At 55.2% G+C, this 57671-nt stretch carries 48 protein-coding genes (1 of these 48 running past the window's edge); 18 read left to right on the top strand and 30 right to left on the bottom strand.

Features of this window, described 5'->3' with window-relative positions:
- The 3 genes in view from SFX18_19010 to SFX18_19000 are tightly spaced (at most 5 nt apart) and all read right to left on the bottom strand, a layout consistent with a single transcriptional unit that may run on beyond the window.
- Positions 1–993: the 5' portion of an HlyD family efflux transporter periplasmic adaptor subunit gene (locus SFX18_19010; protein ID MDX1965243.1), read on the bottom strand. It extends 147 nt beyond the left edge of the window; 993 of the gene's 1140 nt are visible here — the first part of the coding sequence; the start codon lies at positions 991–993; its stop codon lies off the left edge, out of view.
- A gap of 5 nt (positions 994–998) precedes the next feature.
- Positions 999–1697, bottom strand: coding sequence for a DUF4956 domain-containing protein (locus SFX18_19005; GenBank protein MDX1965242.1), 699 nt, complete (start codon positions 1695–1697; stop codon positions 999–1001).
- Positions 1694–2470: a polyphosphate polymerase domain-containing protein gene (locus tag SFX18_19000; protein MDX1965241.1), complete on the bottom strand. Its 777-nt coding sequence runs from the start codon at positions 2468–2470 to the stop codon at positions 1694–1696. Before SFX18_19000 ends, SFX18_19005 begins: the two co-directional genes overlap by 4 nt.
- A 524-nt stretch (positions 2471–2994) precedes the next feature.
- Between SFX18_19000 and SFX18_18995 the strand changes: the two genes are divergently transcribed.
- On the top strand, positions 2995–4560 hold the full coding sequence (locus tag SFX18_18995) for a TolC family protein (GenBank protein ID MDX1965240.1): 1566 nt from the start codon (positions 2995–2997) through the stop codon (positions 4558–4560).
- 244 nt (positions 4561–4804) lie between these two features.
- On the top strand, positions 4805–6103 hold the full coding sequence (locus SFX18_18990; protein MDX1965239.1) for a Gfo/Idh/MocA family oxidoreductase: 1299 nt from the start codon (positions 4805–4807) through the stop codon (positions 6101–6103).
- Positions 6104–6116: 13 nt separating this feature from the next.
- Here SFX18_18990 and SFX18_18985 read toward each other — a convergent pair whose 3' ends face one another.
- From SFX18_18985 to SFX18_18925, 13 genes are all read right to left on the bottom strand, one after another.
- Positions 6117–7430 carry a hypothetical protein gene (locus tag SFX18_18985; protein ID MDX1965238.1) on the bottom strand — a complete coding sequence of 438 codons (1314 nt, stop codon included), beginning with the start codon at positions 7428–7430 and terminating at the stop codon, positions 6117–6119.
- A 289-nt stretch (positions 7431–7719) separates the two neighbouring features.
- Positions 7720–8661, bottom strand: coding sequence for a lactate/malate dehydrogenase family protein (locus SFX18_18980; GenBank protein MDX1965237.1), 942 nt, complete (start codon positions 8659–8661; stop codon positions 7720–7722).
- A 235-nt stretch (positions 8662–8896) separates the two neighbouring features.
- Positions 8897–9883 (bottom strand): class II aldolase/adducin family protein, encoded by a 987-nt coding sequence (locus SFX18_18975; protein ID MDX1965236.1) that lies wholly within the window; start codon positions 9881–9883, stop codon positions 8897–8899.
- Positions 9884–9960: 77 nt separating this feature from the next.
- Positions 9961–10251 (bottom strand): EutN/CcmL family microcompartment protein, encoded by a 291-nt coding sequence (locus SFX18_18970; protein MDX1965235.1) that lies wholly within the window; start codon positions 10249–10251, stop codon positions 9961–9963.
- 194 nt (positions 10252–10445) lie between these two features.
- Positions 10446–11120 (bottom strand): hypothetical protein, encoded by a 675-nt coding sequence (locus tag SFX18_18965; GenBank protein MDX1965234.1) that lies wholly within the window; start codon positions 11118–11120, stop codon positions 10446–10448.
- A gap of 22 nt (positions 11121–11142) precedes the next feature.
- The gene (locus tag SFX18_18960) at positions 11143–11418 is read right to left on the bottom strand and encodes a EutN/CcmL family microcompartment protein (protein ID MDX1965233.1); all 276 of its coding nucleotides are present in this window, start codon (positions 11416–11418) and stop codon (positions 11143–11145) included.
- A gap of 94 nt (positions 11419–11512) precedes the next feature.
- On the bottom strand, positions 11513–12970 hold the full coding sequence (locus SFX18_18955; GenBank protein MDX1965232.1) for an aldehyde dehydrogenase family protein: 1458 nt from the start codon (positions 12968–12970) through the stop codon (positions 11513–11515).
- Positions 12971–13084: 114 nt separating this feature from the next.
- The gene (locus SFX18_18950; protein MDX1965231.1) at positions 13085–13399 is read right to left on the bottom strand and encodes a EutN/CcmL family microcompartment protein; all 315 of its coding nucleotides are present in this window, start codon (positions 13397–13399) and stop codon (positions 13085–13087) included.
- Between the two features lie 4 nt (positions 13400–13403).
- Positions 13404–14606, bottom strand: a complete 1203-nt coding sequence (locus SFX18_18945) for an acetate/propionate family kinase (GenBank protein MDX1965230.1) — start codon at positions 14604–14606, stop codon at positions 13404–13406.
- A gap of 34 nt (positions 14607–14640) precedes the next feature.
- Positions 14641–14910, bottom strand: a complete 270-nt coding sequence (locus SFX18_18940; GenBank protein ID MDX1965229.1) for a BMC domain-containing protein — start codon at positions 14908–14910, stop codon at positions 14641–14643.
- Positions 14911–15044: 134 nt separating this feature from the next.
- The gene (locus SFX18_18935; protein MDX1965228.1) at positions 15045–15350 is read right to left on the bottom strand and encodes a BMC domain-containing protein; all 306 of its coding nucleotides are present in this window, start codon (positions 15348–15350) and stop codon (positions 15045–15047) included.
- 112 nt (positions 15351–15462) lie between these two features.
- Entirely contained in the window at positions 15463–16176 is a 714-nt protein-coding gene (pduL, locus tag SFX18_18930) for a phosphate propanoyltransferase (protein MDX1965227.1), read from the bottom strand.
- A gap of 56 nt (positions 16177–16232) precedes the next feature.
- The gene (locus tag SFX18_18925) at positions 16233–17144 is read right to left on the bottom strand and encodes a DeoR/GlpR family DNA-binding transcription regulator (GenBank protein ID MDX1965226.1); all 912 of its coding nucleotides are present in this window, start codon (positions 17142–17144) and stop codon (positions 16233–16235) included.
- A gap of 266 nt (positions 17145–17410) precedes the next feature.
- Here SFX18_18925 and purN point away from each other — a divergent pair, with 266 nt between their 5' ends.
- Positions 17411–18037: a phosphoribosylglycinamide formyltransferase gene (gene purN / locus SFX18_18920; protein MDX1965225.1), complete on the top strand. Its 627-nt coding sequence runs from the start codon at positions 17411–17413 to the stop codon at positions 18035–18037.
- A 20-nt stretch (positions 18038–18057) separates the two neighbouring features.
- Here the strand turns inward: purN and SFX18_18915 are convergent, their stop codons facing one another.
- Positions 18058–18681, bottom strand: a complete 624-nt coding sequence (locus SFX18_18915) for a GNAT family N-acetyltransferase (GenBank protein MDX1965224.1) — start codon at positions 18679–18681, stop codon at positions 18058–18060.
- 285 nt (positions 18682–18966) lie between these two features.
- Here SFX18_18915 and SFX18_18910 point away from each other — a divergent pair, with 285 nt between their 5' ends.
- Positions 18967–19947: a hypothetical protein gene (locus SFX18_18910; protein ID MDX1965223.1), complete on the top strand. Its 981-nt coding sequence runs from the start codon at positions 18967–18969 to the stop codon at positions 19945–19947.
- Between the two features lie 94 nt (positions 19948–20041).
- On the opposite strand, the gene SFX18_18905 is transcribed toward SFX18_18910, so the two are convergent.
- The 3 genes from SFX18_18905 to SFX18_18895 form a co-directional block, all read right to left on the bottom strand.
- A complete protein-coding gene (locus SFX18_18905) occupies positions 20042–21502 on the bottom strand; it encodes a DUF1501 domain-containing protein (protein ID MDX1965222.1) in 1461 nt (486 codons plus the stop codon).
- A gap of 414 nt (positions 21503–21916) precedes the next feature.
- Complete coding sequence (locus tag SFX18_18900; protein MDX1965221.1) at positions 21917–25474, bottom strand: PSD1 and planctomycete cytochrome C domain-containing protein; 3558 nt, start codon at positions 25472–25474, stop codon at positions 21917–21919.
- Between the two features lie 238 nt (positions 25475–25712).
- A complete protein-coding gene (locus SFX18_18895) occupies positions 25713–26918 on the bottom strand; it encodes an HRDC domain-containing protein (protein ID MDX1965220.1) in 1206 nt (401 codons plus the stop codon).
- A 155-nt stretch (positions 26919–27073) separates the two neighbouring features.
- Here SFX18_18895 and SFX18_18890 point away from each other — a divergent pair, with 155 nt between their 5' ends.
- From SFX18_18890 to SFX18_18880, 3 genes are all read left to right on the top strand, one after another.
- The gene (locus tag SFX18_18890; protein ID MDX1965219.1) at positions 27074–27607 is read left to right on the top strand and encodes a hypothetical protein; all 534 of its coding nucleotides are present in this window, start codon (positions 27074–27076) and stop codon (positions 27605–27607) included.
- Positions 27604–28452, top strand: coding sequence for a (5-formylfuran-3-yl)methyl phosphate synthase (locus SFX18_18885; protein MDX1965218.1), 849 nt, complete (start codon positions 27604–27606; stop codon positions 28450–28452). The genes SFX18_18890 and SFX18_18885 overlap by 4 nt, the downstream gene beginning before the upstream one ends.
- A gap of 352 nt (positions 28453–28804) precedes the next feature.
- Positions 28805–29005, top strand: coding sequence for a hypothetical protein (locus tag SFX18_18880; GenBank protein ID MDX1965217.1), 201 nt, complete (start codon positions 28805–28807; stop codon positions 29003–29005).
- Here the strand turns inward: SFX18_18880 and SFX18_18875 are convergent.
- A complete protein-coding gene (locus tag SFX18_18875) occupies positions 29002–29670 on the bottom strand; it encodes a hypothetical protein (GenBank protein ID MDX1965216.1) in 669 nt (222 codons plus the stop codon). The genes SFX18_18880 and SFX18_18875 overlap by 4 nt on opposite strands.
- Before the next feature lie 311 nt (positions 29671–29981).
- Between SFX18_18875 and SFX18_18870 the strand changes: the two genes are divergently transcribed.
- On the top strand, positions 29982–30302 hold the full coding sequence (locus SFX18_18870) for a polyhydroxyalkanoic acid system family protein (GenBank protein MDX1965215.1): 321 nt from the start codon (positions 29982–29984) through the stop codon (positions 30300–30302).
- A gap of 226 nt (positions 30303–30528) precedes the next feature.
- The gene (locus tag SFX18_18865) at positions 30529–31770 is read left to right on the top strand and encodes a tetratricopeptide repeat protein (protein MDX1965214.1); all 1242 of its coding nucleotides are present in this window, start codon (positions 30529–30531) and stop codon (positions 31768–31770) included.
- A 394-nt stretch (positions 31771–32164) separates the two neighbouring features.
- Here the strand turns inward: SFX18_18865 and SFX18_18860 are convergent, their stop codons facing one another.
- Positions 32165–33109, bottom strand: a complete 945-nt coding sequence (locus tag SFX18_18860) for an SDR family oxidoreductase (GenBank protein ID MDX1965213.1) — start codon at positions 33107–33109, stop codon at positions 32165–32167.
- 622 nt (positions 33110–33731) lie between these two features.
- Between SFX18_18860 and SFX18_18855 the strand changes: the two genes are divergently transcribed.
- Both SFX18_18855 and SFX18_18850 read left to right on the top strand, forming a co-directional pair.
- Positions 33732–36629 (top strand): S8 family serine peptidase, encoded by a 2898-nt coding sequence (locus tag SFX18_18855; GenBank protein ID MDX1965212.1) that lies wholly within the window; start codon positions 33732–33734, stop codon positions 36627–36629.
- 256 nt (positions 36630–36885) lie between these two features.
- Entirely contained in the window at positions 36886–38445 is a 1560-nt protein-coding gene (locus tag SFX18_18850) for an endo-1,4-beta-xylanase (protein MDX1965211.1), read from the top strand.
- A 242-nt stretch (positions 38446–38687) separates the two neighbouring features.
- Here SFX18_18850 and SFX18_18845 read toward each other — a convergent pair whose 3' ends face one another.
- Positions 38688–43697 (bottom strand): Ig-like domain-containing protein, encoded by a 5010-nt coding sequence (locus tag SFX18_18845; GenBank protein MDX1965210.1) that lies wholly within the window; start codon positions 43695–43697, stop codon positions 38688–38690.
- 530 nt (positions 43698–44227) lie between these two features.
- Positions 44228–45442: an argininosuccinate synthase gene (locus SFX18_18840; GenBank protein MDX1965209.1), complete on the bottom strand. Its 1215-nt coding sequence runs from the start codon at positions 45440–45442 to the stop codon at positions 44228–44230.
- 247 nt (positions 45443–45689) lie between these two features.
- Here SFX18_18840 and SFX18_18835 point away from each other — a divergent pair, with 247 nt between their 5' ends.
- Positions 45690–45932 carry a hypothetical protein gene (locus tag SFX18_18835; GenBank protein MDX1965208.1) on the top strand — a complete coding sequence of 81 codons (243 nt, stop codon included), beginning with the start codon at positions 45690–45692 and terminating at the stop codon, positions 45930–45932.
- A 79-nt stretch (positions 45933–46011) separates the two neighbouring features.
- On the opposite strand, the gene SFX18_18830 is transcribed toward SFX18_18835, so the two are convergent.
- Positions 46012–46446 carry a hypothetical protein gene (locus SFX18_18830; protein ID MDX1965207.1) on the bottom strand — a complete coding sequence of 145 codons (435 nt, stop codon included), beginning with the start codon at positions 46444–46446 and terminating at the stop codon, positions 46012–46014.
- Positions 46447–46629: 183 nt separating this feature from the next.
- The gene (locus tag SFX18_18825; protein MDX1965206.1) at positions 46630–47868 is read right to left on the bottom strand and encodes a GNAT family N-acetyltransferase; all 1239 of its coding nucleotides are present in this window, start codon (positions 47866–47868) and stop codon (positions 46630–46632) included.
- A 361-nt stretch (positions 47869–48229) separates the two neighbouring features.
- Between SFX18_18825 and SFX18_18820 the strand changes: the two genes are divergently transcribed.
- The 3 genes from SFX18_18820 (at position 48230) to SFX18_18810 (ending at position 52284) form a co-directional block, all read left to right on the top strand.
- Positions 48230–49792: a hypothetical protein gene (locus SFX18_18820; GenBank protein MDX1965205.1), complete on the top strand. Its 1563-nt coding sequence runs from the start codon at positions 48230–48232 to the stop codon at positions 49790–49792.
- 180 nt (positions 49793–49972) lie between these two features.
- Positions 49973–50317: a DUF485 domain-containing protein gene (locus tag SFX18_18815; protein ID MDX1965204.1), complete on the top strand. Its 345-nt coding sequence runs from the start codon at positions 49973–49975 to the stop codon at positions 50315–50317.
- Positions 50314–52284, top strand: coding sequence for a cation acetate symporter (locus SFX18_18810; GenBank protein MDX1965203.1), 1971 nt, complete (start codon positions 50314–50316; stop codon positions 52282–52284). The genes SFX18_18815 and SFX18_18810 overlap by 4 nt, the downstream gene beginning before the upstream one ends.
- 33 nt (positions 52285–52317) lie before the next feature.
- On the opposite strand, the gene SFX18_18805 is transcribed toward SFX18_18810, so the two are convergent.
- Positions 52318–52938, bottom strand: a complete 621-nt coding sequence (locus SFX18_18805) for a sigma-70 family RNA polymerase sigma factor (protein MDX1965202.1) — start codon at positions 52936–52938, stop codon at positions 52318–52320.
- 260 nt (positions 52939–53198) lie between these two features.
- Positions 53199–54026 (bottom strand): hypothetical protein, encoded by an 828-nt coding sequence (locus tag SFX18_18800; protein ID MDX1965201.1) that lies wholly within the window; start codon positions 54024–54026, stop codon positions 53199–53201.
- A gap of 316 nt (positions 54027–54342) precedes the next feature.
- On the opposite strand from SFX18_18800, the gene rpmI reads away from it, so the two are divergent.
- The 3 genes from rpmI (at position 54343) to pheS (ending at position 56238) form a co-directional block, all read left to right on the top strand.
- The gene (gene rpmI, locus SFX18_18795) at positions 54343–54546 is read left to right on the top strand and encodes a 50S ribosomal protein L35 (GenBank protein ID MDX1965200.1); all 204 of its coding nucleotides are present in this window, start codon (positions 54343–54345) and stop codon (positions 54544–54546) included.
- A 257-nt stretch (positions 54547–54803) separates the two neighbouring features.
- Positions 54804–55160 carry a 50S ribosomal protein L20 gene (gene rplT, locus SFX18_18790; protein MDX1965199.1) on the top strand — a complete coding sequence of 119 codons (357 nt, stop codon included), beginning with the start codon at positions 54804–54806 and terminating at the stop codon, positions 55158–55160.
- A 19-nt stretch (positions 55161–55179) separates the two neighbouring features.
- Positions 55180–56238 carry a phenylalanine--tRNA ligase subunit alpha gene (gene pheS, locus SFX18_18785; protein MDX1965198.1) on the top strand — a complete coding sequence of 353 codons (1059 nt, stop codon included), beginning with the start codon at positions 55180–55182 and terminating at the stop codon, positions 56236–56238.
- 65 nt (positions 56239–56303) lie between these two features.
- Here the strand turns inward: pheS and SFX18_18780 are convergent, their stop codons facing one another.
- Entirely contained in the window at positions 56304–57257 is a 954-nt protein-coding gene (locus SFX18_18780) for a dockerin type I repeat-containing protein (GenBank protein ID MDX1965197.1), read from the bottom strand.
- A gap of 148 nt (positions 57258–57405) precedes the next feature.
- A partial coding sequence (locus SFX18_18775) for a hypothetical protein (GenBank protein ID MDX1965196.1) occupies positions 57406–57671 on the bottom strand: 266 nt, incomplete at its 5' end.

Here is a 57671-nt window from a genome sequence, read left to right as displayed (position 1 = left end):
TATCGCTGGAATAGCACTCGTTCCCGGGCGTCGTGGCCGTAACGACACAGTATCTCCCGCCGCCGGCAAATCTTGATTTTCGGGGCGTAAATAGCTAATCACCGCCTCACTGTGGGCGTTGGCAATAGTGATCAGGGGATCGCCCATTCGCACATGCTGGCCCGGCCAACGATGAATGACCGCGATCACGCCGCTCATAGGGGCTCGAATCTCCAGTCCAGCCACCAAAAATTGCAGTTCCGCCATGAGTGATTCTTGCACGGCAATCTCCGCGTGCAACGGCTCGAGCGCGGCCGCCATATCCGCCGCGTCCAACTTGGATAAATTTTGCAGCCGCTCCGTCGCCCGCGTCTGCGCGATTTGAGCTTGTTCCTGGGCCACTTGCCGCTCTTTTAACTGGGCCGCCAAGCGATCATGCAGCAGTTTCTCTTCGCTGTATTGTAGCCGCGTCACCGCCCCCGTCGGAACCAATGGCTCTAACATGGACAACCGCTCCGTCCGTCGTTGCAGTTCGATTTTTGCGCCTTCTAGTTCGACCTTTTGATAAATCGCCTCCAGTCGACTGGCATCCACTTCCCATTGCAGCCGTTGCAATTCCAACTCCCGCCGGTCGTGGCGGTCATTCTCGGCGATTAGCCAGGCCGCCTGTTCGGCCCGTAGTTTGGACCGCAGCATGGCCAATTGCTTTTGCAACGTTTCAAGTTTAGCCAGGACGGGACGATCATCGATCCGCGCGATGACCTGATTCGCGGTCACCGTATCAAATAGTTTCCAAGGTCCGCGAAAATTTGTAAGTTGTCCCTCGGCCGCGGCAACCACATCCAATCGCACGCTCAGCGCTTCGCCCATCGCCGGAGGGATTACGGCCTGCCGGCTCCACAAATAGAACGTTCCCGTCATTGTCACTAAAAATGTCAACAACGGGCCCACGCTCGTTCGCCAGCGGCGAAGACGCAACCAAAACGGCGTTGGGATGCGGCGAGAGGTGGGCATATGAATTAAATTTCGGATTCATCCTCGCGCATGAACAGCGTTACATCGCCAATCCCGGGCGTTTGCTCTAGCTCCTGGCGAAATTCGTCACCGCGGGCCGGGTCGCGCATTAACACCCGAAAAGACATTCCCACCGCCCCCGGCCCCAAATGCTGCTGGCTAGTCAAATGAACCCGCGCGCAATGCAGATCCAGTATCCCCCGCAATTTTGACTGCAAATCACGGACATCGCCTGACAACTGCACGCCCATGACGGCGTCATAACGATGTCGGCTGCCAAACGAGATTAAATGCACATAAATGATCACCAGCCCGATCCCCACCGCTGAAACCACCGACATCGAAAACCGACCCGTCCCCACGCCCATCCCGGCCAGAATGGCCCACATGACAAAAATCGTGTCGCGGGTATCCTTGAGCGCGCTGCGAAAGCGTACCACGGCAAAGACCGCCAGCAACCCAAAAGCCACGGCTAGACTGCCGGCCATCATGCCCATCATCATGGCGATAATCACCGGCATAATGACCAACGACGCCACAAAAGTTTGTGAATAGGATAAACCCGAGTGCGTCCAGATATAAACCCAGCCGATAATTTGGCCGATAAAAAAGGCCAATAACAGCATAAAGGCGACCGTCAGCGGGGCGATGGCCCCCGCGGCGCTATCCGCGGGCAACAGATTTTGCAATAATTCCCCGTTCATGAAGCCAATCCCACTCCCGGCGAGAACTGCCCCTGCCAGGGACAACCCACGGTGTCCAGACAACGCACATACTTGGCAAAAGAAACTCGCAGCAAATTGAGTGCGGCCACCATATGCCGCATCCACTGCGGGTACCGATCCGTGAACTTAAGCTCCAACAACACTTGCGAATTTTGGGCCGGATGTATCCGGGGGGGCACAGTCAAGCCATTCGACGGACGGTAGGCATGGGCATACAAGTCGCGATCAAAGGTCAGTCGGACGTCGTTGCTTTGGGGAGAAACGTACGCTTCGCGGCTATACGTGACATATACACAGGGAACCGCGCGAATTTCGTGATATAAATCACAAAACTCGTTCAAGGCGGCCCACGCGGGAGCGGACTCTCCCGCGATTAAATGTTCCTTGACCAATGGGTGTCCGCACAAAAACTGCGCGGCAGCGGGCTTGCTGGTCGCGGCCCGTTGCTTAAAAATGACTCCTCCGACGCGCCGTTTGATTTCTAAAAAAACCGGGCTGGTCGGCTGATCATCGTAATACCGCAACCGCAGCTTAAAGCGGTTTTTTAAACCTTGGCAGGTGGCATGATAGGTTTGCAGGCGCCGTGAGTCGCAATACAGGCTGTGCACTGAGTACCGAAAATTATTTTCCACGCGTGAATGCTCATCCGGCACTAGAAATTGCCGCACATAAGCGCGCATTGTCGTGGCCTGGGCTTCGGTAATCCAATATTTCAGCTCGTACCGACTGGACTGCAATGCAGAAGCTCCCATTTTGCCTATTCCCCCATCAGCTCCGTATATTCAGGTCAATCCGTTAATCGTGGCGGTCGAAAAAAAGTCCAAAGCCAAATCCGCGTTACCTAAAATGGCAGCCTGTCCACGCAATTTTTACCTTGGCGGCAACCTACTCACGCCCACTCCCCACAAATTCCCCTAACACTATTGTAACCAAATCTTAATATCTTGCAATCGTTATATAGTCTTAACCTGCCTAGAGTTACTAGTTTTTTATAAAAATATTCAAAAACAATTTCTAATCTTTACTAGGCACATTTATCCAAAATTAACAATTCGCTCACAATTCCGCAGTTTATTCCTAGATTCTCGATTCCATCCAAAATACAAACTCACCTCTCAACCCAACTTGCCCACTCTGCCACAATGAACCAGCCTGTGAGAGGGCGTTAAAGACTGAGCTTGACCCAACTGCTGGCACCGATATACTCCTCCGCGCTAACTATTTTTGTTCCAAGTAAGCGGCTTTTTAGGTTTTTTGTGATAAAGGATCGCTTTTTTTGAATCAACCTCGGTTAAAAACGAGCTGGTCTTGGACACTCGGCTGCTGGTGGGGTTGCTGGCTGATGCTTTGCCAGGGGGGCTGCCTCGCGGTGTGGAATTCACCTTCGACCGAGATTCCCCCCACACCCCGGTCAAATTTCTCTTTGTTATCTAACGAACTTCCCCGCCGGGTGGGGTCTGTGGAAAAGTCCGTGGTTGCGAGTCCTCAGCCCAAGCATGCGTCTCCCCCCGACAATTTTGCTACTAACCCCGCACCAAGCCGCGCCAATCGCCAGTTGCTGCAATCCTGGATCGAAGAGGAGGTAGAAAATCCTTCCAAAGTTGTCCAAACTTCGGCTCAATCAACCGTGTCGGGAACAATCGTCGCGGAGAGTATTACCCCGCGAACGTTGACCCTTGAGCAGTTGTGGCAGGCCACCTTAGACCAGCATCCCCTACTTTTCGCCCGCGATCATGAAATTAACTCGGCCCGTGGGCGGTTGTTGCAGGCTGGTTTGTGGCCCAATCCCACGTTGGTCCTAGATACCGAAAATGAATTGCGTTCAGATGCGGAATCCACGGATATTACCAGCCGGTTGATGTTTACGTTTCCCTTGGGTAAAAAAATCCCCCGAGCCCAATCAGCCGCCCAGGCGGAAATTGCACAAGCTTGCCAGCAAAGAGATGCCGACGCGCAGGTGCTTCTGTTGGAAACCACCGCCGCCGCCTATGAAACCCGTTACTATCAAGAATTATCCGACAATCTGCTAAAACTGCGCGAGTACGCCGATTCCGCGGCCAAGTTACAGCAAAAACGCGTTGATGCCCGACTGGGCACAATTTCCCTTATTCGACTGAATGCGTGGTCGGCGCATGTTGAAAGCACGGAAGCGGCATCCAAATATGAATTAGCCAAACTACGTTTAGCGCGCGCTATCGGTCAACAGCAGCTGGAACCTGTCACCCTGGCGGACTCGCTGGAATTTTTTTCGTTAATAGAAATGGACCATGGGACACTTGCCGAGCTAGCGCGACGCAGCCTGCCACGAATCGCCGCCGCGCGAGCCGCCTGGCAAACACGCCAACGGGAAGTTTCTGTCGCCTGGGCCAGGGGAATACCCGATTTGCAGGTTGGTCCACGCTTTCGGGGGGACACACATGACAACGGTGATTCCCTGGGAGCGCGGGTACAACTGGATTTGCCAATTTTTAATCGCAACGAAGGGGGCATCGCCGCCGCGGTGGCCAATACCCAGGCAGCCGCGGCCCGATTGGATCTGGCGGAATTGGAAAGCGTCAACGATGTGCTGTCGGCCTACGCGCAAGCCCGCATCTTGGCTGAAAATTTGCGGGAATACGAGGAACTAGTCGTTCCCGCGATCCAAGCGGCGGAAGCGGACTTGGAAACCGCGACCGAACAACAAGCCATCGAGGCGTGGCAAATTATCGAGGCACGCATTCGCATCTTAAAGTTAAAAAATGACCATTTACGGTTATTGTATTTGTATCACTTGCAGGTCGCTCAACTGGAATTATTTTTAGGCCGGGGATTGCGTGTTCTGGCCAATCATCCTGGCGAATAATTTGCCAGCTCTAGCGGGCTAATGGCCACTCCGCCACCCAACTGCCAATTGTCCCTGACTCAGACAGGGTTCAGCGTGAAATTGGCAAACTGCCGCCCCGAGACTAGCAATTTGGTGGAATTGCAAAAATCACTTGCGTATTGTCCCGGTATGGCTAAAAATTTTAACGTATCTCCGAGGGGATTAAATTTCTCAGCTGTATCCATCACCCTTGCCCTTGCTGTAACTAGAAAGTGGATTTTTTATGCCCAACTCTTCCCGCCGACAGTTTCTGACCACTTCCTTGGCCGCCAGCGCCGCGACGATGATTGCGGCCCCGTTATTTGTTTCCACCCGCGCGCTGGGCCGGGAGGGAATCATTCCCCCTAGCGACACGATCAACTTGGGCGTGATCGGCATTGGCCCGCGGGGAACTTATGACTTGGCTGCCATGCTGAAGCAGCCGGATGTCCGCTGCGTGGCCATTGCCGATGTGCAGGCCAGCCGCCGCGAAGCGGGCAAGAAACTCGTGGATGGCCACTATGGCGACAGCGAATGCCAAATTTACCGCGACTTTCGCGAAGTCCTGGATCGTAAGGACATTCACGCCGTGCTGATCGCCACGGGGGACCGCTGGCACGCGCGGGCGTCAATTTTAGCGGCCAAAGCGGGCAAAGACGTGTATTCCGAAAAGCCCTGCGGAATCACCATATCCGACTGTCAGGAAATCGAAGCTGTCTTTCAGCGTGAAAAGCGAGTGTTTCAGGCCGGCACCCAAAGGCGCAGCGTCCCCAACTTTCAAGCGGCGGTCCAACTGGCGCACGGGGGAAAATTGGGGAAACTGCAAACACTTTATGCGTCAGTCTATCAACCCGCGCTCGACAATAACTGGCTCCCCGCCGAACCATCACCTCCGGCGGATGTGTGCGACTGGAATTTGTGGCTGGGTCCGGCTCCGTGGCGGCCCTATAACAGCCGCTACGTGGCGGGAGGCTGGCGGGGCATCCATGATTTTGACTCGGGGGCCAAACTGCTCGACTGGGGCGCGCACACCGTTGACCAGTGCCAATGGGCCAATCAAGTGGATAACACCTTGCCTTTAACCTACACGCCGACGGAAAAGTCCATCACCTGCGCGTATGCCAACGGCGTCAAGCTGGTCCTGGACTTTTTGCAAACGCCCTTTGGCCAGCGCCCCGGTTGGATCCAAAAGCTGGGAACCTGCCCCGTCCGATTCGTGGGTGAAAGTGGCTGGGTGGAAACGGGGGATAGCGGCGATATCGAAGTCAGCGATGACGCACTGCGGGCGAATTTGCCCGCCCGGGAAGGTAAAGTCGTGGGATTAGATGTGTCGGCGCACGCGCGGAATTTTTTTGACGCTGTCAAATCCCGCGGGACCACGGCGGCCAATCCCTCGGTGATGAAACATTCGCATGTGGCCTGCCATGCCGCCGCGCTGGCGTGGATGCTGCAGCGAGAGCTTACGATCAACCCGGAGACGGTGGAATTTGTCAACGACGCCGAGGCCAACAGCCTGCGGTCGCGGCCCGAGCGGGTTTATTAATAGCGCGTAAAAGCTATATACGTCCCCAAATGCGGTCCCGTTTCGCCTGATTCGCGGCCAGTTTCTCAGCGGTTGTTAGCGGTCGCGGGGATGATTGGCCCGCGGACGCCGCGGCTTTTTGGCTGGCCGGTTTTTGCCCTTTTGTCTGTGGGGCATCATCATGGGCGTGCCCGGAGCAGGCACATGCCGCGGGGACTGTCCCGCCACAGCCGCAATCCCCCGGGGATGCCTGTTTTTTATCCGGGGGGGAGGCTGATTGCATGGCCGACGGCAAAGCAGGTACGCTTACCTGGGGGATGCCGCCGTAACTCATCGCCGCGGTTTGCAGAGTCAAGTCATCCGCTAATTTACGGTGTGGCTGAATGCCCAATTTGGCTAAGACCGCATGATAGGCTTTTACCGCCTCTTCCGCGGTGATCAGTCCGTCGGCCAGCAGCTTTAGAAACTCAATAAAGGCTAACTGGTTCTCGGCTTGGTTGATTTTACGCCCGTACAGCGCCGCCCGCGCGCCGTATTTCTTAGCCTCGGCCAGCATTTTAAACGCGTCATAGGTCGTCCCCGCGCTTCCCCCCAGGATGCCCACGACCAAGTGCGGATCATAAGCGACGAGTTCCTCCATTGCGCGGGGACCATGATACACAATCTTGAGAAACACGGGCCGACCCGCTGGCGCGACCCCCGCCAGCGTGCGGGCGATGTGGTCATTAATAAATGGGGGTATTGTATCGGCTGTTAATGCGGTCGGGGCATTGGGATCAAAGACCTCCAGAAAATGCCGAAAGCCCTTGCGTTCCGCCTCTTCGCGGAACAGCTTGTATTGCTCAAGCGTGTGCAAATCCTCCTCGAGGCGGTTATTAAAAGTGACGCTATACAGGCCCAGGTTTGCCCCGCGCACGCGCTCTTGGGGCTCGCAGTCCAGGTGCCCGCACTGCAAATGATCGAGCGCGGCCGAGCGGAACGGCCGGGCGGGCTGTGCCAGGTAGTTTTGTCCCCGCACCACAAAGACATCGGTGGCATCATTGGCCCGACCAGCGGGCGTGATGGGACTATGGTCGAATAACCCTTCGATCAACGTGAGCTGCGCGCTGGTGCTAGCCGACATCAGCATGATATCCACTAGCCCCTGCTGAATAATCTGGCGGATTTGGTCGCGATACTGCGCCAACGTGCGAAACCGGACCTCCCCGGCGTGCTGCTCGGGCGAGAGGCCCGGCGCCCCCATGCCAAAGGCCATGTCGGCGTCCTTGGCGTCGGCCAAAATGAACGCCCGCGAACCGTGCGGATCGGCGTGAATTTCAGCCAATTTGGCGTCAAGGGTTTTTTGCATGTGGTTAAACCAAGAAGGAAAGATTTAGCACAAAGGCACGGAGTCTAACGAGTTGCACGGAGGGGCAATCCAAAGGAAAATGAACCGTGGGCTAGCGCCCGGCGGCTGATTTCGTCACCGTGACTGCATCAACCATCAGCCGACACGCGCTAGCGTCCGGTTGAATTCTCTTTACTGATCCGCGTAAATCAGTCCCATCTGTTGTATCTATGTTCCAAATCTGTTCTCCGTGCCGCTCGGTGTTTTCCTCCGTGGCTCCGTGATTTTGCATTTCCCTAGCAATGAAATTTTACTTTCCCGCCAGGCGTTTCGTAACCGCGTCCAAGGTCTCGCGCAGGACGCTCGCGCTCTGCTTGAGCGCTTGCAGCTCCTTGGGCCAGAGGTCGATCTCGTAATGGCTCTGGACACCCGTCCGACCCACGACCGTCGGAACCGAGATTGCCACGTCTTTTAGTCCATAACAGCCGTTCTGCACGCTGGAAACAGGCAACACGCAACGGCGATCCAGCGCGACCGCTTCGATCACATCCTTGATCGCCACGCCCACGGCAAAGCCCGCCCCGCCCTTCTTTTTAATCATTTCCGCGCCGCTGGTTTTGGCCCGTTCAAAGATCTGCTGGCCCAGTTGTGGCGTCCAATGGGGAAATTTATCCAGCGGCAGGCCGCCGATCGTGGCGGCGGACCAGATCGGAACCATGCTATCGCCATGCTCGCCTAGGATCAGCGCCTGCACCTGGGTGGGTGCGGCGTTGAGTTTGGCGGCTAATAACCCGCGAAAACGTAGCGTGTCGAGCTGTGTTCCCAGGCCCAGCACCTGATGCGGCGGCAGTTTGAGGCGCTGCGCGGCCAAATGTGTCAGCACATCGACGGGGTTCGAGACCACTAGCACGATCGCGCCCGGTTTGAGCCCCACTTTTAAAATCTCCGCAAGGATTCCGGTAAAGAGATCGACGTTGCGGTTAATGAGATCCAACCGGCTTTCATCCGGCTTGCGCCGCAATCCGGCGGTAATGCAAATCAAATCGCTGGTGGGAATCTGCTCGTATCCACCGGCGTAAAACGCCTGATCAGCCATACTGGAGGACCCGTGCAACAGGTCGAGTGCCTGGCCGTCCGCCGCGTCGGCATTCGCGTCCAAGAGCGCCACTTCGCGCACGATTCCCCCCGCCTGCAGCGCAAATCCCGTGCAAGAGCCGACCAAGCCGCCGCCGCCAATAATGCTGACTTTCATGGTGAGGGAATAGTGGTTAGTGGGTGGTGGATGGTGGGTGGTGGGTGGTGGATGGTGGATGGTGGATGGTGGATGGTGGATGGTGGGGAGATGGTGTGTGGGGAGGATAGTGGGGGTTTTAAAAACCCTTCTCCCCGTGGGAGAAGGTGGCGAGCTTGCGAGCCGGATGAGGGAGTTTTAGAGATATGATTTCCTCTTTCTCTCCATTACTCCAAACTCTACTCCCCCACAAACTCTACTTCCCTAACGCCGCCATCACCCGATCGGTAATCAACTGGATCAATCGTTCCTGATCGGGTGTTTCGCCGGCACGCGCGTTGCCCAAATTTTGGGTTGCCGCGGCCACCGCCGCCGCGACCTGCTCACCGGTGGGACCGGAAACCACGGGAATTCCCGCGTTCGCATTCGCCACGGCGGCAACTTTACTCGGCTGGCTGCCATCACCGATGGCCGCGCGGGTGGAGATTGGCTCGGGGGCGGGAAACGCCTTGCGGCTAACGCCCGTCTCCGCCCAGCTGCCGCGAAACACGTCATTCGCGCAGATATCGCAGTTTTCCACGCCATCGGTTAGCCGCGCGTCTTTGAATCCCCACTTGGTCTTCAGCTCGATCAATTCCCGCGACTTTTGCTCACCCAGGTAATTCACATGCCCCAGGTCCTTGCTCAGCAGCAAAATCCGGCAATAAGCGTCGAGAATTTCCGTCCACCAATAGGCCCGTTCGACCGATTCGCCAAAGCTGACCGTGCCGTGGTTGGCCAGGATCATCACGTTGGATTTATGAACATAAGGGAGCACAGTGTCGGCGAATTTTTGATCGCCGGGGGTCTCGTATTTGGTGATCGGCACATCGCCCAAGAAGACCTCGACCTCGGGCAGGACGCATTGGGGAATCGGCTCGCGGGCGACGGCAAACGCCGTGGCATGCGGCGGGTGGCAGTGAACCACGCTTTTGATCTCGGGGCGGGCCTTCATGATCGTCAGGTGCAGCCGGATTTCGCTGGAACGCTTGCGCTGGCCCGAGATCTGGTTCCCTTCCAGGTCCACAATGCATAAATCCGCCGGCTTCATGAATCCCTTGGAAATCATCGTGGGCGTGCACAGGACCTCCTTTTCGCTGAGACGGAAGCTGATGTTCCCGTCATTCCCCGCGGCAAAGCCCTTGTTGTAAATGCGCCGTCCGATGTCGCAGATTTCTTCTTTGAGTTGTTGCAAATTCGCCATGTTCGCCGCCGACAAGTAATCAGGAAGGTGGGTTGTGAAAAACTCTGTTTGTCTGGGTTAGCAAAATTTCCGGTCAATCAGGTCGCGGGATAAATTACAATTTGATCTAACAGCGCCGCGCAGTACGCATCGACGGGCTTAAAAACGGGCCGAAACGGCTGGGCCGCCTCTCCCCCTTCGCTAAAGGCGATCATACTCCCCTCCCCCGCCCCCAAATCGTCATACACGGTCAATTCCTCCGCCGGGGACATGTTATCCCCCGCTAAATTCGCCAGCGACTGCGGCACAACAAGTTTGTACCGCGCCCCGGTCATCGCCGGATGCTGGCGATTAAGCGTGACGGTGCCGATAACTTTGCCGATACGCATGGGGGGTGGTTGGAGTTTGGAGGAGTGGAGTTATGGAGTAATGGTTTTTGGTTTTTGGTTTTTGGTTTTTGGCAAAATGTACTCCTCACACTCCGTGTGAGGAAGGTGTTTGGAGGAATGAAGTTTGGTGTTATTCTGCATACTGCATTCTGTATTCATCATTCCGCATTTCACATTCATCATTCTGCATTTACCTAGCGCTCGACAAACGGACGCAGAATATTCCACAATCCAAACTGCGTTTGCCGCGCGTGGTCAATGATCAAACAGTTGACCTCCACCGTCCGTTGGGCGTCGTGTATTTCCCTTTGATCTCGACACCACACGGCCTGCACACTCTGGCGGCGATTAGCCCCGATTACCGCACTCCACGGTTCACCGGTCAGCACCACCCCCCTGAAACCATGCCCCGCCACTTGTTCCGCCACCTCCGCCACCATGGTCGACTGACCCGTGCGGGCAATTTGCTGCACGGTGGACCCGCTGTCGCGCAACTTTCGCAGCACCGCCGCGCTAGCCGTGGTTGGCCGGACATCCGCCCAAACGATGGTGCTTGGTTTGGGCACGGCGATGCGACGCTGGTTTGCGGTTGGCTCGTTTTTATTGTTTAACTTCGCTGGTTCCTTGATCAGCAAAATCTCTTTTTCCCGCAGCCAATCGCGCGCGGCGGGCGTGACAATGGCCCCGGTTGCCACCCGCAGGGTGACGGCTTTACCGGCAAATACCGCCACATCCGCCAGCCCAATGACCTTGGCCGTGAGTTGTACTTCCCCGGTCATACCGCCCGACGCCACTCCGGACGTGTCGACGCGCAGCCGTCGCAGCACTTCGGCGACAATCGCATCGATTTGACTCTCGGTTGGATTCATGCACGGCACAATATGTTGTTCTTTAATTTTCGCCGCTTGCTTGATCGGCGATCCCCGTGACACTCCACCGGACGGGAGTGGTGTCGGATTTCATCAAGGCTCGGGTCCCCGCCCCGTCGCTGGTAATAATCACTCGTTCCCCGCGCCCCGCTCCCAAATGGTCCACCGCCAAGAGTACATCTCCATCCGGTGTCTGGCCATCCTTCATAAAAGGTTGGACCAGCAATAGCTTCCACCCATGCATCGAAGGATGCTTGAGGGTGGCTGTCGCGTGTCCGATAACCGTGGCCAGTTGCATGGGGGAGTGGTGGAATGGAGTTTGGAGTAGTGGAGTCTGGAGTTGGAAGGAATGATCACCTGGTCTGTCATTCTTAATTCTTAATTTTTAATTCTTAATTTGATTTCCCTCCCAGAATCCGCAGATCATCAATCAATGAGCAGCGGCGTTCGCGGGTAAACGTCAGCGGCGTGGTCACTCCTTCACCGGTGGGCGTCGCGATGGAAAAACTTAAGTAGCCCTCTCCCCCAAGGCCCAAGGCGGCCATGCAGGGGCCATTTTTGACAAAGAGCGTGGTATCCAGCGCGCGGCCCATTTTGGTCATGTTGCGCACATTATTACTGTGAATGATGGCCGTATGGCGAAATCCGTGCTCATAATGCTTGGCCAGGGCGATGCATTCATCCACATCGCGGCAGCGGACAAATGGGATAAAGGGCATCATTTGTTCAACCGGCACAAAGGGGTTGGCCACGGTCGTTTCGCCAAAGAGCAGTTCGGTTTGGGGCGGGACTGTTTTGCCAATCGCCCGCGCTAGGACGGCGGCATCTTGGCCGATGAATTCCTTGGCCGCCACGTCATGCTTGTGGCTCCCCTCCCCCGTGCTGGTGATCGCTTGGGCGGTCAGCTTTTCGATTTCCACGCTATTCAGGCGGATGGCTCCCGCCCGTTCCATGGCGACCAGCAATTGATCCATGACACTCGCCACGACGAAAACTTCTTTTTCGGCGATGCAGAGCAGGTTGTTGTCATAGGCGCCCCCCTGGATGATCGCGCGGGCGGCCCGGTCCAGATCGGCTGTTTCGTCCACGACCACCGGGGGATTTCCCGGCCCGGCCACGATGGCCCGCTTGCTCGATTGCATGGCCGCCCGCGCGACCGCGGGCCCGCCGGTCACGCAGATTAGCTTGACATCGCGATGGGCAAAGAGCGCGCTGGCGGTCTCTAGCGTCGGTTCGGCCAGGACGCAAATCAGATTATCGATTCCCAAATCGGCATAGATGGCCTGATTAAAGCGCCGCACCCCTTCGACCGCGACTTTTTTGCCGCTGGGATGCGGATTGACCACCAGCGTGTTTCCTCCCGCCAACATGCTAACGGCGTTGCCGGTAATGGTGGGTAGAGAGTGCGTCACCGGCGTGATACAGCCAATCACGCCAAAGGGAGCGTGCTCTATCACGGCCAAACCGTGATCGCCGCTAAAGACTTCGCTCCGCAAAAACTCCACCCCCGGCGTCCGCTCGCCCAGCGTTTTGAGCTTTTCGATCTTATGGGCCAGGCGGCCAATTTTGGTTTCTTGCATTTCCAGCGTCCCCAGTTCCACGCACTGGTCGATGGAAATCCGCCGGATATGATCAATGATCCGCTTGCGGTCGGCCAGGGTGCGTTCGCTGAGTCGCTCAAAAGCCTCGGTCGCGGCCGTGGTCGCCTCGTCCACGGACTGAAAGATGCCAAAACGACCCGTATACCCCCGACCCGCCGTGGCGTGCGCGCCATTCGCCAGCGGCGAACCCTTTAGCTCCGCCAATACCTGCTGGACAACGCTGCGAATGAGTGTTTCGGTGGCTTGCATGGGTGGGTGGTAGTGTGGAGTGGATGGTGGGGGGTGGATAGTGAGGAGTGGATAGTGGGAAGGAGATCTCAAATCACAAATCTCAAATATGAAATCTCAAATCGCGATCTTCGCTCAACTATCTTCCCGTCGAAAAACCGTTTGATTATCGACTTGCACTTGATCAACAATCCCAATGATGACCGTGTCGATGGGCAGATTTTTGGTCTCGGGCGTCAGCCGCGCGCTCGACCCCTGGGTAATCAGGACAAACTCTCCCTCACCCGCCCCCACCGTATCGATGGCGATAAACGTGCGGCCCGTCGTTTTCAGGCTGCCGCGGGTGTCGGGATCGATGCGGTACGGCTCGACCACCAGCAACTTGCGGCCGGTCATCGACTCAACCTTGTGCGTGGAAACCACGGATCCGGTAACTTTAGCGACAAACATGGTTCTAATCCGCTGTAGTGGATTGTTCAGTCAGCAGGGCGTACGCCTGCCGCGCGACAACCAGTTCTTCATTCGTTGGCATGATCCAAATCTGTGTGCGCGAGCTGGACGTGCTAACGCAAACTTCACCCGTGGCGGCGTTATTGGCCGCCGCATCCAACTCGATGCCTAGCTCTGACAAATTCGCGCACACGCCCGCGCGGATCGCCGCGCTGTTTTCACCGATGCCCCCGGTAAACACAATCGCATCCGCCCCCCCCAGTTCCACCAAATACGCCCCCAGGTACTGGCGAATAGCGGTAACAAACGCGTCCAGCGCCAATTGCGCCCGCGCGTTCCCCGCCGCGGCGGCACTTTCTAGGTCGCGCACGTCACCGCTCACCCCGCTCAGTCCCAACAGTCCGCTCCGCTCGGCCAGATCATCCAAGACCTGCTCCAGCGTTTTTCCCGATGCCGCCATTACCACTGGCAAGGCAAACGGATCAAAATCACCCGTGCGGTTATTGTGCGGCAGCCCGGTCTGCGGACTCATTCCCATACTGGTCGCCACGCTATGGCCAGCCCGGATCGCACAAAGCGAGTTGGACCCACCCAAGTGGCACGAAATCACCCGCAAATCCGTCCTGCCCAGCAATTTCGCCACCCGCCCCGCAATATAGCGGTGACTAGCGCCATGAAATCCCCAACGTCGCACGTGATAGTCGGTGGCCCAAGCATGGGGGACCTGGTACAACCGCAATCGATCGGGAATTGTCTGGTGAAAGCCAGTCTCAAACGCCGCCACCAGGGGTAATCCCGGCAGTTTCTCGCTCAGTAGCCGCATGGCCGCAATGTAGGGAGGGTTATGTGCGGGGGCGACGGGATTCATCTGTTCCATCGCCGCCAGTACTCCGGGATTGACCCGCTGCACACCGCTATACTTTCCGCCATGCACGGCCTTAAAGCCAATCGCCGCGACTTGGTCGGCGGACTGTAAACATCCACCGTCGGGATCCGTCAATTGCTCTAAACAGGCCTTGACCGCCACCGCATGATCGGGAACCACCGCCGTCAGCTCGCGCTTTTGGCCGTTGATCTCCACAAAGCAGCGGCTGCTGGCGCTGCCGATCCGCTCCACCCCCCCCCGGGCCAATTGCCGTTCGTCCGCCATGTCAAACAGGCGATACTTAAAGCTGGTCGAGCCCAGGTTTGCCACCAGGATTTTCATGGTAAGGCTTCCTCCGTGAGTGGTTTAACCGAACTTAGCTAAAGTAAGCCGCGGCTAGGCCTTCGGCCGGACGGGGAATAATATGGCTCCCCACTAGATCTCCCACCTGCGAGGCGGCCGCAGCCCCCGCTTCCACCGCCGCTCGCACGCTGCCGACATCGCCGGTCACCACGGTCGTGACATACGCGCCGCCGATGGAAACACGTTTCACAATTTGCACGTTGGCCGCCTTGGCCATCGCATCGGTCGCTTCCACCAAGGCCACCAGGCCTTTGGTTTCAATCAGTCCAATCGCTGTATTCATGGGTCACATTCCTAGGAAAAAATGAGGCAAATTCAAGTCAAAAGTTAGCATGCATCTCAAAAGCATGACGGTTTTACGCCATTTTCGCGCATGCCGGTGAATGTTTTCAGCCGTATTGCTGATTTACAGCAAAACTACTCGACGCCACCACTGCGGGCCACTTTCACGGGGAGCACCACTTCCAGGTCTTCATGGGGGCGGGGAATCACCTGCACACTAACGACATCGCCAATCCGACCGGCGGCGGTTGCTCCCGCGTCGGTGGCGGCCTTGACCGCGGCGACATCCCCCGTCACAAACGCCGTCACCAACCCGCTGCCAACCTTGTCCCAACCCAGGAACTTGACGTTGGCCGCCTTCATCATGGCATCGCTCGCTTCCACCAGGGCGATAAACCCTTTGGTCTCGATCATGCCGATCGCTTCCATCACCATTGCCATAGCACTCTCCCAAAAGTAAAAAAGTGACAACAATCCCACACATTCGGTCTGCTTGGCCGCGTCAAACTATCACGTTGCGCGGCGATCAGTTCAAGGTTTATTCTTGGTTGAATTAATTTCGGCGAAATAGCTCCACTTTGGTCGCGTGATCCAGATCGACCGCGTTTCCTTCGTCGGTATCAATGTGCACCTCTAGCTTGCTGGTCTGGTCGGCGCGAACCAACAGATCCTCCAGCACCGCCGAGCAACTGCCGGATGTGATCCGCAAATGCATGCGATCTCCGTTTTTTACGCCGTAGTACGCGGCGTGTTGCAGATTCATATGCACATGCCGTTCAGCGCGGATGACGCCTTCATGCAGTTCCACCACCCCGGCGGGACCGACCAGGATGCAGCCTGGGGTGCCGGTAATTTTGCCGCTGGCCCGCACAGGAATTTCAATCCCCAGGGAGATCGCGTCGGTAAAGGCCAGCTCGACCTGGCTGGCGGGACGGGTCGGTCCCAATACCCGCACCGTGGGAAGCATCTTGCGCTTATTCGGGCCGACCAGCATGACGGTTTGCTCCGCGGCAAAAAAGCCATCCTGATATAGCATTTTATGCGGGGTCAATTTTGCCCCGCGGCCAAACAAAATCTCCACATGTTCATCTGTTAAATGGCAATGCCGGGCGGAAATGCTGACGACCAAATTCGGCTGCCCGGAACTTGCGGATTGCAAATGAATTGCGGCGTTATGTTGCTGATTTGAGGCCTTCGCCCCCGTCTGGCCGCGCACCACATCACGAACGATGCGTTCCACCCAAGTACGGTCGATGGCAGGTTGGATCGTGGTTGTGGACATGGAAAAGTAGCTATAGGTTGATCAAAGTAATTGCCAATTTGCTATTCCGACAAAGTTGTCGCGTTACCACCCGGTATGCTTGATGTGTTTTGCGATAGAGTAAGGCCCGCCGAGCCGCCAGTTTCCTGGTGGGCGGAGTTACCCTCCGCGGTCTGATTTTTGCCCGCACTGGCCGCCAGACTAACCCGCACCTGCGCGGCGGCCAATTTTTCCCGCCACTTGGGGGACAATTCGGCATCGACCACCAAATGATCCGCATCCGCCAACGGCCCCAGTAACTGCAAACTGCGGCGGCCAAACTTGCTGCTATCCGCGACAATAATCACCTGGTCCGCGGCCCGCATCATCGTCCGTTCGGTTTCCACCAACAGGACATTGCTGTTATAAAATCCCCGGTCATGGACCGCGGCGACGCTCATGATTGTTTTACTGACATTCAACTGGCCGAGCATTTCATTGGTATATGGCCCCATCGCCACGCCGGAACGGTGATCGATGTACCCCCCCAAAAAAATCAGTTCCGTGCTGGCGCTGGCGGTAAATAAATTTGCCACGGGCAAGGAGTTGGTCACAATCTGCAAATTCCGCCCAACTAATAATCGCGCCACCTCGTACGTGGTGGTCCCCCCGTCCAAGAGGACGGAGTCCCCCTCCTGCACCAGTTCCACCGCCCGCCGGGCGATTGCCTGCTTTTGGTCCCAATTGGCGGGTTGGCTTTCAATAAAGTGGGGCAGCAATGGCGCCTGGCCGGTATAAAAGACTCCCCCATGCGTCCGCCGCATCGTGCCGAACTCTTCCAAATAATCCAGATCGCGGCGGATGGTCGATTCCGACACCGCCAATGCCTCCACTAGCGCCGGCAACGAGGCAAATCCCCGCTGGCGGACCAGTTCGATCAATCGATTTCGGCGCTCCTCGGCTAGCACACAACCTCCCCCGGCTAACTCTAACAATTAATGAGATTATTCCTTCATTTTTGGTAGATTGCAAGCATTTTGTATTAGATTTTGATTATTTTCAATCACTATCTTGGTGCAATTGCTCCATATCCGCAGATCCTTCTGATCGTTCCTGCTCTATTTTTCTCGCATTTTTCACTTTTTTCCTTCTTTTGCCCGGTTTCCCTTTCGTCTCCCTAAGCAGTTTTGTGGTTATTTACTTTTGACGCTAGCCAGGGGGGTGCATTAGCGGCATAATGCCAGCTTTTCAGGGCTTTACCATGCGTATCACTGTCTTAATCTCGGGTGGGGGGACCACGCTTCGGAATTTGCTGGATCACCAGCAAGCCCTTCCGTCGGGCAGTCAAATCATTCAAGTCATATCCAGCAACTCTCAATCTCCCGGCCTAGCCCTGGCTCGTGGGGCAGGGATTGCCGCGATCTCCCTCAATCCGCGGGATTATCATCATTCCGATCCCACCGCTGGATTAGCCGCATTTAGCCAGGAAATCTTTAAGCATTGCCGAAAAGAGCAGTCGGATTTGATAGTTTGTGCTGGATTTTTAAAGAAACTGATCATTCCTGATGACTTTTGGCTGAAATCTATCAATATTCACCCTTCGCTTCTTCCCGCTTTTGGGGGGGCGGGGATGTACGGCCTGCGGGTGCATGCGGCGGCCTTGGCCGCGGGGGTCAAACTAAGCGGGTGTACGGTCCATTTCGTGGATAATCAATACGATCAGGGGCCGATTATCGCTCAGAGCGCTGTCCCGGTACTGGCGGGAGATACGCCAGTTTCGCTAGCGGCGCGGGTGTTTGCCGCTGAATGCGAGCTTTACCCGCGGGTCATTCGCTGGCTAGCGGAAGGGCGGGTGAGGCTGCGCGATAATCGCGTGGAAGTGATCTGAGCGCAGGCGCTCATGGAGTTCTATCCGGCACCGCTGGTTGATGCCACAGGGCTATAACCCAGCCGTGTATAGAGCCGGACGGCGGCGGACCAGCCAGCATGGGTTTCCAAGTGGATCGTCCTGCCGCCGGAATCCCAAACAGCCTGTTCCAGCACGTGGATGAGCCATTCGCCCAGCCCCCGGCGGCGATAACCGGGATGGACCATCAGCCAATGGATGACGGAAAGCGGCAAAACGGCATCACCCCCGCCGGGGGCAGAACGCGCATCCGGTATCATACCGCCGCCGGATATAGACTGCCCCGGTAGCGGATCATGGGTGGTTGCCCCGCGCTCAGCCAGGCAGACCGCCCCGACCAGGACCGGCGCGCCGCCCCCCGGGGTAAAATCCTCAACTAGCCACATTCGCGTGGGCGACCACCAGGGCTTGGCCAAAAACTCGCGTTCAAAGTCCCGTTCGGTCCATTGGGCCAGTCCGGGACGCTCCTTCGCAAAGGCGAGTGTGCGCAGACGCAGCCAAGGAAGGATGTCGGCTGAGTCGCGGTAGTGGCGCGGGGTAAATCCAGCAGAGTGTTCTCGCGATATTGCGAAAGCATCTTCCGGTGGCGAGTTTAAAATTTTTTCGAGGTGCAAGATTGGGGGCATACAGCAAGTATAACAAAAGAACGTGGTTAAAGCTGGTTAGAGGCATGGTATTGTCCAAATCAACTAGATCGAATTGAGTACTCGACCTATCGCCGATTGAAAGAGTTGCTGTAAAATCCAACATATGCCACAAGTAAATGGATATCCACAATTCCACATGTTACGCCTTAGGGGCGCACGACAAATAACTTCCCGGTGAAAACACGCCAAATATCGTGCTAGCAGGCATTCGGAGTATAATAATCCGGGTCCTTATTTTTCGAGCGATCCTTAACATGAACCGTCATGAAGCCACTTTATAAATTACCTCGTTTTCGGTTACTGAGCTTACTACTGGCTTTCGTCGTCGTTGCCGTAGGTTTATGGCTAGGAAAAATCATTTATGATATTCCAAATGAGTATGTGTTTAAGGAATTCGACTGTGGGCAGGGCCGCCGTATTACAATCTACGGAGAGCGATTTCCCGACTTTATCGAATCTTTTTGTTATGAAGTTACTGTTAATGATCAGGTGGTGATCCCCCTATGTTCGATTGGCGCACGTGGAATTGGCCCTTATGAACAAGACTTTGAGTTGATTACGGCGGAGCAGGGGAATTTGATGGCGATCATTGATACCAAACAACCTTATGAATTCTGCATAATCCACGACTTCAGCTCGGGAGATAGCTGGCCGCATGCTGATGGTCGCTATTCTGGAGCCACACCGCATAAAATAAATTTTGGCACTGAGATTTTATTAAGAAAGCGCATCGAGGCTGAGCATCCCCGGCTTGCACGCCGCAATAAATTATTGGATGAGAAATATTTCATCTCCCATGACACTCACTATATTGCTGATGTTGAATTAGTAGATACTGATCTCACGCTTATTAACGAAAACTCAAAAATCGATTACTTGGATCTAACTGGCAACCAGATTACAGATGACGGGCTAATCAACTTTAGGAAGTTACTAAAACTTAAAGGTTTAAACTTGACGGAGAATCCAATCAATGGGACAGGTTTTTCGTATTTAACTCAACAGCCATTAGATAGCCTCAGACTCCGCGATACTCTCGTTAACGACACCGGACTGGCCGTAATTGCTCGTTTAACAACATTGCGCGACTTAGACCTTTCCGGCACGCAAATCACAGACACGGGGTTGGCCCAATTGTCAAATTTGCAATCATTAAGATTTCTTTACTTGGAAAATACCAATACCTCCGCGGCTGCCGTGGCACAACTAAGAAGCAAATTGCCAAATACCCATATTAAACATTAGACCACCGAGCGAGGCTTGCTCCTGAGCGATAAATAAGACAAAAAAACCGCCGCTATGAGCGGCGAATTTTGTTAATCCCTACGACTCAAAAACCCTACGCGATCATCTTTTTCATGACTTCCCCCTGCACGCCGGTCAAGCGGAAGTCCAACCCCTGAAAGCGCACCGTCAGTTTTTCGTGGTCAAAGCCCAAGAGGTGTAGTAACGTCGCGTGCAGGTCATTCACGTGCAGGCGGTCCTCGACGGCGTTAAAGCCAAATTCGTCGCTCGCGCCGATGGTGTGCCCCTTTTTTACGCCGCCCCCCGCAAACCACATGGTAAAGGCGTTGGGATGATGGTCGCGGCCGTCGGCCCCCCCTTGGTTCATCGGCGTGCGGCCAAATTCCCCTCCCCAAATCACCAGCGTGTCATCCAGTAGTCCCCGCTGTTTCAGGTCGGCCACCAGGGCGGCGCTCGCTTTATCGGTGTTGCCGCACTGTTCCTTAAGCCCCCCCACCAACCCACCGTGGTGGTCCCAGGCCTCATGAAAGACCTGCACAAAGCGCACGCCCCGTTCTAGCAGTCGCCGCGCCAACAGGCACGAATTTGCATACGACATTTTGCCCGGCTCCGCGCCGTACATTTCGAGCGTTTCCTTGGATTCTTGATTGAGGTCCATGATCTCGGGCGCGATTCCCTGCATGCGGTAGGCCAATTCATACGAATTGATCCGCGTGGCGATTTCAGGGTCACCCTGTTTAGCCAGGTGTTCCTCGTTGAGTAGCTTTATCGCATCCAGCGTCTCGCGCTGGGTCTGCTGATCAATCCCCGCCGGATTGGACAGAAACAAAACTGGGTCCCCTACCCCGCGGAACGGCACCCCCTGGTACACGGTGGGCAAAAAGCCGCAGCCATAATTGCTGGCCCCGCCGCTGGTCCCTTTTTGACCGGTGGAAAAGACCACAAACCCCGGCAAATCCTGGTTTTCCGTCCCTAACCCATACGTCACCCACGATCCCATGCTGGGCCGCCCAAATTGCATGGAACCGGTGTTCATCATGATCTGGGCGGGAGCATGGTTAAAGGCGTCCGTGGCCAGCGATTTGACAATGCACAGTTCGTCGGCGATTTTAGCCGTATGGGGCAACAGCTCCGACAGTTCGGCCCCCGACTGGCCATACTTGGCAAATTTGAATTTTGGTCCGAGGAGCGAGCTATTGGGCGTAATAAAGGCCGCGCGGTAGCCTTTAAGTAGTTCCGCAGGGGGCAATTTGCCATCCCATTTGGCCAGTTCAGGCTTGTTATCGAACAGTTCAAGATGGCTCGGCGCTCCCGCCTGAAAAAGGTAGACCACGCGCTTGGCCTTGGGGGGGAAATGCGGCTGCTTGGGGGCCATTGGTCCCGTCTTTGCGTCATTACCACCAGCCGCAATGGCCCCGTTAGGACCATTGCCGAGTGTGTTTCCCAACATTGACGCCAGACCCAGCGCGCCCAGCTTAACCCCGCAATCGCGCAAGAACCAGCGACGGGTGAGGTATTTTTGAATTTCGGCTTGGAGTTCGGTGGCAAGGTTCATAACGTGGTCCTGTGAACAGGCGGAATAGTGTAATGCAAAATTGAAAGTGATAAATCAATGTTAGGCTAAACAGTCACAGCTCAAATTTTGAAAAACGAAGATGAATCGGGCCGTTGGCCCTATCAAATTGGTTTTATCATTTACTGCGCTTGCCCTAGGCTGGGATCGGTCGGGCCGTTGGCCCGCAAGTATAAAAACGCGATTAGTTAGCGAAAAAAGGCGAACTCTGACGATGTCAATGCCACTGCGGTTTGTGGCACGGACTTCGGTCAGTTGGAAATTTAAGGGTAAATTGTTATGGGCTAAAGCAGTGGCACGTGGCCGTCCCCACCTCTCGCGGCCCAGACCGCCGATGCCATCGGCGGCTTTGTGGTTTGTTAAAGCCCCTGCCACGTAGCCCCGCATTACCCTGCATTACTCCTTGGTCACTGTTTCGTCCAGGTTGAGTAGTACGCGGGAGGCGATGGTGTACGCCGCCAACTGCGTGGGGTTAGTGTCTTTGGGCAGATCGGTAGGAAATTCCTTTTTACCCGTCGCAATTTCCCACGGATTGACCCAACCGGCGGCAATGCGGGCTTCTTGCTTTTCCAAAAGTTGCAGGATGGCGGCGATTTCTTTATCCGACGGGCTGCGGCTGAGCACCGTGCGAAAGGCAAAATTGATCCGATCAAGATCAGTCGGGCCCCCGGACTGCAAGATCCGCCTGGCCAAGGCCCGGGCCGCCTCCATCGAGACGGTTTCATTCAGTGTCATTAACGCTTGCAGCGGAGTGTTGGCCCGCGTGCGGCGCACACAGGCAACGTTGGCGTCGGGAGTGTCAAACGTCTGCAAAAATGGATAAGGGGTGGTCCGCCGTCGCCAGGTATAAACCGCCCGTCGATAGCGGTCCTCGCCGGTTTCTTCCTTCCAGGGGAACGGGGCATAGCTGGCGGGGGCCACAAACAAAAACGCCGGGGCCGGAGGCATGACCGCGCGGCCACCCAGCTTGGGATTTAACAGGCCGGATGTCGCCAACTGAATATCGCGAACAATTTCTCCCTCCACGCGAAAGCGTGGTCCACGGGCCAGCAGCCGATTGTAAGGGTCTTTTTCCAGTTGTTCCGGCGTCACCGCGCTGGATTGTTGATATGTCTGGCTGGTGACGATCAGCTTGTGGAGTTGTTTGACACTCCAGCCGTTGTCCATGAACTCTACCGCCAGCCAATCTAACAATTCTTGATGGGAGGGGGCCTCGGACTGGGTGCCAAAGTCCTCGCTCGTCGACACAATTCCCACGCCAAAGTACGCTTGCCACACCCGATTTACAAAGACCCGAGCGGTCGTGGGGGAATTGCGGTCGGCAACCCAATGCGCCAGGGTCAACCGCGTGGGGGGGGCGTCGGGGGGGACTTGGTGCAAAAATTTAGGTACGCCTGCCGTGACCGCTTTGCCCGGTTTTAGCCAATCCCCCCGTTTGAGGATGCTGGTCAAACGCGGATCATCACGCTGGGCCAGCGTCATCTGGGTGGTCCCTTCGGGATGGGTGGCCCAGAGTGCCTCAATGCGGTCGTTGTGTTCTTTCCATTCCGGGACGGTCGTGCGCCAATAAGCAAAAATCGTGGCGACTTGGGCCGGATTGCGCTGGTCGCGCGGCACGGCCAGCGCCCGGCGGACATGCGGCGGCACGGGATCAACCGTAGCGTTTGGCGCGGTGGTCACCGATAGCCGAAACCGGCCCAATTGCGCCGCTTGCAGATCGTCACTATTCCACCCGCCAATGTTCTGCATCAGTTGGACATAAATTTCTTTGCTAGTGAGCGGTTTTTCCAGGTTAAACACAATCGTGCTTTCAAAGTTGCGTCGGCCTGGGCCCAGGTCGCTGGACCAGCCGGTGTCGCTATTGCCATCGAGCGCGTAGCTAGCAGGGCCAAAGAACCGCTTGACGGGGGGGTCTTCGTTAAAGTTGGGATGCACGGCTGTTTCGGGTTGGGCCTGCAAGTCGGCCGCGGCGGAGGCTACCTTGACCCCTTCGCGCCCGCCATCCTCCTTTTTGGCTTCGACTTTGAATTCCGACAGGCCAAACGTTCCCATAAATGACCGACCCGGACCGCGTGCGGGAAGATTGTCATCATGCAGGGTTTCCAGTTGAAACGCTGTAATCCCCTGCAAGTCGGTCTGGAATGTCATGTGGGCCGTGGACTTTGTCGGTTGGTAGCCCTGCGCCAAAAAACTGCCGTCCGGCAATAGGTAATAACGCTGCCCGCCGGTGGAGTTTTTATCAATGTCGGGCGTAACCACCGTCCAGGCGGGACGGGACACCGCGCGCCAGGAGTCTTCCCACACGGCCATTTTGTAGGCCCAGGCGGGATCGAGTTCTTGCAGATGTTTTTCAATTTCGCCAATCTGCTGCAGAACGCTAGCCCGCTGCATCAACTCATCCGCCGCATAGACCCGCGGTTGGGCCTCGTGATCGTTATTTAAATACGCAAACAGACGATAATATTCCTCGTGCTGAATCGGATCATACTTGTGGGTGTGGCATTGCGCACAATTCAGGCCGATCCCCAGCATTGCCTTCCCCATGGCGTCCATCCGGTCAAACATCGCCTCCATGCGGAACTGTTCGGGATCGACGCCCCCTTCTTCGTTGAGCATCGAATTTCGCAAAAAGCCCGTCGCCACATGCTGGTCCTGCGTGGCATTGGGCAATAGGTCCCCCGCCAGTTGCTCGATAATGAACTGGTTATACGGCAAGTCCCGGTTATAAGCGTTAATCACCCAATCCCGGTAAAAGTGGGCGATGCGCGGTTTGTCTTTTTCGTAGCCGTCAGAGTCCGCATACCGCGAGGCGTCCAACCAATGCCGGGCCCAACGCTCGCCATAATGCGGAGAGGCCAAGAGTTTATCCACCACCTTGATAAAGGCGTCCGGGCTATTATCCGCCAAAAACGCGTCCAACTCCGCCACCGTAGGGGGGAGTCCGATCAAATCCAAATGCACCCGTCGCAACAATTGGGCTTTTTCCGCTGGTGGCGAGAACCGCAAATCGGCCGTGCCATGTTTTTCCGACACAAACGCGTCAATAGGATGGGGGTGGCCATTTTGCGGCACTGGTGGTCGCACGGGCGCCTTAAACGCCCAATGATCCAGGGCATTTTTTAGCACCACGCTGGCGGAATCGGGGTAATCCGCCCCTTGGTCAATCCAGGCGCGGAGGATCCCGATTTGTTCTGCGGTCAGCGGAGCGCCTTTCTTGGGCATGGTTCCTTCGGGACGCAACCCGGCCACAAAGTGAATCAACAGCGATTTGTCGCTCTTTCCCGGGGCCAATGCCACGCCCAATTCTCCCCCGGCTAAGACGGTCGGTTTGTGATCCAGACGAAAGCCGGCTTCCTGGCGATGCGGCCCATGACAGCTAAAGCAGTTTTCGGCAAAGATGGGCTGGACATCCTTGATAAAATCAATTTGCCGATTGGCTGCGGGGGGAAGTTTGGCCAGTTGTTCAGGCTCGAGTTCGATCTCGGCGGTCACTTCGCCCCGTATGACAAAACCTTCGGGCCAGGGTAAGCCAGCGTCGATCCAGGCCCGTAACAGCGAGATTTGCTCTGGCTTGAGGGCGTATTCGTCCTTAGGGGGCATGGCGGTCTCTTTGTCCAGCCGGGCGACGCGGGCAATCAAGGGGCTGGCGGCGCTTTTCCCCAGATGCAGCGCGATGCCGTTATCCCCCCCTTTGAGCAGATGCTCGCGGGTATCCAGGCGGAATGCTCCGTTTTGCTTGGTCGCGCCGTGGCACGCCAAACAAGAAGATTCCAGAATCGGGCGGATATCCTTATGAAAGTCAAACCCCTTGCTGGGAGGGGGAAGCCGAGTTTCGTCCAGCTTTGTATCGCCTAATTTAGTTTCTGGAACGGGATTTTCCGCCTGAATCGGCCTAATGATCAACAGGCACAAACTGACACAAATCCAAATTTTGCTGAAGCTACTGTGCGTCATAAAATCAACCAAAATTGGAATGTTTAAAAATTAAAAGAAGTGCAAAATCAGCGACAGGGATGATGCGGCAACGCTGACCATGAGCAAGCCGGGAGAAGGGTCCACCTCTCCCCGTGCGCGTCGAACCCTCCCCCCCCGCAAACTTTTTTATCATAACCCAAAAGGGACTACTTGGCACGCATTTATTTTGCTCAAATTACTAGAAAAATCAGCGTCAGACGACAGCCTCCACGCCAAGTTATTTCGGGGGAGAATCTTCTTCTGGAGATTTATTGAGCAAATCGAACCGCAGCGGATCATCTGACTGCGGATCGACGATCCGGATGCAGCGCTCGCCCGACAGCAAATCCTCGATAATTTGGCCGACAACCTCGGCCCGCCAACCCTGGGCTAGGAGTGGCGGCTCGCCACTGTCGTATCCCAACCTATAGGCGATCAGGTCGCGGACGTCGGTGGCGGTTCCCACCAGGGCCATGGCCACATTTTGCGAGCGGCAAATACTACTGAGCGCGGCGGACAAGAACTGGCCGAGCAGCGTAAATTGTTGTGGCAAATCGCGTTTTTGACTAACGGGAAGCTGTCCCTCGGGCAAGGAATTGGCCCGCTCGATGGCGTCGGCAATTTCCGGCAATACACGCTTGTAGTCCGAGCGTTCCAACCCGCGAATGGCCTGGATTTGCTTGATGTCCGCGCTGCGGCGTTTGGCTAGCTCTATCAAAAAGTCGTCCCGCAACACGCGGCGCGCGGGTTGATTAAGCATTTTGGCCTGTCCCTCGCGCCAGTGCCATAACTCGCGCAGGATCGCCAGCGAACGACGGCTAAGGCCGGTATTTCCCGAGATTTTGTACCAGTGCTCGCGCGTGCGGTACTCTGTCACTTCCGCTTGCCATTCTTCCATCTCGGCCGTGAGCCAGCCCAGGCGTCCGCGGGAGGTTAATTTTTCGGTCAAGATATCGCGTATGGCTCGTAAATGCCGGACATCGTCCAGGGCATATTCCAGCTGCGAACGGGAAAGAGGCCGCCGCCGCCAATCAGTGCGGGTTTCCCCTTTTTCCAGGGATATTCCCAACAGCCGTTGCAACAGCGCGCCGTATCCAGCGGGATATTCATTCCCCACCAGACCCGCGGCCAGTTGCACGTCAAACAGGTCCGCGGGACGCTCCCCCGTGGCTTGCAGGCAAAAATTTAGCTCTTCCCGCCCGGCATGCACGATCGTCTGGTGCCCCGGAGCGACTATGGCGTCCCAGAAGGGTTTGATGTCGCGCACCGCCAAAGGGTCGATCACGGCCAGATGTTCCCCCGCCGCGACTTGAATCAAGCAGAGTTCCGACCGATACGTATGTTCCGAGACAAACTCGGTATCAAACGCAATGTACGGTTCTGTCAATATTTCTTGACAAAATCGCTGCAGATGCGCTGCGCTGGTGATAAACTGATGGGTCACGCGGTCGCTCAAGTGTGGGAATTTTAAGTCAAAAGTGTTAATTTATCGTGATTCCCTGATTTACAAAAGGCAAATTCCCCCCGCCGTGCGTCCTAGCAACAGGCCTCCCGCACTGGCTTTACCCGTTTCTGTACCCTTTTTTAATTTTTGGCACAGTGCCCGATCAAATTTTATTACGCGCAAATCATCGCCTGGCATGGGGAGCCTTGGTCTTTCCCCTGCTGCTGTTTCTGATCGCGGCGGTCACTTGCGGGTGGGGAATTACCACCAATGGCACCCTAGTCGTGGGTCTGGGAATTCTGGGCCTGCTCTTGGCACTCGCTTGGGGGGGGCTAGTCTGGCTGCAACTGCGGCAACCCGTTGTAGTTCTAAAACAGGATCGCTTGCAATTTTATTTGCCCGGACCGCAGCCGATTGAGGTTCCGTTGGAAGTTGCCGAATGCGCTTTATTGGGGACCGGGGTGACGGAGCTACCCGGCGCTCCCCGCAAAGATGTGCAAACCCGGAATATCGTATTCAAACTCGCCGAAAGTGCCGAGGAATACGCCCACCGGGACATGCCCCTCGCGCTGGGAAAGTGGTGCATGGGGGAAGTCACCATCCGGGGTCTGTATTGCGAACCGTTGAATTTGGAATTAATTCAGCGGATTAATCAAACCCTTTACGACGCGCAACAGGGGGCCAAATGACACAGCTTTTGGTCAGTGTAAGGGATATGGCCGAGGCGGAACTGGCGTTTGCCTGCCGAGTGAATTATTTAGACATCAAGGAACCCACATTAGGCTCGTTGGGAGCGGCCCCCGAGGAGGTGCGCCGCGCGATTGCCTCTAAATATGCCGGTAAAATCCCCTTAAGCGCGGCGGCGGGAGAGTTATTCGATTGGGAGTCCGAGCAAAATTCCGCTCCGAACATGCGATCTCATTCGGTGGAATTATCCCCGGAAACAACCAAAGCTACCCCTTGGAACGGTTATTCCTGGGCCAAAATCGGCTTGGCAAGATGCAGAGAGATTGATTGGCGGAGCGCATGGTTGCGTTGGCAGGCAACCTTGCCCCAGATGACGCGGGGGGTGCTGGTCTGTTACGCGGACGCCAGGGATTGTCTCGCCCCCCAACCTGCGGAGTTGCTCCAATTTGCCCTAGAAACCCAGGTCCCCGCCCTCACCATTGACACTTTTAATAAAAACGGTCCCGGATTGTGTCAAATTTGGAGCCATCATCAGTTACAGACCTGGGCCGCAAAGCTAAAGCAGTCGGGAATACTGAGCGTCGCGGCGGGTAAATTACAATTTCAAGACCTAAGAACCCTCCAATTATGTGGATTCGATGTCGCGGCGGTACGGGGTGGAGTTTGCAAAACAGTAGGGTCGGGAAACAGATCACCAAGAACGGGCCTTCTGGAATGGCGGGCGGTGATGGATTGGCGAATTGAATGCGAGGGAACCGGGGCAGAGAATTCAATCAACAGTTTATCCACCGATGAAAAAAGTTTTATAAATTTTCTAGAAAGTGTTAATTGTATCAACAAATCTTAAAACAACCTCTAAAAATAAGCACCTCTGCTAAAGAATTAGGCAGCGGTACAAACTGGAATTCGATTTAGTCATTTTTCGCGGGTATTTTTCAGTAGTAATTCTACACATGATAAACATGCAGTGAATTACTGTAAGAATTCACTAAAAAAAGTTTTTCGCTGCTCATCAAGAGTTGTTTAGATTATGTGAAAATTATGTTTCCCAATTCTTGACGCACACCAAAAAAATTCCAATACTGCCAACTACATCGGTTGAGATTGCTCGTACTGCTCTTCCTGGATTTTCTCTACTCCTGCGACGATCTCTGTTCCATGCTTTTTTCATAGTTCTTTTCCTGCGGTGGGAGGCAGCCATGCCGTTGTCGGTGCTAGAAGCCATTCAGATGGGTTATTGGGATTATGAGCCTCAAGCGGTGCAGGCCAATGATTATGCGGCAACCCGTGCTTTACCCGGATCAGACGAAAAACTGGCCATTCTGGCCGAGCGATTGGAAAGCGGACTCCCTCTCTGGCATCCAGCAGACCGTTTGCATTATCAATCGGAAGATAACTAACTTTTTGCGGGGTTGATGGGGGAAATTGGCAGTTTGTTCCACAATTGGGGCTGGGTAAGAAACTGCCATTGGACCGCCCCCCAAAATTCGCGCAATCCCTTTTGCTCCCCCGGCGGCGCGGACTTGATCCAACGTTCGATCACTTGTTGAATGAGCAACAGTGCCGAGGGAGGCCCCGCTGGAGGGGATTTTTCCAGACTTGCCAAAGGAAACGATAGCCCTGCCCGTTTATTACTGGCTGGGGACGGCTCTGCCGGGGGGACTGACGGCTGGGCGGGTTGGCTTATCTGATAAACCTTTGTCAAATATTTCAGCTCACAGTCACACCAGCCGCTAATTTGCTGGCGTAAATTTGCTCCTTTTTCTTGTGCGGGAAGGGCCAAATATTCCGCCCCTTCACGGCGAAACCAAGTCCCCCCCAACCAATCCAAGTTTTCTGTCCAGCATTTTTTCTGTGCTGGCGTGAGGGCTTGCAGGGCGGCGGCCAATTCCTGCCAATCAATGCTGGAATCTGGGGACAAGACTTCCCGTTCGCAACGAAGATAAAGCGATTCTTGCCAGTTGGTTGGTTGCTCCACCGCCAAATGAGTGCAAAGCCAGCGTACCAACTGCGGAGGAGTGGCCGTCGCCGGGTCCAGCGGCACCCACCATACGGACCAAGCCATCCAGGCACTTCCCAGCAAACTGGACAGCCCGGCCACCAGCCAGGTCCCCAGCCAACTTCTGCGCGTGCGGGGGAGTACAGCATGGAAAATGTTAAAATGGGCAAACATTCGTGGGGTGATTGTCCGTAGCGGGGTTAAAATCTGGTAGTTATTTTCTAGGCAATAATACCTTTGACCCAAAATCCATGTTTCAGCCAGCGGTTTTTGTTACATTATCACAAATGATTGTTTTTGGCCCATGAAATGCTATTTCTGATCCAAAACTTTGAAAAACCGACTATTTGCCAATTCCCTCGCAATTCTCCCCTACCATGCCAAAAATCTCGGTAACTGTCCCCCACACGTTGGATCAACCTGCGGCCCTCCGCTCCATGCAAAACCTGGTAACTCAAACGTTGGCTCGCTCGTCGGACAGATTGAGCGGCGTTCAACACACCTGGGTTGGCAATCTATTAGAAATCTCGTTTAAAGCGATGGGTTTTGATATTTCCGGCCAGCTCCAGGTGGAACCAAAAGAGGTCCATGTGACCGGTCAGATTCCCCTAGCCGCCTATTTCTTTCAGAGCCAGATTGAAGGGGAAATCCGCCAACAGCTTCAACGGGCTCTCACCCCAGCGCAAACCACGGTTTAGTTCATCGCGTAGGATAGGAGTTATGGGGATGATGCCGCCCTTAGGGATTATGCCACCTTGGGAACGGTTGAGTTTGTCCGCCGCAATGCCCCACAGTGGCATTTCGTGGAAAAATTCAACCCATAATTACTTGCAGTCGCTTGATGGTGCGATTTCCCGCTCATTTGGGGAAATAGTGCTGCGCAACGTGGGCAAATTCAACGCATAGGGCACAAGGAACACTTCCATGGCTTGGTTGACGCGAAAGAATTCCGTGGGGAATCGTTTATTTTTGGCGATGTTGGCGGGGCTATGGGTCAGTGGGACGGTATTGGCGTTGCAGCCGATGAACAATCCCTTTGAAAACTCGGAGGCTGGCCCCGCGGGAAATACTCAAAATAATTTGTCAACCGCCAGGCCGGGCGACGTGCCGGGGGCCACATCTCAACAGGCGGCACCTCCTCAAACGGGGGTATCCGGCAAAACAACCACCAACAACGGCGTTCCCTCGGGAAATCTTGGTTCTCAGACCAGCAATCCGGCAACAAACCCCAATAACACCAACCCCGCCACCAATCCCCTGGAATCCGCCGGTCCGGGAAATCCTGCAAATAGCACGGTTACCAACCCCCTGACAAATCCCCTGGATTCAGCTCCCGCGGCGGAGTCGGCGGCTCCCGCGAGTGGCATAGGGACATTGCCCGGCCTGCCGGAGTCGATTCAAGACACCTCGCCCGGTACCGAAACCCTGCCAGGAACAGGCAATGCCGATCAACTTCAAGCCGAGGCACAGCGTGTGATGGAACTTTACCGGGCGGAAAAGTATCAAGAAGTCCTGGACACGTTGGATAAAGTGGATGATGCGCAAAAGGCTGATCCGGGATACTGGCTGGTCAAAGGGCTAAGCCACCGCATGCTGCAGCAGTATAACGAAGCAATTGCCGCCTATACTAAAGGGATCGAACTGGCCCCGGAGAATGGCGACTTGTATTTGAATCGCGGGGTGGCTTGGTATCACAATAAAGAATACGCTGTGGCGATTTTGGATTTTGAAGAGGCGGCGGGGCTGATTTATGCCGATCCGCGCCCCGAATTGTGGAAGGGCCTCAGCTATATGGAGTTAGGCCTGCCACGGTTGGCCATTCAATCGTATTCCCAATCGATCAAATTCAACAATAAGTACATCCCCGCGCATGTGAACCGCGGTTTGGCTTATTTATCCCTGGATGAGTTCACTCCGGCCGTGCTGGACTTTCATGGGGCGATTCGGTTGAATCCCGCCGATGCCCGGATTTACTTTTTACGCGGAGTGGCCCTGGCTCGCCAAGACCGCCATGCCCAGGCGATCGCTTCGTTTGACACCGCCTTGCGGCTGGACCCTAAAAACGCCGACGCGGCCAAGAACCGGGCGTTATCCGCCCAAAAGTTGAGCCAGGGCGTGGCTCCCCCTAGCCCCGGCCAGATTCTCTCGGGTCTGTATCAGCGGTAAGTGGGTGATGGAGAGTGGATGGTGGATGGTGAGCACGCGGCTCGATGATCCCACGGCACCTCTAGCTTTTCCTCACACGGAGTGTGCGGGCTACATTCGGCGGGCTACATTGTCCTCCTTTCACTCCGTGAGAGGATACAAAGCCGCCGATGATATCGGCGGACGAGGATGCAAGTGTGTTGAGAGTGTGCTGGAAAATGAGCACACGGATCAATGATCCTACGGCATCGCTTGCTTTTCCGCACACGGAGTGTGCGGGCTACATTCGGCGGGCTACATTGTCCTCGTCTCACTCCGAGAGAGGATACAATTAATACAGCGGACACACGGATCGATGATCCCACAGCATCGCTTGCCTTTCCGCACACGGAGTGTGCGGGCTACATTCGGCGGGCTATCCTATTCGCACCAGGCCCACATAATATTCTATTGACCGGCGCAAGCCCTCCAAAAACCCCACCGTGGGAGCGTACTCCAAGATTTGCCGGGCGAGGGTGATATCCGCCATGCTTTCACGCACATCGCCCACCCGGGCCGGTTCATGCCGGGGTTGAATATTCGTCCCCAACAGTGTATTAAGATGAGCAATAAGCTCCAGCAAGCTTACTTTGTGTCCTGCGGCCAAATTCAGCACTTTGCCATTGGCCGCCGGTGCGTCCGCGGCCAGCAAATTTCCCCGGACGACATTTTCCACAAAGGTAAAATCCCGCGACTGCTCGCCGTCGCCGTAAACGGTTGGGGGGATCTGATTGAGCATGGCGGTGATAAAGCGGGGGATAACCGCCGAATACTCGCTATGCGGATCCTGCCGGGGGCCAAACACGTTAAAATAGCGTAGCGCCACGGCTTCTATCTCGCCCATAGCGGCAAACGCCATTAAATACTGCTCCGCCGCGTATTTTGCCGCTCCATAGGGAGAAATAGGGGCGGGGAGATCGGTTTCCCGCTTGGAAGCCGCCGGCAGATTGCCATAAGCGCTACTCGACGCGGCATACACGATCCGCCGCACCCCCGCGCGCCGGGCAGAGTCGATCAATTGCACCGTCCCGGTGACACAGGCGGCATGGGTGTCCAGCGGTTTTTCCACGCTTCGCTGTACGCTGGCCAGGGCCGCCTGATGAAAGATTGTTTCCACACCAGTTACAGCCCGTTGGACCGCCGTGGGATCGCACAAATCCCCTTCGATCAGTTCGATTTCGGCCTGCAAGTGTCGTAGGTTTTCCAGCTTGCCGGTGGAAAGATTGTCAAGCACGCGGACCCGGTCACCACGCCGAACCAGCGCCTCTACCAAGTGCGAACCAATAAATCCCGCCCCCCCGGTCACAAGGCTAAAACGCATCAGAATCTTATCCTTTTGATAAAACGGCCCAGAGCCCTAAAAACAAAAACTGGGACTGAACTGTTAAATGGTATCAATCGTAGGGGTTGTAATGAGTTAGCCCCGTCCCGTCGGTCCGAGAGGGTGTCCGCAAGTTTAGCACAAAAATGCCCCCTGATATTCGGGGGCGCGACTAAACCGGGAATAGTCGGGTAGGAACTAACAATTTGTCCTGAAAACCTCTGTTTTTGGGGACAAAAACGGGTTGTTCAGGCATATCGGACTGGCCATCCCCCCACGGATGGGATTATTTCGATTGTTCGCAAGCTGCGGTTTACGAAAAACTTTCCTCCTTCCCCGTAGCTAGGCGTGAAAAAATAATCTAGGTTGTATTGTGGAAGGGAAAGTTCTTTCCCAAAAGCGATTTCCGTGACGCATCCCCTGTGTTCTGGATTTTTGCTTTCCCAAATGCGGTCGTTACCCTCTCGAACGACCAGGGATTATTGACTCGTCCTTTTTTATCGAGATCGTCACAGTTACTGATTAACTGTCACCGGGGCAGATCGGCATTATCGCTGGTTTTTACCCCCTGCTTGGTGCGGCGCTTTGGCCCCGCACGGGACGATTCCCGGGTAACGTCACTATGCGTCGCACAAACGCGCGAAAGATTCCCTTTCGCCATACGATGATCGAACGCTGCGAAGATCGCCAAATGATGGCGTATTACGCGTTTGGCAAGCCCGATTTTCAGCTCAATCACTTTATCTCGCAAAATTCCACGGTCGTCGGCAATTCCACCGGCACCACCCCCGCCCCAGCGCCGCAAATCACGCTCAACCCCCAGGCCACGACCGCCGCCCACAATCTCACCGGTTGGAGCGCCGTCCAAACCAACTACGGACTATCGGGGCGCGGTCAGACTGTCGCCGTTATCGATAGCGGCATCGCCGCCGATCATCCGGCCCTGGGGGGTGGATACGGCACGAATTTTCGCGTGGTGGGGGGCTGGGACTTTGCCGAAAATGACGCCAATCCGTATGATGACGGCCCGGCGGGATCCCACGGAACGCATGTCGCCGGTATCGTCGGCAGTTCCGACGCCAACTCTCCCGGCGTGGCGGATAATGTCGATCTGGTGTCCTTGCGAGTTTTTGACGACGATGGCAACGGCTACTTTAGTTGGGTCGAAAGCGCGCTCCAGTGGGTGTATCAAAATCGCAACGCCTACCGCAATCCCATTACCACGGTCAATCTCTCGTTGGGGGCGGATTGGAACTCCAGCACGATCCCCAGTTGGGCCAATTTAGAGGACGAATTTCGCCTCTTAAACCAGGCTGGCATCTTTGTCGCGGTGGCTGCCGGAAATTCCTTTGGCAGTTATAACACACCGGGGCTTAGCTATCCCGCGGTCAGCAGTTATGTCGTGCCGGTGATGTCCGTCAATAGCGACGGAAATATGAGCAACTTTAGCCAGCGGCACCAACGGGCCATAGCCGCCCCCGGCGCGGGAATCCGCAGCACCGTGCCAGACTACATGGGTAACGCCAATGGCCGCAACGATGATTTTGCCACTTTTTCCGGCACCAGCATGGCTAGCCCGTATGTGGCGGGCGCTGCCACCTTGATTCGCGAGGCGATGCTGGTCCAAGGTTACACGGGTATCACCCAAAGCACCATTTATAACCTGATGATGAACACCGCCGATTCGTACTACGATTCGGCGACACAGGCCAACTACAAGCGTCTGAATTTACAGCGGGCAATTGATACCGTCCTGGCCGCGGATGATTTTGGCTCGACGGCGGGAGCGGCGCATGGTCTGGGAACAATAGGGACGGGTTCCACATTTACCGGACGCATCACGCGCCTCAATGACAAGGACTACTTTACATTTACCGCCGCCGCGACCGGCACTCTGCAGTTGAGCGCCTCTGTTCAACAAGAATTGGCCTTGCGGTGGGAGTTGATCATCAATGGTTCGACCAGCACCCATACGGGCAATTCCGCCAGCTTGAGTGTCGTGGCGGGCCAAACCTACACGATCGGCCTGAGCACCACGGATGGCATTGGCATTTATTCCATCACGGCCGCCATGTCCGGCTCCGGCGGGGGCACAAACAACGGCGGCGGCGGTTCCAGCGGGGGAGGAACGAGCTTCAGTCCCCCCCCCTCACTGACGAACCTGGGAACCGTCGATTTTAAAAATCAAACTGGCATCAATGTCAACGGCGAGGCTTGGTACGGCCTAACCACCTCCCGCGGAGGGATTTTTACCGCCGAAGCCCTGGCCGCGGCGGGGACAAATTTGCAAATCAACTATTACTCCGCCAGCGGGCAGCTCTTGCAAACGCGTTCGATCGCCGACAATAACGCCGCGGTCACGGATCGCTGGGATTTTACGGCGCAGGCGGGACAACAATATTACGTACGGTTGTCGGGTACCGCGGCTAACTTGACCTTGCGACTGACAAATTTGGTCAGCCAATCCGGTAGTACCCTAAATGTGGTTGGCACCAGCGCCGCCGACTCGATTTTATTTCAATCGGGAACGGTTGCGGCAGTAAATGTGAACGGTGTGCTGTACACTTTTAATTCCAGCCAGGTTAATAGTTTTACTATTGATGCGGCGGGAGGTGCGGACACCGTGATTTTGCTGGGGACCGGCGGCAATGACACCGTCACCCTGCGACCCGGGGTCGCGACCCTGCAGGGGAGCGGCTACACGGCAAATGTGGCCAATGCGGAATCCATCACCGCCAACGGCAATGGCGGCACCGACACGGCCAACTTTTTTGACTCCAGCGGCGATGACACGTTTTACGCCAATTCCCTCTACGCCACCGCCAGCGGCACGGGATTCGCCAACACCACCAACGGATTTAGCCGGGTGGCTTTTTCCGCCAGCACGGGCAAAGATCTGGCCAACTTGCACGATTCCGCCGGCAATGACACCCTGACGGCATACCCAGGCGCGATCACCCTGTCCGGTGCCAACTATAGCATCACCGCCAGCGGGTTTGACGCCACCCAAACATTTAGTGTGAATGGCGGTAACGACACCGCGACCTTGATTGATTCCTCGGGGAGCGATCTGTTTTCGTCATTACCCACTTTTTCCGTGTTGATGGGGGACGGATTTTATAACTACACCAGCAATTTTGACAAAGTCACCGCCGACGGACGCAACGGGGGGTATGACATCGCCTATATGATTGATTCAGCGGGAAATGACATTTTCACGCTCACCTCGACCAGCGCGACCCTCCAGGGGAACAACTTTTGGAATGTCGCCCATAAATTTGACTTTGTGGTTTCTTACGCCACGGGGGGTCTGGATACCGCCAATTTATACGACAGCCCCAACAACGACAGTTTTGAAGTTGATGGCGAATGGGGTAAATTCAGCGGTTTCGGCTATTACTCTTGGGTAAATAAATACGATCAGGTCAATGTCTACGGCACCGGCGGGGGCACCAACACCATTGCCCGACGGACCGCGGCGGAATTTGTCTTTGAACAAATCGGTCAGTGGCAGGGCTAAGCCCCCCTGAAAGGGGGCGTCCCAGACGGGATCATCTTGTTGGGCCAGGGGGTCTCACATTTGCCCGAATAACCGGAAGAAGCGGCTCGGAGTCCCCGATTTCCGCCCCGGCTCCATTTTTTCGCTTAGCAAAAAAAACAACGCCCGTGTATGATACTATTTTGCGGTGGCCGGGATTGGCCCCCCTTTTTTTCACGAGCCGCACGGGCGATCAAGCGCGGGTGTAGTCAAAGGTGTTGACGCTGACATGGGCCAAATGCGGTTTTTTGTTGATGCGGATTCCGCGCACGCCCCTCCCGCCTGGGAAAAGACCCAGTTTATAAATATCGAGGGGCTCCCCTATTTGCGGCGCGTTCGCTGGGAACCTCCGTATTTAATCCTGGATCGAGGGGAAACCGATTCCGGGCATCTGCTTTGCGCCTGGCAAACCGCGCAGCATGGGCAGATTGCGCTGACCACGGGCACGCTGATTGAACGGGCCGCGCCCTATCACCTGGGGACAGAGCTGGCCCGCGGCACGCTCAACCGCGTGCGAAATCAAACCGCCATGTGGCAGATCGCCGGCATGTCCATGCCCGACGACCTGCAGCCGCTCACCAAGGCGGCTATTCAATGGCTCGCCCGCGCCGTGACTAGCGAGGAAGACCCCCAACAGCTAAAAACCTTTGCCCAGCTTAGCCTGGATTTGTCCCTGCAGGCGATTCACAGCCTAACGCAAAGCTATGCCCGGCAAACGGCGGTCGCCCGCGCCCGCCAAACGCCCAAGCAAATCGTTTTGATTGGCGCGCAAGTCCCCTTGGCGACCCCTCCCACGGGTTGGCCCGCGTCGCTGGAAACGGCGTGCAATACGATTGGCCTGTCCGTCAGTTGGAAGGAGATCGAAATCGCCGAGGGAGAGTATTCTTGGACGGCGCTCGACCGCAGCCTGGCTTGGAGCCAATCCCAAAATTTGCGCGTCTGCCTAGGGCCGATCTTAGATTGGGGGGCGGGGGCCTTTCCCGATTGGTTGACGCTGTGGGAGGATGATTTTGACAACTTGCTCACGGTCACAACGGATTTTGTCCGTCGCGTGGTCACCCGTTATAAAGGCCGCGTCCAACTGTGGAACGCCGCGTCCAAGATCAACACCACGCCCGTCTGGGTGCTTAGCGATGAACAGCGCCTGCGGCTGGCGGTCAAAATCTTGGAAACCATCCGCGAAGTTGATCCCCGCACGCCGCTCATCCTGACCATCGACCAGCCCACCGGCGAATGCCTGGCCGAATCCGCCGGCGAACTTACCCCCTGGCATTTTGTCGATGCCCTCTGCCGGGCGGAACTGGGCCTGGCGGGCCTGGGCCTGGAATATCGCCTGGGTTTTGCCACGGGAGAAAGCTTGCCCCGCGATCCGCTGGCCATCTGTCAACAATTGGACTTGTGGAGCATGCTCAACCTGCCGCTCCTCCTATTTTTGCAATATGCCCCCCAACTGCCCCATCCTGAACAAGCCCAAAGCCGCTGGCTGCAAGATGTTGGGCCGGTGATTTTAGGCAAACAAGCGGTGCAGGGTCTGTTTTGGAACACGCTAGTGGACGGGCCGCAAACCGCCCCCGCCGCGTCGAGTAAAAGCGTGGACACCACCGGCCCGGCGCCGGGCGATACGACCAAACTCGATTTTTCTGGACAGATCCGCGGTTCACAACCTCCGGTCGGTGACACGCCCGCGGCCACGGCCAGCGGACCGCCGATTTTACCGTTGGGTCTGTACGATCAAAACCTGCGGGCGAAGGCCATCCTCTCGGTCCTACGGGAGTTGCGATTGAAGTACGGTAATTGAAAATTGTGCTCCTCTCACTCCGTGAGAGAAACAAAGCCGCCGATGGCATCGGCGGACGAGGATGCAAGCGTGTTGAGAGGGTGTTGAAAAATAAACACGCGCATCAATGATCCTACGCCACCACTAGCTTTTCCGCACACGGAGTGTGCGGGCTACATTCTGCGGGCTACAGTGTCCTCCTATCACTCCGTGAGAGGAACAAAGCCGCCGATGGAATTGGCGGTAAAAGAGCAGGGTGTATTCTATCTCCTCATCACACCCACGGATCTGGCCGGGCCGCGCTGGCCGCGGTACGCATCCTGTTCCCCCTCGCCCAGCCAATCCTCCTCCCACGCTAGCGAGGACCAGGCCGCCGTTTGGGAAAAGAGTTCCCCGCGCGCGTCCGTCGCGGGAATAGCGCGAACGGGCGCCGATTCCGCCCATTCCCGCTCTGCTAATGTTGACAGTGCTCCGTCGCGTTCGAGTGCGGCCGACTGCAATAAGGCCACTTTTTCCGCAGCCAACGGCGCGCCGACCCCCTGGCCCAGATAGCTGTCGATCGCCAGGTAGTCCCCCCCATCGACGACGCCATTAAAGTCCGTGTCCCCCAGCAGATACCCAGCGATTCCCCCGGTGGTCGTCCGGCCCAGGTTGGTGTCAATGGGCAGGTAATCCGCCGTGGTAACCTGGCCATCCAGATTTAAATCCCCTGGATGGGTATAGCGGACCAGCACCTGGTGAAAGCCGGTCTGACTGGCCGCGTCCCCCAGGACCCGGCCCAGGAAGGGCGTGTTCGTATCCCCCAACCGCGCCTGGCGGTTATCGACGGGGATAATAATGCCGGTCCCCGCAAACTGCGAATGCATACCGGTCGAAATTCTCGGGGCATTGTTATTAGCATTATAAAAATTCTGAACATACTCAGTGATTGCGGGAGTGGGATTTGTGCCCGCCGGATCATAATGCAATATGAGGTCATTATCGGCTAGATCAATGACGCTATTGGTGCCCATCGTCAACTGGCCGGTGATTTCCAGCGCACCCGCAGCCCCGCCGTGGGGGTGGAGGATGAGAATACCTCGCGACAAATTTAATTGTTCAACTTTAAAGCCGTTAGTATACAAATAATTTGTGACCGAAAATTGCCGTGCATCTACAAATTCCAGTTGACCCTTAATCTGTAACGTCTCCACTGTTTGCACGAGCGCGCTATCGCGAAAGATGATTCTTCCCGCGGTTATACTACTGCGAAGTGTAATTGATTGCGCGGCAGACAAATCCACTATACCCGTACTGCCGTATGCAAAACTATTGGGAATGAGTTTGTCATTCAATTGCTCAATTGTCCCCATCCCCCGCACAACTAAAGTTCCATCCGCTTTACCATTAACACCCTTGATCGTCAAGCTGTCAGCGGTTTGCCCCCCACCATCCACTAGCAAACTTGTACCCACTGAATGGATCGCAATTTGGTCGGACTGGTCGCCGGTATTCAAAATAATACCCGCTAAGCCAGCGAGCGGACCCGTCACATAACCCAATCCGCTTTCGCGCCAACCGGCGGCAATTGCGGCCGCGCTGGGTATGATTGGTTGCGCGGTGTCTTCCAGTACATACTCTCCATTCCGCTTGAAGAGACTGAGGCGATTGGCTACCCCGTCACTGGCGGTAAAGATTAATTCCCCTTGCAGCACGTCCAAATTCGGAGTCTGTGCAGAGCCAGGATCAAGTGTCGCGATTGCGTCAAATGTGGTCTCGGCAAAGAGGCCCGCCGTGTCAGTTGCGCGGACCGTAATGCGGCTCGTCCCCAATGCGCCAGGCGCAAAATCCAAATGCAACTTACCGGTGGATGGCTCCACCTGGACATTACTGAATATTGCCGGGTTGGTGTTGCCCGTGACGGTAAACACTAACTCGTCATCGTTGTCATTATTGTCGGAAAAGGCCTGCCATAGATCGATCGCATAGGAATAGGCATCATAACGGGCCCTTACATCGTCTGTCCCTGGTGTAAAGGGTGGCGTTTCAGTAAACCAGAGCGGGTTACGAACAGTATACAGTTGCCTCTGATTAGCACGACTGATGGTATCTGTATAAGATAACCATACCGCAATCGATTCGCTATTCGGACTGATCTTCGCACCCGTTAGAAAAAAACTTGTTGAATTTGGTATTTCCCCCTCGATATCAAGTAATACGATCCGATCCTTGATAATGTCCCGCACATAGTAGCGACGGGCAAATATCGGGCTATCAGGGGTAATGTTGGACCCCACCGCGTCAATGACGGCATACCGTCCATCGTCCGAAAGGGAATAACTTTGCGTGGGACCATTGCCTGGCAAATCCGCCATGTTTTCGCTAAGCCGCAACACCTCATTGGTCCAGAGATCTTTGCGATATAATTGCTGTTGTCCATTATTATTGCCTACCAAATTAGTTGCCATACTGATGAAAGACACATATCGGCCATTCGCACTGATTTGCGCGCCATACGTTTGCCCATTTGCGGCTTCGCCATTCTGATTCGTATTTACAACGCTCACTTCTCCCGTAAGCAAGTTTTTCAGGATCACATCGGAACGATACGCAGCAATTGGTGGTGGCATAAAATCCCTGCTGCGGGTAACGTATACGGCCAAAGTACCGTCGGCGGAAAGGCTTATTGAACTTAAACTTGTGCCATTATTAGCTTCTATACTTGCGGTCAGGATCCCCGTGGCATCGGTATTGACTTGCTTCAAGGCGCCTGTCAGCAAATCCTTGACAAAACCATCGTTGATTGTTGTGGTTTTACCATTGATTTGCACGGTCCTAGCTTGGGTATAAGTCAAGTAACGTAATTCAGGGCTAACCTGGGGAAGTGCCGTTATGCCATCCAGGGGTATTAGCCAGATTTCGTTGGTAGAAAGATTCTGGAGAAAGTAATCCGCTTGGCCGTTGTTATCATTGGGGGTTAGGTTGTCCTGTATACTAGAGAAAATAGCTTGATTGCCATCACTACTAATTGCTATCGCACTAGCGATAAACTGATTTCCCAGTCTGTCAGTGCCAATGCGTCGGATCGCACCCGTTTGGGTATCCTTGACAAATGCGTCTTGCTGGAGATTGGTGTCCCCCGTGACAAGATTACTTGAATGGCTGTTAAACGTAATAAACCGGCTATTTGCGCTCCAGGGAAGCAAGTGGGAACTTAAATCAGTTCTGTTGTTTCCTAGTTGACTGAGACTTGTGCCGCTGATAATTTGCAAATCCAGATCAACCGATGGTACGTTCATCGTTACCAATACTTGACTGACATTGGACACCGCGCCGTCACTATCGACCACTTCAAACGCAAACTGATCCGGCACATAGTGGTTGGCGAGCGGCGTATACTCAAACGCTCCCGTGGCCGGATTGGTGATTATGACGCTGCCGCGCAGCGGGGGCGTGGTTATCCGATAAGTCAGCGTGCTCGAATCAATATCCGAACCCCCTAAAATGCCCTGATACCGCTGATTCACTTCCGTGGCAAATGCCTGCCCCACACTGGTGGGCGAATCATTGACCGGCGTAACATGCAATACAAATTCCCGTTCGGCGGCGTAACCGCGGGAGTTGACGGCACGCACCATGATTCGAGACGTACCAGACAAATTCGGCAGGGGCATCAATTGCAGTTGATCCGTGCCAGCCACATGGGTTACCGTAACCAGGGACGGATTTGTATTCCGTAACAAAGAATAAGTTAACCCGCCCACCGGATCGATTTCGTCCGTGAAAAAACTGGCGATATGCACTGATCCTGGAGTGTCCTCTGCCACATATTGGTCGGGAATGGCCAGCGCGGCAGGAGAGGTCCCAACGTACCACAATGGATTATCCGCGCGATACACATAACTCCCTTGAGCAATTGGAGTAATTGTGCCAGGAACGAGATTCGCAGCTAGGCTGGAAAAATAGATCGAACGGCCATCGGGAGAAATCACGGGAAAGCGCGAGTGGTGATTCGCCTGAACACCATTGTCACTGACATTCACCCGTGCGATCCGGCCGGAATGGATTTCCTTGACAAATATATCGCGAAAGCCGTTGGTATCGCCCGTAACCAGGTTGTTAGCGGCACTGACAAACACCACATAACGTCCGTCCAGGGAAATGGAACTCCCCTCCAAATTTGCGGTACCATTGGCCTCCTCCCCCGCCGCATTAATAGTGACCCGGATCATATTTTGGGAAAATGTGTCCAGCACAAAAAAATCTGATATGCTATTTTGATCGTCTGGCAATGGCTTAGGCTGGTGGATCAACTGAAAACGGAGTTGTTTATCTAGTTGCGGCGCGGCGGGATTTGTGGCCAACATAATGCCCACGGTATTATTCTTTGCCAGCTCAATTTGCCCGGTTTGCATATCTTTTAAATACAATTCGGTGGTTTTTGGGGTATCGCCGGGAGCAAGATTGAGCGCATCGCTATAAAAGGCAAAATACCTATAATCAGCCGTTAAACCGACTCGAGTATCCTGCAAATTAACACCTACTGCCAGACCATTTTCATTGGCACTAATGAGTGTGAATTCTCCTGTAACACGGTTGTGTAGGTAGATATCCAGCAGGTTATTTGTATCTTCTGGGACAAATTGCTCAGACGAATTGACAATCAGATAGCGGCCATCATCACTTATATGTTGCACCCCAACATAGACAGTTTCTGCCAACGGGCTATTGATCGGATAGTCGATTGTGCCTGTTTGCAAGTCCTTGATAAATGTTTTGTTGGCAGGGTGGGGTGAGGGAAGCAGATTTGTGGCGGAACTGAAAAATTCCGCAAATCGTCCATTAGAGCTCAACAGCGGTACAGAATTGGTAGTACTATTATTTGCCGAATTCCCTTGACTGTCCACACTAGCGATTTTAATCCCCTGTGGACCTTTCACAAAGACATCCATCCGTCGGTTGGTGTCTCCTGGAACAAGATTGTTATCCGTACTATAGAATCCTACAAAGCCACTATCTGTAATGGTGGTAGGCTTAAGATGGACATACCGTATACCTTCCGCAACTGGCAGAACCACACTACTCACCAGCTCTATCGCCATCAGTTCCCGCCGTTCGAGCGCTTCATAGCCCCGCTGTCGCTGGCGGCGGTGCGAGCCACGGAATGCGCGCTTAGCACCGCGTGCGGGACCAACTGGCCCCTGGGTTCCGCTTGACACAAAGTCCGCCGATAAATCGCCATTTCCTGTCACCAACGAACGCAAAAAGCGGGGCAAACGCCAAAATGAGGGCATGACGGCTCTCCCTGAAATATTAAGTGTGTGGGTCGATCACAATTCAAGCGAGCGCTAACGCGCAAACGACTCGTCTTCCGCCAAAGCAAGCACCGTTACCACGCAAGTAACCGCATGGGCTGGTTCGCCAAACAAATGGAAAAACCGCGCATACTGTGCCGCAGCGGCAGCCGACAAGTGAATTTCGCAAAGATTTCTGCCTCTTCCCTTGCGTAGAAAGAAACGTGGGCTGTTCCAGGCCATGTCACAAAGTTAAGTCCTTTGTTACACATAGCCACCCCACGCTGCCATCCGGATGATCGCCCATGACCCTAGACGCGATCACTCGCTAAGGAACTGTTGCATTGTAGCGCGTTGCCCGCGGGGCGTCAAGCAAATTTAGAAAAATGGACCAGGGGATTTTTTTGGCGGAGATGTTGCCCCCGCCACCCACTTTCCGCCGCTGCCAGCGGCGGGTTTGTGCGCGTCGGGGGTATCCAAAAACCAGCAACCAAAAACCAGAACGGCGACGGAACGTCACCACTACGAGCCTAGTACTCCCGCGGGCGGACGCGTCCCTGCACGCGCAGCGGCAACCCCTGAATGCGCAAAAATCCCTCGGCGTCGGTCTGGTCGTAAGAACCACCCCCCTCCATGCTGGCGATCCCCGCATCATACAGGCTGACGGGACTGGAACGCCCGGCCAGCATAATATTCCCCTTATACAGATTCAACTTTACCGTGCCGGTGACCGATTGCTGGGCCTGGCGGATAAACGCCAACAGCGCGTCCATCTTGGCACAATACCAAAAGCCGTAATACACCATTTCAGCCACTTCCGGAGCCAATCGATCCCGCAAATGCGTCAGGTCGCGGTCCAGAGTCAGTTGCTCGATTGCCTGGTGCGCGGCGTACAATATCGTCATGCCGGGGGCCTCGTACACGCCGCGGCTTTTCATCCCGACAAAGCGATTTTCCACAATATCAATCCGGCCCACGCCATTGCGACCGCCAATGGCGTTCAGTGCCTGAACCATGGCCAGGGGGCTATGTGGTTGGCCATTCAGCTTGATCGGCACACCAGAGGCAAATTCCAGCGTGAGGGATTCGATTTTATCAGGCGCTGCCTGCGGGCTGACGCTCATCCCAAATTCGACCAGTTCCACGCCGTTGACGTCCAACTCTTCCAGCTTGCCCGCTTCGTAGCTGATGTGCAGGCAATTTTCATCACTCGAGTAGGGCTTGGCCAGGGAGGCCTTGACCGGTATGTTTTTCTCGCGGCAAAACTCGATCATTTCCGTTCTACCGGGAAATTTTTGCCGAAATTCGGGAATCCGCCAAGGCGCGATTAGCTTGATCCCCGGATCAAGGGCCTCTGCCGCCAGTTGAAACCGGCACTGGTCGTTCCCCTTTCCCGTCGCGCCGTGGGCGTAAGCGGACGCACCCACTTCGCGTGCGACTTGCAGGCAAACCTTGGAAATGAGGGGCCGGGCAATAGAAGTCCCCAAAAGGTAGATATTTTCGTACTTGGCCTGCCATTGCATCACAGGAAAAGCAAAGTCGCGGCAGAGTTCTTCTTGTGCGTCCACAATCCGGGCGGACGCCGCGCCGCATTGCCGGGCTTTATTTAGGATTGCCTGGCGGTCCTCGCACGGTTGCCCCAAGTCAACATAGACGGCGTGCACCGCGTAACCCTGCTCTTGGAGCCAACCCAGAATGACCGAGGTGTCCAAACCACCGGAATAAGCCAGAACACAACTTTTCATAGTACGAAACGGTGATAAACGTAGGTAGGCTAAAGGAATAACAGTCAACTATTATGCCGTAAATATGCACTCAGGGAAATGGGGCTGACGGGGAGTTATGGCCGCTGGAACTAATTGCGTGCGGCCTGCAACGACATGTCAAGAGGACTAAAAATGGGAAATGATTGCCGTGACACGGATGGAATAAGTTGCTAAAATTTATTATTGTATTATTTTGCATTTAGCAAATTTATTTACACGGTGAATTATGGACCTGAACTCGATTCGTTACGCACTCAAAGCCGAACCGTTTCAGCCATTTGAATTATGTCTTGCCGATGGCCGTCGAATACCTGTCAAACATCCGGAATTTGTGGCCATGAATAAGCGGATTGTGATCGTCACAGACGATGACAGTAATACTCGGACATTTGAACCCCTCTTAATCGTTTCGCTGGAACCCCTGTCTGGCAACGGCCACGGCAAGCGTAAACCGCGGCGGGGTCGATAGCGGTGGTTACTTACCGCAATTCTGGATAGATTCTCCCGCACCGCACACGCCACACTATTCTGATAGCAAGAGTCGGCTTTTACCTTCGGCGCTCACCTTCTTGGCGCACCGTCGCCAAAAACTCTTGCATGGCGGCCAGCATTTCCCGCCGCTCGCTGTGGGCGCCATAAACCAGTCTGGCACCGGCGTTCACCAGGGTGATCGTTAATAACGCCCCCAAAAAATACCACCCAAAGAGGGCTGTTCCCCCTAATAGCCCCCCCAGGCGGATGGTTTCTTGGTCGATTTTTATCTGGGCGTTATCCACACCCAGGGTCTTGGCCATGGCGGTCACGGCGGGTTCGATAGCCGCGGGGTCAAAGGCAATTTGCAGGACCGTTTGACAGACAGAGATCGCCAAATAACAGCCAATTAAAATGAGCGCGATCCCGATAACCTGCACCAAAATTCGCATGATCCCATTGATGGTAAGCGAGACTTCGTGCGATTCGTTAAATTGGGTTGGTTGAGGCACGGTGTTGTCATTTTGCAGGGGAAAAATCAGATAGACTCATGTTTGCACCACACATTCCAATTAAGCCGACAGAGGGCCATTCGTAAATATCGCTTTGTCGCAAAAAATGCGTATTCCTGGCGATTTTTTCGTGGCGGCGCAATCCATAGTGGCGGGATGAATTCCACCCACAATAAAATTTTCTTAGCCAGTTCGCCAACGGAGCCATTGCAGCCAGCCATACAGCGACCTACCTGTAAAGTGCGAGTAGCGGTAACTGGGGACCACGCTGGTCAGCCAAGGTTGCTTGCTCGTCAGGTTATTCGGCCCCAAATCCAACCCGTTATCACCGCGCCGGCAGCTATCCTCCAGCATATGGTAAATCAGGCAGGTGCCCGCCCCCTGGGCCTTGTATTTAGGATCATAGCCCGACCGCAAGCCATAAACTTGCCCAAATTGGGCGTAATTGTAGGCAAACGCCACCGGTTGTCCATCACAGTACAGCAAATTCAAATCCAGCGCGCCCGTGCGCGCCGCGGTTTGGTGGGCGTCACGAAGATACTCCCGCACTTGGGGATGCGAAAGCGTGGTGCCGTCCGCGCGGCTCCCTTGCCAGCTATGCGCGGCCAAGTCGACGCATTGCTCAAATAAATCCCAACGGGGATCCTGCTCATGGAACTCCTCTCCCCGGGGGCGATAACGCAGATACCCTAGCCTGCCTAATTTTGCCAGTTTTTTCAAATTGCTGCGTACATTTGTTCGCCAATGCGATGTCCGCCTGGCCCAATATTCGTCCCAGCCGGTCGTTAGATCAACTTGCGCGGTGGGAAACCAGACCCGCTCGACCGCGGAAAACCCATGAGAGCGTAGCATGGTTTGGCATAAATCGCCCAAGCCCTGGCGATTATCAATCCAGCGCAAATCCAGCAAATCATAATCGCGGGATTGAGCGCGTAAGTATTTCAAACCATGACTCAGGGTTAAATCCGGACAAGGCCCCAGCGGCCCATAAAAACATCCCCACCCGTCCAGGGGGAAGGTCAGCACCCTGATCAATCCCAAGGCCGTTTGTTCATGCCTTAGCACCATGGGCAGGACACCCACGATGGTCGCCGCGGCTGGCAAGGAAGCTTTGGTTGCGCCGCCGTCAAGCTGGGGCTGCGTGGCCACCACCAGGATACGCAGTTGTTGATCCTGGCCAAAATGCCGCCAATAAGTCGCCAGCCAATCCAATGTCAAAAAGTGCGTGGCACCGGCAGTTTGCCCCGCCAGGCGATTCCACGCGGGGCGCAATTGCAGTAGTTCCGGCAATGTGCGAATTTCATTCACGCTCCAACCTTGAGCCGCTTGTTCGGCCAAGATATCCGCGGTCGAGATCATCCCCCCCATGTCCGCAAAATGCAGGGAGTTTGGCGGAAGCGGAGTTTCAAGGAGCGTGGGCATTTAACAGCGGGTCAGGTTAAACAAATGAGTTGGCAATATGGTTGATCGCGACCCCCAGCGGAGCATTGCGCCGAGATCGAGACTGCCATTGGGGACGCATTGAGCGGCTTCGGCCATGTGCGGGAATAATGGTGGGCCTACAACTTTAGCTTAGCAAACACGTATTCGCTGCTGATTACTTCCCACCCAAACCGGGATATCCCCTCAATTGCGCAACAATTGATACGTCAGGAATAATTGGAATTTTCCGGTTGGCGGACACTGGAACTCCATCAAAGCGTCCTTGGCCCCCAACCGCAAAATTCAACCTACATTTTAAGACCTGGGATTTTGCAATCATTTCCTGTCGTAGGTGTCTTGTATGTCCGCTCCCGTTCGTCCCGTGGTGGATTTTGCCGCAATTGCCGCTAATCTGCGCCGCTATTATCTGCTGTGGATGGTACCCACTATTATCGTAACGGCGCTGGCGATTGTTTACGCGGGCGTGAAATCCCAAAAATGGAAAGCAACCCAGGCGGCCGTCTTGCGGGACGAGGGGTCGGACAACCCGCAACAACCGTTGGGACGTTTTGCCTCGCCGGACAGTTTGAAGGCGGCGCAAGAAAGCATCGTGCAAATCGCAAAAAATCCCGCCGTGGTAGGGGCCGCGCTCAAGACCCTGGGTCCCGCGGATGGCTCCGTTGATCCCGCGTATCCCGGCAAAGCCGAGATAGAAGAAACCATTGCTAAAATCACCGTCAGTCCACCCAAGGGGAGCGAATTTGGCAAAACGGACATGATCTATCTGGCGACCGAGGCGCGAACATCCTCGCGGGCCGAGCAGTTAAATTCCGCCGTCCTGGCCGAAATTCAATCACGGCTGCAAACCTTGCGCGCCGAGCGGGCCAAAAGCCTGATTACCGAGTACACCCAATCCGTCGCCCAAGCTCAAAAAGAACTGACACTGGCAACCGCCAAGCTGGAGCAATTGGAAATTGGCGTGGGCGCGGATATCGGCGAATTGCGGACCATCATTGATGGGGCCGCCGGCAATAGCAACCTGCGCGAATCCTCCAATCATATCAAGGAACGCCTTCGCACCGAACGGAGCAAAAGGGATCAAAACAATCAGTTGCTATTGTTATTGGGACGGGCCAAGGCCGACCCCAACCGCCTGGCCGAAGCCCCGACGCGGTTGTTCGAACTCAACCCCGCGCTCAAACGCATGAAGGAAGGACTGGTCGACGCCCAGATCAAAACCGCCAGTCTGTTGGGGCGGATGACGCCCGATCATCCCGAGGTAACCTCCGCGCGGTTGATTGAACAGGCCGTGCGTTTGGAACTGACAAATGAACTGGACACCACCATGACCGGCTTGGAGACCGACTTGCAAGTCAGCGGGCACGAAATTGATAACTTGCAGGATGAACTAAATCGAGTGGAATCACGGTTGCAACAATTGGCCAGCATGCGCGCCCCGTATGCTAATCTGCAGGCGGAAGTGAAACAACGCAATGAACTCTTGTTCAAAGCCCAAAAAGGTTTATCCGATGCCCAAGCCAGCCTGGCCGCGGCATTTAATACCAGCGTTCTGATTCCGCAGGACCAGCCGGACGCGGGAACGGCCCCCATTGGCCCCACGCCCACGATTATTGTCTTGGGGGGCGCGGCAGGCGGATTGTTACTGGGCCTGGGTTTGGTATTTATTACCGTTCCCATTGGCCAAGCCTGGGGACGCCGCTGGAGCGATCATCAGGGGACGGGACGCCGCGCGGCGGACAGGATGGGCGCTAACCGCAACTCTGGTATCGTCGCACAAACTGCTCCCCTGGGTTCCTGGCCAGCACCCACCACGCCTCCCGGCGATCACCAGCCGCTATCGGACCAGGTAAATTCTCCGGGGAATTCGGACGCGACTCAGGCCGAGGTCCAGCAAGCTTTTTAACAATATAATTCAATCCTTGAGCGATAGTTTTTCCAAGCGCGCGACGCAAATGGACCCGCCCCAGAGGGGTTGTCTGGTCATGGATTGTGCAAGTAGTTCGTAATATTGAGATGCGGTACGGGCGGGGAATCACAGAATTTCCCTTGAAGTTGGTCGCGGGGGGCGGTATCTTGGCCCCTTATGTCCCAGCCCGCCCCTTCCACCACAAATACCGCCGCCAGCCCGGACGCTTTCCGGCTTGATGCTGTTAGTGCTCGACAAACCCGCCTCGGATTGGCACTGTTTGCCGGTTACTGCCTGTTTTATGGCATCTTTATGTTGTGGGCCAGCTTTGCCCCGGATAGTCTTGCCTGGGAAACTCCATTGGGGCCGAATTTGGCCATTTGTTATGGCATTGGGCTGATTGTGGGGGCGATTGTGATCGCGTTCCTATACATGTTCCTTAGTCGTAACCGAAAGATGACGGAGCCCTCCCTCTCTGCGGCACAGTCCCCTTCCCCACGCGCGAGGGACGGCCAGCCATGATCTATGAAGCTTCCGGTTTGGCCCTGGGCGTGTTTGTAACGTTCGTGCTGGGCGTGCTGGGGATTAGTTTTTATTTAGGCTCAAAGGCTAAATCCGCCGCGGGTTATTATGCCGCGCATGGCCAGATACCTTGGTTTGTGAATGGCGTGGCCTTTGCCGGGGATTACTTATCAGCGGCGTCGTTTTTGGGCATTTGCGGCATGATTGCCTTTTATGGCTATGATGGATTTTTATATTCGATCGGTTACCTCGCGGGGTGGATTGTCGCGCTCTTGGTGATTGCCGAACCACTGAAACGATTGGGAAAGTTTACGTTCGCGGACGCCTTGGACAATCGCTTTCATAGCAAAGGCATCCGCCTGACCGCCGCGATTAGCACGTTGGTGGTCAGCATCTTTTATTTGATTCCCCAAATGGTCGGGGCCGGCGCGCTCATTCGCCCCCTCTTGGGCATTGATTCCTCCTGGGGCGTGGTGTTAGTGGGTACCATCGTGATTCTCATTGTGGTCATGGCGGGAATGGTCTCGACCACTTGGGTGCAGTTTATCAAGGGAGGATTGCTGGTTTTATTTTGTGGAGTTTTAACATATGGAATATTAGCGCGGGGATTAACAACCGCTCCCCAACCCGGAAATAATGCTTTCGCAGCTTATCAAACGACTAGCTTACCGCTTTTGCTCGAAAAAAATCCTGACCTAGAGGTATTGCCCACCGCCAGCCCCTGGCAAGGCAAACCGTATGTGAGACTAAAAAGCGCCAGTACCGGCCGACTGGAAATTTGGCGCGTTATACCGTCCGTAACGGGCGAGCCCGCTCCAGCAGCGCCGCAAATCGCCGCAACCCAGTTTATCACTAAACAACCGGGCCAACCTACCTTGGCCAATGGCCTGCCGCAGGGCCGGGGAGAAGGCAAAGCAGAGCTTTATCCCGTGGGTCAAATTTTAAAGTTACCGCATAGCAGCCTGGCATCGCCCCCAACCGCCGAAACCCCACAGTCGACCGGCCCCCTGGACCCGGCCACGTATTTGTCAGTTTTACAGCATAGCCAAATTGTCTCTTGGCGCAAGGAACTGCCGATCACAGAATCCAGCGGCGCTGTCACCACAATTTATTACCCACAAGTGCTGAGCGGTGCGGAGCTATTAACTCCCGGCGGCAGCCCCACCTTTGCGGGAATTCGCACCAATGATATTTATGCCAAACTCAACTTCTTATCGCTGATGCTGGCCCTGTTTGCGGGGACGGCCTCGCTGCCGCATATCTTGATTCGCTATTACACGGTCAAAGACCAAGCTTCCGCCCGTAAAAGCACTGTCGTGGGAATCGCCAGCATTGGCTGCTTTTATATCTTAACCTTGTATCTGGGCCTGGGGGCCATGACCAGCGGCGTGCTTGATCCCACGGACAGTAACATGGCCGCGCCGCTGTTGTCGCGCGGTTTTGGCGAATTGCCATTCGCGCTGATTAGCGCCATTGCCTTTACCACCGTGCTAGGGACGGTCAGCGGACTGATTTTGGCCGCCAGCGGCGCGGTGGCCCATGATTTGGCCACAGGATTGCTAAAGTTAAATCTGACCGACGTGGGGAAGGTCCTGGTGGGCAAGGTCGCGGCGGTTGTGGTGGGGGGGATTGGTATTGTCCTGGGGATTTTATTTGAAAATTTTAATGTGACGTTTTTAGTCGGTTGGGCGTTTAACATCGCGGCCAGCGCGAATTTACCCGCGTTGGTGATGCTGTTATTTTGGCCCAGGACCACCCGCCAGGGGATCACCGCCTCGATCTTGGTGGGATTGCTCAGTTCGCTGGGTTGGGTCTTGTCCAGCGGCGAGGCATTTGCCAATGTCTACAAGCTGGACCCCAAATATGCCTGGGTTCCTTTTAATCAACCGGCGATTGTCACCTTGCCGCTCAGCTTTTTGGTATTGGTGGCGGTGTCGCTAGCAACGGGCGGCAAAGGGGAGAAGTAAGGTCTTGAATAGCCAATTTTTAATTTTCAATTTTTAATTGTCTTCTTCTGGATTCACTCCCAGCAACTGCTGCAATTTGGCTAGCGAACGGGTTAGCATGACCCGCACCGAGCCGTCGGATTTTCCCAGCCGCTCGGCGATATCCTTGGATGGCAGGCCGTCCACATATCGCAGTCGCAGGGCGGTTTGCTGGTCCTCCGGCAGGTGGGCCATGGCGTTTAACAACCGCAGTTGTTTTTCATCGCGCGAGACCGCCTGACTGGCCGTGGTCATGCTGGCAATCAATAAATTGACCAGCCCGGCCCGGCTGCTTTCGGCGTCGCCGTGGATACCCACCTCGCGCCCCGCGGCGCGCTTTTGGCTGGATATCAGCCTGCGGTGCGCGTCAATAATCCGCCGTTCGGCTAATTGGCACAGCCAGCTAAAGGGTTCTTTTTGGCTAAAATCCAAGGATTCCAGGCTGCGCATCGCTTCGGCGCTGACTTCCTGAAAAATGTCCTCCGGCTCTAGCTTGCGTTTGAGAGCCCCCCCCAACCGCCGCTCGATAAACGCCAAGAGCGGCAAGCGCTTGTACATCAAATATTCGCTCATGGCCGCGGGTTCATGGGACCGCACGCGCTCGATCAAGAGTTGTTCGGTGTTATCTTCTTCCACGAGAGTATCTCCGGAGACAGAGCAAGTGGATTATTCCCAACGGCGCGGCACTTTTGTCTGGCATGGTCCGCGAAACATGGCGCATCCCGTGTGGCGACTGGACTCAGTAAAGGATGGTCCAGGGAAAGGTTACGATCCAGTGCCTTTAGCCTACCACGATTGCCCGGCAGTGGCAAAAAAGAATTTGGTTTGCATTCCCCCCCGGGACAAACCGCAATGATGAAAGGGGGCGCCTGCCGAAAAGCCCGCCGGGCGGGGGATTATTGCTCTTCCCCCAGCTCTTCATCGGTCGTTTCCACCACCGCGCGCTGGTGCAAGATCCGATCCAGATGCCCCCACAAAAAATAAAGTCCCACGATGTTATTCCAACGTTTGATCTCCTTTTGGTGGTTGTCCACCGCGATCAAATCCCCCCCCCCAAAAGTCAGCAGCGTCTCCAAAATATCGCGGTAATTGGTGCGAAAGCGCAACCCCGTCCGGTCGGTCATTTCCGTTCCTTCGCCAAAATGAAATTCGCTAATGTCATTCGGCGTAATCCGTTTGCGGCCATTGAGCACCATTTGCGCAATACCCGCCACCCAAGGTAATAATAAGAGCCAGCTTAGCACAGTCGCCGTGCCGGGATCCAACCGGGGATCCAAGCTGGTCAAGTAACGGATCAAATGCCCCACGATCACAATCGATTGCAGCATCTCAAAATATTTGGCAATCAGCCAGATCAGCAAAAAAATGCCGACCCATAGGGCCAGCTTTTTAAAGCTAAAATCATACAACAGCGTGCATAGAAAATAGAGCAGAACCCACACATAAGCCCAGCCGAGGATCGATGCCGTGTCCGGCCACTGTTGCACGACCGCCGCAAAACTAAATCCCACCGCCACCAGCAGCCACAAAAAAAAGCTGGGATGCACGGAATAAATTGTCAACGTGTTAGGCAATTCCCGCCGCGCTTGAAACAACCGCACGGGCAAAAGCACCACCCAATAAATAAACTGCCCCAGGGCCTGAAAAATTCCGCCGAACAAGCCGCGGGGTTCTTCGGGAGTGGCCGTGGGAAGTGGATAATCATTCTGGGAGGAAGTGCTCATGATTTACCAAAAACGCGGCTCGGCCTGGGGATTGTTTGCAAAGGGGAAAGAAATGTTGGCATTTAGCCTGTCAACGTTATATAAGCCGGTTCACCGGTCAGAAAGTCATTACCACCCGGCAAGTTCGCCAAAACCTGGAAAATCTTGGTTTTCACAGTGGGGCCTTTGCGTAAAGCGGGGAACCCGGTCGTCAAAGGCCCACCACGTGCCTCATTTCCGTATAAAAAAAGTGCCGATACGGGGATTGCCCCCGCACCAGAAAAAATGTTACACTGTGTGATTACCAATTGCTACTACCAAATTTGTTAGGATAGCCATGCCCAAGCTCAAAACCCACAAGGGAACCAAAAAGCGGTTTCGCGTCACGGCCAATGGCAAGGTCAAACATCGCCAGGCCGGAACCAGCCACTTGAACACCCGCCTGTCCAAGAAGCGCCGCCGCAACTTGCGGGGGACGGCGGTACTGGCCCAGCCCGATACCCCGCGCATCGTCGAAGCCCTGGGCAAGCACAGTTACTAGTCCTATTTGGACGTCGGCAGTTTTAGACGCCTGCAATGTATTTAGGTGCCTGTGGGGTCTAGCAACCCTGCCAGTCGCCCCATAGAAAGCGCGTGCGGCCCGCGTGTACAAAATACGCCGCAGGAAGCTGATTTTATTGTTGTCTGGTCAACCAGATGGCGAAACAGCATTCCCCCCAGGTAAGCGGGCATGAACTTGGCATATCGTATGCCAGGCCTGGCCTTACCCCTGATTCCTCATAAGGGAGTCCCTACGCCATGCGTATTACCAGTGCAGTTCCCCGTAGTAAACGGAAAAAGCGTCTCTTTCAAAAAGTAAAAGGCTTTGTTGGCGGGCGGCGCAAGTTGCTGCGTACCGCCAAGGAAGCCTTGGTTCGCTCGGGCGTGTATGCCTATCGTGATCGTCGCCGCCGCAAACGCGACTTTCGCCGGTTATGGATTATTCGCCTGAGCGCCGCCGCCGAAATGGCCGGTCTGCGCTATAGCCAATACATCCACGGATTAAAATTGGCCAATATCGAACTTGATCGCAAGATCTTGTCCGACATGGCCATCCATGATCCCGCGGGATTTGCCGTGGTGACCGCGCTGGTCAAAAGCGCGTTAAAACTCTAATTTTTCAGCCGATACGGATATGGCATTGGCTGACTTCTTGGCGGAATTGGATACCTTGGCCAGCGCGGCGGAAGCCGCGTTTGCCCGCGCGTCCACGCCAGCCCAGTTAGAATCCGCCCGCGTCGATTTTCTGGGCGCAAAAAGTGGCCGGTTAAAAACCGCGCAAAAAGGGCTGGGAGGCGTTCCCGCCGCCGATAAGCCCGCCGCAGGCAAACAGTTTAACGCGGCCAAGGAACGAATCGAGGCCGCCTGGACCGCCGCGCAATCACGGCTCGAGGCCGCTCCCGATGTGACATCCTCCCCCTTTGATGTCACACTTCCCGGCACCCTTCCCCGCTTGGGCCATTTGCATCCCCTGACCCAAACCATCGAGGACCTTAAGGAAATCATGGGACGGCTAGGATTTACAGCCGTGGATGGCCCGGAAATCGAAGACGAGTGGCATAATTTTGAGGCACTCAATATACCGTTATCCCATCCGGCGCGTGATCCGCTGGAAAATTTTTATTTACGCACGGCGGAAAAACTAGCGGCTAATTTAGGCGAAAAAGGAGCAACTTCACCCGCGGACTGCTCTCGCCCCCTATTGCTGCGCAGCCAAACCAGCACCGTGCAAATCCGCGTGATGGAAAAAACCCGCCCGCCGATTCGGATTATTTCGCTGGGCCGGGTATACCGACCGGACGACGCCGACGCCACGCATTATCCCATGTTTCATCAGATCGAGGGGCTATTGGTGGATCGGCAGGTCACGATGGCCGATCTTAAAAGCACGCTGCGGCTCTTTGCCACCAGTTTTTTTGGGCGGGATGTGCATATCCGCTTTCGCCCGTCATTTTTTCCCTTTACCGAACCTAGCGTCGAAGTCGATATGAGTTGGGGGGACCGCTGGATCGAAATGGGGGGGGCGGGCATGGTCGATCCCAACGTCTTTCGCGCGGTCGGTTACGACCCTGACGAGTTCACCGGCTTTGCCTTTGGCTTGGGGGTGGAACGGGTCTGCGCGCGGCGGCATCAGGTAGCCGACATCCGCGAATTTTACAAAAACGACGTGCGTTTTTTGGAACAGTTTTTGTAAAAAACAAGATAACTCACCCGCCGGGTGCGGCTCACCGATCCGCAGCGCTGTAAAAACGGCTTCTACTAGCTAACCAGTGTGGTTTGGCGCTTCTTTACGTAAATCCACAAACCGCCGACCATCGCCAGCGACGCTCCCATAAGCCAGGATGGTTCCGGAATAGGAGTCACGCCAATCAGCGGATTGGGACTGCCACCCAGGACGACATTTTCCCGAATATCGCGGTCCAAAAATTGGGTGACAAGGGCGGCATCTTCTTCATTGACCACGCCATCCAGGTTGCCATCGCCAAAGATCCAGCCGCCAATCCCATTTGTAAAGAGGCTTCCACGGTAAGTATTTACAATTTGGTAATCCGCCGCGTTAACCACCCCATCCAGATTGTAATCTCCCGGTAGCGCCAGCTTGACGATAATTTGGCGATAATTGTTCCCCTCGGCGGAGTCACCCAGGAATAGATCAAAGTAGGAATTGACGGTATCCCCATACATGGTGCGGGTGTTGTCCACCGCGACCAAGATTTTTTCACCGCTAGAATCCAAATACTGTTGGCTAAATAGCCGCGGTTGCGGCGAGTTGCCAAAATATTCATTATTTAATAGTTCGATGATCTGCTCCCAGGGGTTCGGATCCGTGGAATCATCCATGTAAAACAGGATCAGATGGTTGTTTGTGATATCCATCGACCCGTATTCACCGATTGTCAGTCCCGGTGTTCCGCTCCCGTCATTGATCGTGCGATTATCGATGATGACCGCGCTTTGGGTTTCTCCCTCCGCTGGGTTGACGATCAAAAATGTCCCCCCCTCGATATCGCCTGGCTGTACGATGACTTGGTTTCTGCGCAAACCGTCGTGGGTTTGCGTGGTGCCGGCATCCACCACTTGTTGTCCCGTCGCGCCGTTGATCGGTGTCCCGCCCGGATTAACCGCCCAAGCTCGGGAATTTTCCAGCGCTAGCCATCCAGCCAAAACCCATCCCGCCAGGACCACGCTGTCGATGCGTTTGAATTTGCCCATGATTCCGCTCCCCTAAATTTCAAAATGAATTAATTGCCGGTCAGAAATGACGCCTTGATTTTAGGGGTAAATGTCATTTTTGTCTTCCAAATAACCCAAAGTTTAGCAAAAAGCATGATTCCGCCGTAATTCATTACCAACCAAATACTTACGTCACACATCCTCTCTTTTGTAGACGCCACATCGTGGCTAAATGCCAAGGATTGCAAACGCCAGCAGCCATCAGGACTAGGATTAGCGTGACTAGTCCCGGTTCCGGAATTGCCGTGACCACCGGGTGATTTCCCCCCAGCGGATTCCCCACGCCCGAGCCGATGTTACTGTCAATGGGCAGATAGTCGGCAGGGGTGATGACGCCGTCAAAGTCCCCATCCCCCAGCGTCCATCCGCCGGATAGCCCCGGCGTCAGCGTCC

Source organism: Pirellulales bacterium (assembly GCA_033762255.1).
Lineage (GTDB): Bacteria > Planctomycetota > Planctomycetia > Pirellulales > JALHPA01 > JANRLT01.
This window is presented reverse-complemented; position numbering and strand designations above follow the sequence as displayed.

What these genes read in the sequence shown, in the direction of transcription:
- SFX18_18840 (MDX1965209.1), bottom strand. Translation starts at nt 45,442, where the DNA reads ATGAAAAGTTGTGTTCTGGCTTATTCCGGTGGTTTGGACACCTCGGTC.
- SFX18_18905 (MDX1965222.1), bottom strand. Translation starts at nt 21,502, where the DNA reads ATGAACCTTGCCACCGAACTCCAAGCCGAAATTCAAAAATACCTCACC.
- pheS (MDX1965198.1), top strand. Translation starts at nt 55,180, where the DNA reads ATGGCATTGGCTGACTTCTTGGCGGAATTGGATACCTTGGCCAGCGCG.
- SFX18_18990 (MDX1965239.1), top strand. Translation starts at nt 4,805, where the DNA reads ATGCCCAACTCTTCCCGCCGACAGTTTCTGACCACTTCCTTGGCCGCC.
- SFX18_18810 (MDX1965203.1), top strand. Translation starts at nt 50,314, where the DNA reads ATGATCTATGAAGCTTCCGGTTTGGCCCTGGGCGTGTTTGTAACGTTC.
- SFX18_19005 (MDX1965242.1), bottom strand. Translation starts at nt 1,697, where the DNA reads ATGAACGGGGAATTATTGCAAAATCTGTTGCCCGCGGATAGCGCCGCG.
- SFX18_18880 (MDX1965217.1), top strand. Translation starts at nt 28,805, where the DNA reads ATGCCGTTGTCGGTGCTAGAAGCCATTCAGATGGGTTATTGGGATTAT.
- SFX18_18850 (MDX1965211.1), top strand. Translation starts at nt 36,886, where the DNA reads ATGCGGTTTTTTGTTGATGCGGATTCCGCGCACGCCCCTCCCGCCTGG.
- SFX18_18950 (MDX1965231.1), bottom strand. Translation starts at nt 13,399, where the DNA reads ATGTTTGTCGCTAAAGTTACCGGATCCGTGGTTTCCACGCACAAGGTT.
- SFX18_18870 (MDX1965215.1), top strand. Translation starts at nt 29,982, where the DNA reads ATGCCAAAAATCTCGGTAACTGTCCCCCACACGTTGGATCAACCTGCG.
- SFX18_18820 (MDX1965205.1), top strand. Translation starts at nt 48,230, where the DNA reads ATGTCCGCTCCCGTTCGTCCCGTGGTGGATTTTGCCGCAATTGCCGCT.
- SFX18_18815 (MDX1965204.1), top strand. Translation starts at nt 49,973, where the DNA reads ATGTCCCAGCCCGCCCCTTCCACCACAAATACCGCCGCCAGCCCGGAC.
- SFX18_18875 (MDX1965216.1), bottom strand. Translation starts at nt 29,670, where the DNA reads ATGGCTTGGTCCGTATGGTGGGTGCCGCTGGACCCGGCGACGGCCACT.
- SFX18_18860 (MDX1965213.1), bottom strand. Translation starts at nt 33,109, where the DNA reads ATGCGTTTTAGCCTTGTGACCGGGGGGGCGGGATTTATTGGTTCGCAC.
- SFX18_18835 (MDX1965208.1), top strand. Translation starts at nt 45,690, where the DNA reads ATGGACCTGAACTCGATTCGTTACGCACTCAAAGCCGAACCGTTTCAG.
- rpmI (MDX1965200.1), top strand. Translation starts at nt 54,343, where the DNA reads ATGCCCAAGCTCAAAACCCACAAGGGAACCAAAAAGCGGTTTCGCGTC.
- SFX18_18915 (MDX1965224.1), bottom strand. Translation starts at nt 18,681, where the DNA reads ATGCCCCCAATCTTGCACCTCGAAAAAATTTTAAACTCGCCACCGGAA.
- SFX18_18845 (MDX1965210.1), bottom strand. Translation starts at nt 43,697, where the DNA reads ATGCCCTCATTTTGGCGTTTGCCCCGCTTTTTGCGTTCGTTGGTGACA.
- SFX18_18970 (MDX1965235.1), bottom strand. Translation starts at nt 10,251, where the DNA reads ATGCGTATCGGCAAAGTTATCGGCACCGTCACGCTTAATCGCCAGCAT.
- SFX18_18935 (MDX1965228.1), bottom strand. Translation starts at nt 15,350, where the DNA reads ATGGCAATGGTGATGGAAGCGATCGGCATGATCGAGACCAAAGGGTTT.
- SFX18_18960 (MDX1965233.1), bottom strand. Translation starts at nt 11,418, where the DNA reads ATGCAACTGGCCACGGTTATCGGACACGCGACAGCCACCCTCAAGCAT.
- SFX18_18940 (MDX1965229.1), bottom strand. Translation starts at nt 14,910, where the DNA reads ATGAATACAGCGATTGGACTGATTGAAACCAAAGGCCTGGTGGCCTTG.
- rplT (MDX1965199.1), top strand. Translation starts at nt 54,804, where the DNA reads ATGCGTATTACCAGTGCAGTTCCCCGTAGTAAACGGAAAAAGCGTCTC.
- SFX18_18825 (MDX1965206.1), bottom strand. Translation starts at nt 47,868, where the DNA reads ATGCCCACGCTCCTTGAAACTCCGCTTCCGCCAAACTCCCTGCATTTT.
- SFX18_18955 (MDX1965232.1), bottom strand. Translation starts at nt 12,970, where the DNA reads ATGCAAGCCACCGAAACACTCATTCGCAGCGTTGTCCAGCAGGTATTG.
- SFX18_18885 (MDX1965218.1), top strand. Translation starts at nt 27,604, where the DNA reads ATGACACAGCTTTTGGTCAGTGTAAGGGATATGGCCGAGGCGGAACTG.
- SFX18_18975 (MDX1965236.1), bottom strand. Translation starts at nt 9,883, where the DNA reads ATGGCGAATTTGCAACAACTCAAAGAAGAAATCTGCGACATCGGACGG.
- SFX18_18865 (MDX1965214.1), top strand. Translation starts at nt 30,529, where the DNA reads ATGGCTTGGTTGACGCGAAAGAATTCCGTGGGGAATCGTTTATTTTTG.
- SFX18_19000 (MDX1965241.1), bottom strand. Translation starts at nt 2,470, where the DNA reads ATGGGAGCTTCTGCATTGCAGTCCAGTCGGTACGAGCTGAAATATTGG.
- SFX18_18945 (MDX1965230.1), bottom strand. Translation starts at nt 14,606, where the DNA reads ATGAAAATCCTGGTGGCAAACCTGGGCTCGACCAGCTTTAAGTATCGC.
- SFX18_18910 (MDX1965223.1), top strand. Translation starts at nt 18,967, where the DNA reads ATGAAGCCACTTTATAAATTACCTCGTTTTCGGTTACTGAGCTTACTA.
- SFX18_18980 (MDX1965237.1), bottom strand. Translation starts at nt 8,661, where the DNA reads ATGAAAGTCAGCATTATTGGCGGCGGCGGCTTGGTCGGCTCTTGCACG.
- purN (MDX1965225.1), top strand. Translation starts at nt 17,411, where the DNA reads ATGCGTATCACTGTCTTAATCTCGGGTGGGGGGACCACGCTTCGGAAT.
- SFX18_18985 (MDX1965238.1), bottom strand. Translation starts at nt 7,430, where the DNA reads ATGCAAAAAACCCTTGACGCCAAATTGGCTGAAATTCACGCCGATCCG.
- SFX18_18800 (MDX1965201.1), bottom strand. Translation starts at nt 54,026, where the DNA reads ATGAGCACTTCCTCCCAGAATGATTATCCACTTCCCACGGCCACTCCC.
- SFX18_18855 (MDX1965212.1), top strand. Translation starts at nt 33,732, where the DNA reads ATGCGTCGCACAAACGCGCGAAAGATTCCCTTTCGCCATACGATGATC.
- SFX18_18900 (MDX1965221.1), bottom strand. Translation starts at nt 25,474, where the DNA reads ATGACGCACAGTAGCTTCAGCAAAATTTGGATTTGTGTCAGTTTGTGC.
- SFX18_18965 (MDX1965234.1), bottom strand. Translation starts at nt 11,120, where the DNA reads ATGAATCCAACCGAGAGTCAAATCGATGCGATTGTCGCCGAAGTGCTG.
- SFX18_18780 (MDX1965197.1), bottom strand. Translation starts at nt 57,257, where the DNA reads ATGGGCAAATTCAAACGCATCGACAGCGTGGTCCTGGCGGGATGGGTT.